The 57671-nt window shown below is 33.5% G+C and carries 55 protein-coding genes and 2 tRNA genes (1 of these 57 running past the window's edge); 14 read left to right on the plus strand and 43 right to left on the minus strand.

Annotated features, from left to right (window positions below):
- Window positions 1-102: 102 nt before the first annotated feature.
- Together J7K39_04105 and J7K39_04110 are read left to right on the plus strand one after the other, a co-directional pair.
- A complete protein-coding gene (locus J7K39_04105; protein MCD6179068.1) occupies window positions 103-3285 on the plus strand; it encodes a type I restriction endonuclease subunit R in 3183 nt (1060 codons plus the stop codon).
- On the plus strand, window positions 3278-3970 hold the full coding sequence (locus J7K39_04110; GenBank protein ID MCD6179069.1) for a M48 family metallopeptidase: 693 nt from the start codon (window positions 3278-3280) through the stop codon (window positions 3968-3970). The genes J7K39_04105 and J7K39_04110 overlap by 8 nt, the downstream gene beginning before the upstream one ends.
- Before the next feature lie 17 nt (window positions 3971-3987).
- Here the strand turns inward: J7K39_04110 and J7K39_04115 are convergent, their stop codons facing one another.
- The 3 genes from J7K39_04115 to J7K39_04125 form a co-directional block, all read right to left on the minus strand.
- Window positions 3988-5136, minus strand: coding sequence for a site-specific integrase (locus J7K39_04115; protein MCD6179070.1), 1149 nt, complete (start codon window positions 5134-5136; stop codon window positions 3988-3990).
- A 300-nt stretch (window positions 5137-5436) separates the two neighbouring features.
- Window positions 5437-5709: a GIY-YIG nuclease family protein gene (locus J7K39_04120; GenBank protein MCD6179071.1), complete on the minus strand. Its 273-nt coding sequence runs from the start codon at window positions 5707-5709 to the stop codon at window positions 5437-5439.
- A gap of 21 nt (window positions 5710-5730) precedes the next feature.
- Window positions 5731-5805, minus strand: a tRNA-Val gene (locus J7K39_04125).
- A 188-nt stretch (window positions 5806-5993) separates the two neighbouring features.
- Between J7K39_04125 and J7K39_04130 the strand changes: the two genes are divergently transcribed.
- From J7K39_04130 to J7K39_04145, 4 genes are all read left to right on the plus strand, one after another.
- Entirely contained in the window at window positions 5994-6716 is a 723-nt protein-coding gene (locus J7K39_04130) for a flavin reductase (GenBank protein ID MCD6179072.1), read from the plus strand.
- A 36-nt stretch (window positions 6717-6752) separates the two neighbouring features.
- Window positions 6753-7328: a rubrerythrin family protein gene (locus J7K39_04135; GenBank protein MCD6179073.1), complete on the plus strand. Its 576-nt coding sequence runs from the start codon at window positions 6753-6755 to the stop codon at window positions 7326-7328.
- 169 nt (window positions 7329-7497) lie between these two features.
- Complete coding sequence (gene lepA / locus J7K39_04140; GenBank protein MCD6179074.1) at window positions 7498-9285, plus strand: translation elongation factor 4; 1788 nt, start codon at window positions 7498-7500, stop codon at window positions 9283-9285.
- A 13-nt stretch (window positions 9286-9298) separates the two neighbouring features.
- On the plus strand, window positions 9299-9946 hold the full coding sequence (locus J7K39_04145; GenBank protein ID MCD6179075.1) for a carbonic anhydrase: 648 nt from the start codon (window positions 9299-9301) through the stop codon (window positions 9944-9946).
- Here the strand turns inward: J7K39_04145 and J7K39_04150 are convergent.
- The 6 genes from J7K39_04150 to J7K39_04175 all read right to left on the minus strand — a co-directional run bounded on the left by J7K39_04150 (window position 9943) and on the right by J7K39_04175 (window position 16304).
- A complete protein-coding gene (locus tag J7K39_04150) occupies window positions 9943-11217 on the minus strand; it encodes an HlyC/CorC family transporter (protein MCD6179076.1) in 1275 nt (424 codons plus the stop codon). The genes J7K39_04145 and J7K39_04150 overlap by 4 nt on opposite strands.
- A 1-nt stretch (window position 11218) precedes the next feature.
- Entirely contained in the window at window positions 11219-11803 is a 585-nt protein-coding gene (gene lptC / locus J7K39_04155; GenBank protein MCD6179077.1) for an LPS export ABC transporter periplasmic protein LptC, read from the minus strand.
- A 7-nt stretch (window positions 11804-11810) separates the two neighbouring features.
- Window positions 11811-13223 carry a tetratricopeptide repeat protein gene (locus J7K39_04160; protein ID MCD6179078.1) on the minus strand — a complete coding sequence of 471 codons (1413 nt, stop codon included), beginning with the start codon at window positions 13221-13223 and terminating at the stop codon, window positions 11811-11813.
- Window positions 13224-13241: 18 nt separating this feature from the next.
- The gene (locus J7K39_04165; protein MCD6179079.1) at window positions 13242-14522 is read right to left on the minus strand and encodes a hypothetical protein; all 1281 of its coding nucleotides are present in this window, start codon (window positions 14520-14522) and stop codon (window positions 13242-13244) included.
- Window positions 14503-15240: a type III pantothenate kinase gene (locus J7K39_04170; GenBank protein ID MCD6179080.1), complete on the minus strand. Its 738-nt coding sequence runs from the start codon at window positions 15238-15240 to the stop codon at window positions 14503-14505. The genes J7K39_04165 and J7K39_04170 overlap by 20 nt, the downstream gene beginning before the upstream one ends.
- Window positions 15241-15326: 86 nt before the next feature.
- A complete protein-coding gene (locus tag J7K39_04175; protein ID MCD6179081.1) occupies window positions 15327-16304 on the minus strand; it encodes a glucosaminidase domain-containing protein in 978 nt (325 codons plus the stop codon).
- A 103-nt stretch (window positions 16305-16407) separates the two neighbouring features.
- Here J7K39_04175 and J7K39_04180 point away from each other — a divergent pair.
- A tRNA-Phe gene (locus J7K39_04180) sits at window positions 16408-16480 on the plus strand.
- A 212-nt stretch (window positions 16481-16692) separates the two neighbouring features.
- On the plus strand, window positions 16693-17226 hold the full coding sequence (locus J7K39_04185; protein ID MCD6179082.1) for a nuclear transport factor 2 family protein: 534 nt from the start codon (window positions 16693-16695) through the stop codon (window positions 17224-17226).
- 2 nt (window positions 17227-17228) lie between these two features.
- On the opposite strand, the gene J7K39_04190 is transcribed toward J7K39_04185, so the two are convergent.
- The 3 genes from J7K39_04190 to J7K39_04200 form a co-directional block, all read right to left on the minus strand.
- A complete protein-coding gene (locus J7K39_04190) occupies window positions 17229-17861 on the minus strand; it encodes a hypothetical protein (protein ID MCD6179083.1) in 633 nt (210 codons plus the stop codon).
- A 63-nt stretch (window positions 17862-17924) separates the two neighbouring features.
- Window positions 17925-18161 carry an ATP synthase F1 subunit epsilon gene (atpC, locus tag J7K39_04195; GenBank protein MCD6179084.1) on the minus strand — a complete coding sequence of 79 codons (237 nt, stop codon included), beginning with the start codon at window positions 18159-18161 and terminating at the stop codon, window positions 17925-17927.
- 6 nt (window positions 18162-18167) lie between these two features.
- Window positions 18168-19673 (minus strand): F0F1 ATP synthase subunit beta, encoded by a 1506-nt coding sequence (locus J7K39_04200; GenBank protein MCD6179085.1) that lies wholly within the window; start codon window positions 19671-19673, stop codon window positions 18168-18170.
- A 286-nt stretch (window positions 19674-19959) separates the two neighbouring features.
- Here J7K39_04200 and J7K39_04205 point away from each other — a divergent pair, with 286 nt between their 5' ends.
- Entirely contained in the window at window positions 19960-20220 is a 261-nt protein-coding gene (locus tag J7K39_04205) for a VanZ family protein (protein MCD6179086.1), read from the plus strand.
- 139 nt (window positions 20221-20359) lie between these two features.
- Here the strand turns inward: J7K39_04205 and J7K39_04210 are convergent, their stop codons facing one another.
- From J7K39_04210 to J7K39_04250, 9 genes are all read right to left on the minus strand, one after another.
- Window positions 20360-21721 (minus strand): efflux RND transporter periplasmic adaptor subunit, encoded by a 1362-nt coding sequence (locus J7K39_04210; protein ID MCD6179087.1) that lies wholly within the window; start codon window positions 21719-21721, stop codon window positions 20360-20362.
- A 34-nt stretch (window positions 21722-21755) separates the two neighbouring features.
- Window positions 21756-23120: a TolC family protein gene (locus J7K39_04215; GenBank protein ID MCD6179088.1), complete on the minus strand. Its 1365-nt coding sequence runs from the start codon at window positions 23118-23120 to the stop codon at window positions 21756-21758.
- A gap of 217 nt (window positions 23121-23337) precedes the next feature.
- Window positions 23338-24321, minus strand: coding sequence for an acyltransferase (locus J7K39_04220; GenBank protein ID MCD6179089.1), 984 nt, complete (start codon window positions 24319-24321; stop codon window positions 23338-23340).
- A gap of 108 nt (window positions 24322-24429) precedes the next feature.
- Window positions 24430-24945, minus strand: coding sequence for an OmpH family outer membrane protein (locus J7K39_04225; GenBank protein MCD6179090.1), 516 nt, complete (start codon window positions 24943-24945; stop codon window positions 24430-24432).
- A 124-nt stretch (window positions 24946-25069) separates the two neighbouring features.
- Complete coding sequence (locus tag J7K39_04230; GenBank protein MCD6179091.1) at window positions 25070-25618, minus strand: OmpH family outer membrane protein; 549 nt, start codon at window positions 25616-25618, stop codon at window positions 25070-25072.
- A gap of 84 nt (window positions 25619-25702) precedes the next feature.
- Window positions 25703-28363 (minus strand): BamA/TamA family outer membrane protein, encoded by a 2661-nt coding sequence (locus J7K39_04235; protein MCD6179092.1) that lies wholly within the window; start codon window positions 28361-28363, stop codon window positions 25703-25705.
- A 6-nt stretch (window positions 28364-28369) separates the two neighbouring features.
- Window positions 28370-29113 (minus strand): isoprenyl transferase, encoded by a 744-nt coding sequence (locus J7K39_04240; GenBank protein ID MCD6179093.1) that lies wholly within the window; start codon window positions 29111-29113, stop codon window positions 28370-28372.
- Window positions 29114-29131: 18 nt separating this feature from the next.
- Complete coding sequence (locus J7K39_04245) at window positions 29132-29830, minus strand: hypothetical protein (GenBank protein MCD6179094.1); 699 nt, start codon at window positions 29828-29830, stop codon at window positions 29132-29134.
- Window positions 29831-29832: 2 nt separating this feature from the next.
- A complete protein-coding gene (locus tag J7K39_04250; GenBank protein MCD6179095.1) occupies window positions 29833-30708 on the minus strand; it encodes an NAD kinase in 876 nt (291 codons plus the stop codon).
- Between the two features lie 297 nt (window positions 30709-31005).
- On the opposite strand from J7K39_04250, the gene J7K39_04255 reads away from it, so the two are divergent.
- Complete coding sequence (locus J7K39_04255) at window positions 31006-32250, plus strand: ROK family transcriptional regulator (protein MCD6179096.1); 1245 nt, start codon at window positions 31006-31008, stop codon at window positions 32248-32250.
- Here the strand turns inward: J7K39_04255 and J7K39_04260 are convergent.
- From J7K39_04260 to J7K39_04270, 3 genes are all read right to left on the minus strand, one after another.
- Window positions 32243-33046 (minus strand): SDR family oxidoreductase, encoded by an 804-nt coding sequence (locus J7K39_04260; protein MCD6179097.1) that lies wholly within the window; start codon window positions 33044-33046, stop codon window positions 32243-32245. The genes J7K39_04255 and J7K39_04260 overlap by 8 nt on opposite strands.
- A 90-nt stretch (window positions 33047-33136) precedes the next feature.
- Complete coding sequence (locus tag J7K39_04265; GenBank protein ID MCD6179098.1) at window positions 33137-33946, minus strand: hypothetical protein; 810 nt, start codon at window positions 33944-33946, stop codon at window positions 33137-33139.
- Window positions 33947-33967: 21 nt separating this feature from the next.
- Window positions 33968-35062, minus strand: a complete 1095-nt coding sequence (locus J7K39_04270; protein ID MCD6179099.1) for a Nif3-like dinuclear metal center hexameric protein — start codon at window positions 35060-35062, stop codon at window positions 33968-33970.
- Window positions 35063-35191: 129 nt separating this feature from the next.
- Between J7K39_04270 and lpxK the strand changes: the two genes are divergently transcribed.
- Window positions 35192-36265 carry a tetraacyldisaccharide 4'-kinase gene (gene lpxK, locus J7K39_04275; protein ID MCD6179100.1) on the plus strand — a complete coding sequence of 358 codons (1074 nt, stop codon included), beginning with the start codon at window positions 35192-35194 and terminating at the stop codon, window positions 36263-36265.
- Here the strand turns inward: lpxK and J7K39_04280 are convergent.
- From J7K39_04280 to secA, 19 genes are all read right to left on the minus strand, one after another.
- Window positions 36262-37020: a tRNA threonylcarbamoyladenosine dehydratase gene (locus tag J7K39_04280; protein MCD6179101.1), complete on the minus strand. Its 759-nt coding sequence runs from the start codon at window positions 37018-37020 to the stop codon at window positions 36262-36264. The genes lpxK and J7K39_04280 overlap by 4 nt on opposite strands.
- 96 nt (window positions 37021-37116) lie before the next feature.
- A complete protein-coding gene (gene gap, locus J7K39_04285) occupies window positions 37117-38124 on the minus strand; it encodes a type I glyceraldehyde-3-phosphate dehydrogenase (protein MCD6179102.1) in 1008 nt (335 codons plus the stop codon).
- 135 nt (window positions 38125-38259) lie between these two features.
- Window positions 38260-38901, minus strand: coding sequence for a viroplasmin family protein (locus J7K39_04290; protein ID MCD6179103.1), 642 nt, complete (start codon window positions 38899-38901; stop codon window positions 38260-38262).
- 191 nt (window positions 38902-39092) lie between these two features.
- Window positions 39093-39881, minus strand: coding sequence for a deoxyribose-phosphate aldolase (gene deoC / locus J7K39_04295; GenBank protein MCD6179104.1), 789 nt, complete (start codon window positions 39879-39881; stop codon window positions 39093-39095).
- Between the two features lie 6 nt (window positions 39882-39887).
- Entirely contained in the window at window positions 39888-40454 is a 567-nt protein-coding gene (rpiB, locus tag J7K39_04300; GenBank protein ID MCD6179105.1) for a ribose 5-phosphate isomerase B, read from the minus strand.
- Window positions 40451-40720 (minus strand): EutN/CcmL family microcompartment protein, encoded by a 270-nt coding sequence (locus J7K39_04305; protein MCD6179106.1) that lies wholly within the window; start codon window positions 40718-40720, stop codon window positions 40451-40453. Before J7K39_04305 ends, rpiB begins: the two co-directional genes overlap by 4 nt.
- Window positions 40717-40992 carry a EutN/CcmL family microcompartment protein gene (locus tag J7K39_04310; protein MCD6179107.1) on the minus strand — a complete coding sequence of 92 codons (276 nt, stop codon included), beginning with the start codon at window positions 40990-40992 and terminating at the stop codon, window positions 40717-40719. The genes J7K39_04305 and J7K39_04310 overlap by 4 nt, the downstream gene beginning before the upstream one ends.
- Before the next feature lie 12 nt (window positions 40993-41004).
- Window positions 41005-42420 carry an aldehyde dehydrogenase EutE gene (locus tag J7K39_04315; protein MCD6179108.1) on the minus strand — a complete coding sequence of 472 codons (1416 nt, stop codon included), beginning with the start codon at window positions 42418-42420 and terminating at the stop codon, window positions 41005-41007.
- A 13-nt stretch (window positions 42421-42433) separates the two neighbouring features.
- Entirely contained in the window at window positions 42434-42997 is a 564-nt protein-coding gene (locus J7K39_04320) for a BMC domain-containing protein (protein MCD6179109.1), read from the minus strand.
- The gene (locus J7K39_04325) at window positions 42994-43281 is read right to left on the minus strand and encodes a EutN/CcmL family microcompartment protein (GenBank protein MCD6179110.1); all 288 of its coding nucleotides are present in this window, start codon (window positions 43279-43281) and stop codon (window positions 42994-42996) included. Before J7K39_04325 ends, J7K39_04320 begins: the two co-directional genes overlap by 4 nt.
- Window positions 43281-43583, minus strand: coding sequence for a EutN/CcmL family microcompartment protein (locus J7K39_04330; GenBank protein MCD6179111.1), 303 nt, complete (start codon window positions 43581-43583; stop codon window positions 43281-43283). Before J7K39_04330 ends, J7K39_04325 begins: the two co-directional genes overlap by 1 nt.
- A 6-nt stretch (window positions 43584-43589) precedes the next feature.
- Window positions 43590-43883 carry a BMC domain-containing protein gene (locus J7K39_04335; protein ID MCD6179112.1) on the minus strand — a complete coding sequence of 98 codons (294 nt, stop codon included), beginning with the start codon at window positions 43881-43883 and terminating at the stop codon, window positions 43590-43592.
- A gap of 24 nt (window positions 43884-43907) precedes the next feature.
- The gene (locus J7K39_04340) at window positions 43908-44546 is read right to left on the minus strand and encodes a hypothetical protein (protein MCD6179113.1); all 639 of its coding nucleotides are present in this window, start codon (window positions 44544-44546) and stop codon (window positions 43908-43910) included.
- Window positions 44547-44557: 11 nt separating this feature from the next.
- A complete protein-coding gene (locus tag J7K39_04345) occupies window positions 44558-44842 on the minus strand; it encodes a BMC domain-containing protein (protein MCD6179114.1) in 285 nt (94 codons plus the stop codon).
- Window positions 44843-45059: 217 nt separating this feature from the next.
- Window positions 45060-45665 carry a gliding motility lipoprotein GldD gene (gene gldD / locus J7K39_04350; protein ID MCD6179115.1) on the minus strand — a complete coding sequence of 202 codons (606 nt, stop codon included), beginning with the start codon at window positions 45663-45665 and terminating at the stop codon, window positions 45060-45062.
- Window positions 45652-47004, minus strand: coding sequence for a gliding motility-associated protein GldE (gene gldE, locus J7K39_04355; GenBank protein ID MCD6179116.1), 1353 nt, complete (start codon window positions 47002-47004; stop codon window positions 45652-45654). Before gldE ends, gldD begins: the two co-directional genes overlap by 14 nt.
- A 94-nt stretch (window positions 47005-47098) precedes the next feature.
- Window positions 47099-47806, minus strand: a complete 708-nt coding sequence (locus J7K39_04360; protein MCD6179117.1) for a response regulator transcription factor — start codon at window positions 47804-47806, stop codon at window positions 47099-47101.
- Between the two features lie 7 nt (window positions 47807-47813).
- A complete protein-coding gene (locus J7K39_04365; protein ID MCD6179118.1) occupies window positions 47814-49103 on the minus strand; it encodes a HAMP domain-containing histidine kinase in 1290 nt (429 codons plus the stop codon).
- A 127-nt stretch (window positions 49104-49230) separates the two neighbouring features.
- A complete protein-coding gene (gene secA, locus J7K39_04370) occupies window positions 49231-52515 on the minus strand; it encodes a preprotein translocase subunit SecA (protein ID MCD6179119.1) in 3285 nt (1094 codons plus the stop codon).
- A gap of 847 nt (window positions 52516-53362) precedes the next feature.
- Here secA and dnaA point away from each other — a divergent pair.
- From dnaA to J7K39_04385, 3 genes are all read left to right on the plus strand, one after another.
- Window positions 53363-54802, plus strand: coding sequence for a chromosomal replication initiator protein DnaA (gene dnaA / locus J7K39_04375; GenBank protein ID MCD6179120.1), 1440 nt, complete (start codon window positions 53363-53365; stop codon window positions 54800-54802).
- Between the two features lie 94 nt (window positions 54803-54896).
- Window positions 54897-55613 (plus strand): nucleotidyltransferase family protein, encoded by a 717-nt coding sequence (locus J7K39_04380; GenBank protein ID MCD6179121.1) that lies wholly within the window; start codon window positions 54897-54899, stop codon window positions 55611-55613.
- Window positions 55614-55615: 2 nt separating this feature from the next.
- Window positions 55616-57671, plus strand: the 5' portion of a protein-coding gene (locus tag J7K39_04385; GenBank protein MCD6179122.1) for a PD-(D/E)XK nuclease family protein. Its footprint extends 776 nt past the window's final position; only the first 2056 of its 2832 coding nucleotides appear in the window; it begins with the start codon at window positions 55616-55618; its stop codon lies beyond the right edge, outside the window.

Consider the following 57671-nt stretch of genomic DNA (forward strand, 5'->3'; position numbering starts at 1 on the left):
GTTTAGCACATCCTTCTGTAGGGACTATTAAAAATCATCCTTAAATCAATAAGGGTGATTAAGAAATATACGGATGGATATTTAACCAACAACTAATTGTAAATGACACATTCACCCGAATACATCTATAGCGAATTACCAGCCATTGAATTGTTCAAAAAAATGGGTTACCAATACTATAATGGTAACAAACAGGATGAACGCCCAGATATTTTTGAAGTCATATTAAAAGATAGATTGCTAGAATCTATTCAACGCATCAACCCTTGGATTAACAAACACAATCTTAACAAAGCATACGCTCAACTCACTTCAGTCAACGGTACTTCCTTAATGGAAATCAACCAAAAGATTTGGGAACTTATAAAAGGTGGAACCTTTACCGTAAAACAATTGATTGAGGGCAAAGAAGACTTTCATCCCGTTCATTTCATCGATTATGTCAATCCCGATAACAATGATTTTTTAGTTGTTAATCAGATAAAATACCACGGAAAATACCAGAATTCAATTCCTGATATCGTAGTTTACATCAACGGTTTACCCATTGGTGTAATTGAATGTAAATCACCTACAGCACTTAACGCTTGGGATAAAGCCTATAGCGATTTAGATTATTATCAAAAGAATTCGGAGAAACTATTTCATTTCAATCAAATCAATGCTGGCATTTGGCAAGTAGGTGGAAAATACGGTGCTATCAATGCGCCACAACAATTCTATTCTGTTTTTAGAACTAAGAAGACAGATGACCTAAGTTTTTTGGGTAGTAATCCAACGGAACAAGATAAACTCATTTATTCTATTTTCAAGAAAGACCAAGTATTGGATATTATTCGCCATTTTGTAATTTTTGAATTGGATGAAGGCAGAACCATTAAGAAATTACCCCGATATCAGCAAATAAGAGCAACAAACAACACCATCGCTAAATTACAATCAGGCAAAGGTGGTGTGGTATGGCACACACAGGGTTCAGGTAAATCCATAACCATGGTTTATGTAACTCGCAAGTTACAAGCACCTGAGTTTGGTTTTAATAACCCAACGGTGATGGTAATGACCGACCGTAAGGATTTGGATAGGCAGATAACCACCACTTTCCAGAACGTCGGATTTAAAAATGTGAATCAGGCATCTTCTGTTGCACATCTGGATAAGTTATTGCGTAATGATTACGGTGGAATTATCACAACCACATTGCAAAAGTTTCAAGAAACGGACACGGAAGCAACTTCACAAGTTGACCAGACAGAATTGGAAGAACGTGGAAATCTAATGGTCGAGAAATCGATAAACGACAAGACGCTTACTAAGATTACCAAAGAACTACAAAAAGGTAAATGGGTTGAAATAGACCGTGTAGAAATAGACTTACAGGAACTTTCCAAGAAAGAAAATCTTTACATAATGGTTGATGAAGCACATCGAAGTCATTATGGTTTCTTAGCAGCGTTTATGCGTACTGTATTGCCTCATGCGAAGTTTGTAGCTTTCACGGGAACACCAATCTCCAAAGAAGATAAATCGACCCTAGGTGAGTTCTACGGCGGTGATTACATCGATACCTATACTATTAAAGAATCTGTAGAAGATGGAGCAACAGTTAAATTATTATATGATGAAGGCATTGCTCAGCTTGATGTAAAAAAAGAAGAACTCGATAAAGATTTTGAAGAGAAATTCGGTCATCTATCAGAGGATAAAAAAGATAAGCTAAAGAGTGAAGCATTACGCAAATACCAATTATCAAAAGAACGTGTAGATGTTATTGGAAGGCATATCGTTGAACATTATCAGAATAAAATCTACCCTGATGGTTATAAAGCGATGATTGTTTGTAGCGGAAGAGAAGCTGCTATTAAATACCAACAAACGTTAATCAAATTAAAACAAGACGGAGTTCATGATTTTGAATCTAAAGTCGTTGTAAGTATTGGTTCTCCTAAAGCAGATGTTATTGCCAAGGAATATTACGAAACATTGGAATGGAATAAGAATAATCCATTGGATAAAAAACCAATCTGGGTTACTCCACCAGAAAATATTAAAACAGTTACCGAAGATTTTAAGCTACCCTTTGGCGATGTTAATGAAACCGAGAAATCGGGTAAGAAGAAATACGATAATACAGCATTTATCATTGTCTCAGATATGCTGCTTACTGGTTATGATGTACCCATTGCTTCCTGTTTATATCTGGATAAGCCATTGAAAGAACATAACCTATTGCAAGCCATTGCAAGAGTGAATCGTTCGGGTAAAGGAAAAAATGCTGGTTATATCGTGGATTATAATGGCATTACGGCTTATCTAATTCAAGCATTGGAAATCTTTTCTGGTGACCTCAGACCTGATGATATATTGAAGAACCTAAGTGAAGAAATCCCAACACTGGAATTGAATCACAACAAACTGGTAGACTTCTTCAAACCAATGAGAATTGATAGGAATTACAACAGAGAAAAATATATTGATGCAGCGGTTCGCTTTATTGAACCCATAGATAAACGTGATGAGTTTAAGGTATTATTAAAACAGTTCAATAAGTCCATCAATATTGTATTGCCAAACACCATGGCAATGAAATATCAAGGTGATTTCAAGTTATTCAATGAAATAAAATTAAGAGCCAGAAATGTTTATCCCGATGATGAGGAACTGAAAATAACCAGAGATGAAAGCAATATGCTCCAATCGATGATTGATGAACATCTTAAAGCAGCAGGTGTGGAAAATCTATTGGCAGAACCCGTTTCCATCATCGATAAAGATAAATTCAAAGAAGAAATCCTCAACGCATCACCAGCAACCAAGGAATTGAAGATGCGCAACAATTTAATCCATACCATCAAAGTTGGAATGGATAAGAACCCCGATTTCTATAAGCCATTAGCACAGCGATTGGATGAATTAATCAAACAACGAAAAGAAGAAAGACTCACTCAGATGGAGTTGCTAAAAATGTTTGCAGATATTCAAGATGAAATCATTGCCGAGCATAAAGAAGGTGAAGAAAAAGGATTCAAAACAGCAAGTGAAAAAGCGGTTTACTCTTCCATGAAAATACTTTTTGATGACAATGCCGAAGATGCTACCAAAACCATATTCGAACTTATTAAAGGCGAACTAAATATTGTTGGATGGGCAGATAAAGGGCAGGTTCAAAAAGATATGGAAAATAAGATAATGCGTTATCTTAAAACTGCCAATATTGAACGTACCGAAGCCAAGTCAAAAGCCAAGGAAATGGTTGATATCATTAAGAAGAATAACGATGCCTGAAGTACAATACGGCAATAGAACCATATCATACAACATTCTGGTAAAAGAAGGTTTGAAATCGCATTATATCACCGTTCATAAAGGTGAAGGAGTAGTGTTGAAGGGCAAAGCAATTAGCCTTGAGAAATCACAACAACTTGTACTGAAGAAAGCTAAATGGGTGATAGATAAATTGGATTTGGTCAAGTCTATTTGTGATGATGATATCGTTACGGGTTCACGGATTCAATACCTTGGACGAAAGTATTATGTGGAGTTATTTATCGATGATTCTCTTGAAGAAATAAGCATCGATTTTACGGAGTCTAAATTTAAAGTGAGTCTACCCAAAGAATTAAATACTCAGCAAGAAATTAAATCTGCATTTGAGCAATTTATTGAGCATAAAGCTGAAGAAAAGATTGCACCACGAATCCGTAAATGGTCAAGAAAAACGGGCTTAGAATTTAATCATATCAAATTCGCTAAACTTGAAAAACGTTGGGGTAGTTGCACTCCAAGCAATAATATTATCATCAATACAGATGCAGTTAAACTACCCTTTTCTTTAATCGATTACCTTATTGTTCACGAATTAGTCCATACCAAAATCAAGAATCACTCCAAAGAATTCTGGGCGGAGGTTTCTAAGCATATTGGCAATTGGAAAGAATTGGATGATAAGATGTATGGGATGAAGTTGTAGCTGTCCAACCTCTTATTTTAAGTTATTAACTTTTTCATTAGATTTTCTTGCTGATTATCAGAAAACGAACCTAGATATTGCTGAGTTGTACTAATGTTTTGATGCCCTAAGCTCTGGCTAATGAAAGCAATCGAAACATTCTTTTGCATTAAGATAGTGGCATAACTATGTCTAGCAGAATAAGTGGTAATTGTTTTAACTCCCAATGCTTCACAAGCTCTTTTAAGACGTTTATTAACACTTTTAACGACATTAGGAACACGGTCATAAAGATATTGAGGTGTTGTTCCTGTGAGCAATGGAAACAAAAACGAGTTGTTGATATTCTTATATCGTTCAATGATTAGCTTAGCTTGTGGTAATAGAAAGACCCTAATTTGCTTGCTTGTTTTGGCTCGGTTATAAATTAAAAATTCGTCTTGAATGTTGTCAGTTGTGAGCATCGCAATATCTTTAATATTTGCACCTGCACAATAGTAGCTAAATTTGAATAGGTCGAAATATAGGTTATCAATATCCTTTATGAAACTAAATTTAAGCAATTTATTTATGTGTTTTTCTGGTATGGCACGTTTGTTATTCGTTGGACTTGGAATTTTAAAATTCTCAAAGGGATAACTATCAACGATGTCTCGATTTTTATTTATTACCGCTCTTAAACTTCTAAGGTATAGTGAAACGGTTGTTATGCTCTTATTTTTTAAATGCTCTTGATAACCCTTTAGAAACTTGTTATTGATGTCGTTTAAAACTAATCCCTTTTTATACCCTTCAATACTATTCAAGGCGGTTTGATACATACCACTCGATTTAATTTGGTTATTTGATTGAAGGTCTTTGATGTAGTTCAAAAAGCAATTACGAAGCTTGTTATCCCTTTTAGATTTTTCACCACTAAACAATGCCTTAAAAGCAGCAAAGCTATACCTATCCATAGTTTGGATAATAGCATTAGCTTTTTTAATTGAATCGTTTAGACGGTCTTTAATTTGAATTTGGTCTGGGGTTAACCTTCGACCCCGTTGTATTTTATCAAATTCAACCTTGCTTAAGAATATACCCAAAGCAATGAAATTGGATTTTCGTTCAAATCCAAGTCTTAATTTAACTGAAAATTTTCCTGAAACGTCTTGTAGACGCAAAACAATCGATACACTTACATTCATAATTTCTATTTTATGAATGTTCAATTGCCATTTTTGGTGCTTTTTCGTTAACACACAAATTAACACACAAATTGCAATTTGTGTGTTAATTGACCCGTAATTTAGCCCAAACTAACACACATTTTAATAATATCAATACAAACAAAAAAGCACCTAGAACCGAAGTTATAAGTGCTTTTTAAGAGTGTGGGGACTGCTGGATTACTCACAAGTTCGTGAGCTCACCGTCTATCGACGCTTCGGTTCGAACCAGCGACCCTCCCGATGTAAAATCGGGATGCTCTGAACCAACATTTAGAATTATTTTTTAGGATTCTGAATAAGTTTTTCAATAGCGGTTCTACTTTTCCATTTCTTCACTTGTCTTTCTCTGGCATACGCTAAAGATTTAGAAATAAAAGTTTCAAAGTAAACGATTTTCCAATCACCAATTCCGCCTGTAAAACCTTTGTGGTTTGAATTATGCTTTCTTAATCTTTCTTCTAAATTCTGGGTGCTACCGATATAATATTTATTCAGCTTTTGAGAATAGAGTATGTAGAAATAAAATTCCATAGGTACAAAAAAAGCCACTTAAAAAGTGGCTTTAGGTAGTGGGGACTGCTGGATTCGAACCAGCGACCCTCTGCTTGTAAGGCAGATGCTCTGAACCAACTGAGCTAAGCCCCCAATAAAATTTAAACTTTGCGTTTGGCTTATTGCCTTAGCGGTTGCAAATATACAGTTTTTTTATTTGCAGCAAATTTTTTTGAGAGATTATTTACTTAGTTTAATTATTATTATCTTGTCGCTTGAAATAAGAAGAGAAAAATACGTATTGTATTATCATAGATTATTGTCAAATAGAATAAAATATTATGCAAATAGAAGCTTTTTTTAAATTATCGTATGGATTATACGTTGTTAGCACTAAGAGCAAAGATAAACTCAATGGATATATTGCCAATACTGTTTTTCAGGTTACTGCAGAGCCGGCACAGTTGGCTGTGAGCTGTAGCAAAGATAATCTCTCAGCTAAAATGATTGATGAGAGTGGTGCTTTTTCTGTTTCAATTATTCATAAGGATGCCGGGCAGAAAGTAATATCTACTATGGGTTATAAGACAGGATATGAAATTAATAAGTTTGACGGTTTAAACTATATTGAAGGTCAATCGGGAAGTCCAATTTTAACTGATGATTGTTTGGCTTGGTTTGATTGTAAGGTAATGCAGAAAGTAGATGTTGGAAGCCATATTTTGTTTATTGCTGAAGTTTTAGACAGTAAACTTATTGAAGAGTTGAAAGAGCCAATGACTTATGCCTATTATCGTGAAGTAAAAAATGGAGTTGCACCTAAAAATGCTCCTACTTATGTAGATAAGTCAAAATTATTAAAACCAAAAGAAAAAGACCTTACAAAAGCCGCAGATCCTTTAACTCAAAAATGGGAATGTACCGTTTGTGGTGAAATTTACGATCCTGTTGAAGGAGACCCTGATGGTGGTATTGCTCCGGGAACACCTTTTGAAGATATTCCCAATGATTGGGTTTGTCCCACTTGCGGAGTTTCCAAAGAAGAATTTATACCTATGAATTAAAACAATTACATTTGATTAATCTTAAAATTTAAATCTATGAATACATTAAAAGGAACAAAAACAGAACAAAATCTATTAAAATCGTTTGCAGGAGAGTCTCAAGCTCGTATGCGTTATGATTATTTTACAAAGCAAGCAAAAAAAGAAGGCTTAGAACAAATTGCAGCTATATTTGAAGAAACAGCTTTAAATGAAAAAGAGCATGCAAAAAGGTTTTTCAAATTTTTAGAAGGGGGTATGGTAGAGATTACAGCGACTTATCCTGCAGGAAAAATTGGTACTACATTAGAAAATCTGAAAGCTTCAGCCGAAGGCGAAAATGAAGAGTGGACGGAATTATATCCTGAATTTGCTAAAATAGCTGAAGAAGAGGGGTTTAAGGAAATAGCAACAGCTTACAAAATGATTGCAAAAGTTGAAAAAGCTCACGAAGAACGTTTTACAAAGTTGTATAATAATCTTGAAGAAGGTAAAGTTTTTGAACGCGAGGGAAAAATAGTTTGGAAATGCCGTAACTGTGGTTATCTGCATCAAGGAACAAAAGCACCTAAAGTTTGTCCTGCTTGTTTACACCCACAATCATATTTCGAAATTAAAGAAACTAATTATTAAAAGAAATTTGTTTTTATTTAAGTGCTCGATTTTTTCAAGTCGGGCACTTCTTGTTTGTCGACATAAAATTTTCAACAAAAATCAATTGAAAAATCGTAATTTTGCACTCCTTAAAACAACTTTACCAAGCCGTATTAGTAGTTTTTAACAATAAAGAAAAATAGCTTGAATGGAAAATATTAGGAACTTTTGTATTATTGCTCATATCGATCACGGTAAAAGCACGCTTGCCGACCGTTTACTGGAGTTTACAGATACTATTTCTGAGCGCGATATGCAAGAGCAATCGTTAGATGATATGGATCTGGAACGCGAAAGAGGTATTACCATAAAAAGTCATGCTATTCAAATGGACTACGAGCAAGATGGAAAGTCTTATGTTTTAAATCTTATTGATACTCCCGGTCACGTCGATTTTTCTTACGAAGTATCTCGATCTATAGCTGCTTGTGAAGGAGCCTTGTTGATTGTTGATGCTACGCAAGGTATTCAAGCTCAGACAATTTCGAATTTATATTTGGCTATAGAAAACGATTTGGAAATTATTCCGGTTCTGAATAAGATGGATCTCGACAATGCTATGCCGGGCGAAGTCTCCGATCAGATTATTGATTTAATAGGATGCGAATTAGAGGATATTATTCAGGCAAGTGGGAAAACGGGTTACGGTGTAGATAAAATATTAGAAGCTGTTGTTGAACGTATTCCTGCTCCAAAAGGCGACCCAAAAGCTCCTTTTCAGGCCTTGATATTCGATTCTGTTTTTAATTCCTTTCGTGGTATTATTGCTTATTTCCGTATTCTGAATGGGGAAATTCATAAAGGCGATCACGTAAAATTCTTTACTTCTGAAAAAACATATCATGCCGACGAAATAGGTGTTTTAAGGATGACTCAAGAACCTCGGAAAGTGATGAAAACAGGAGATGTTGGTTATATTATTTCGGGTATTAAAACGGCTAAGGAAGTCAATGTTGGCGATACAATTACCCATGTTGATCGACCTTGTGATGCTGCTATCGAAGGTTTTGAAAAAGTAAAACCAATGGTATTTGCAGGAATTTATCCTGTAGATGCAGATGATTACGAAGAACTACGATATAGTTTGGAAAAATTACAACTTAATGATGCTTCTTTAACTTGGGAGCCCGAATCGAGTATGGCTTTAGGATTTGGTTTTCGTTGTGGCTTTTTAGGTCTTTTACATATGGAAATTATTCAAGAGCGTTTGGATAGAGAGTTTGATATGAATGTTATTACTACCGTTCCAAACGTATCTTATAAAGTTGTTTCGCATAAAGGTCAGATGACAGAAGTACATAATCCGTCAGGTTTGCCGGATCAGAAATATATCGACCATATTGAAGAGCCTTTTATTAGAGCTCAGATTATTTCAAAATCTGATTATGTGGGTTCCGTTATGAAGTTATGTATAGATAAAAGAGGAGAATTACTCAATCAGGTTTATCTTACTTCCGATAGAGTAGAGCTTACGTTTAATATTCCTTTAGGAGAAATAGTTTTTGATTTCTACGATAAGCTGAAAAGTATCTCTAAAGGATATGCAAGTTTTGATTATCACCTTTCCGGATATAAACCCGCTAATTTAAGTAAGCTTGATATTTTATTAAATGGTGAACCCGTTGATGCTCTTTCAACATTGATTCATCGTGATAATGCTTATGACTTTGGTAGAAAAATGTGTGTTAAACTCAAAGAGTTAATTCCACGTCAACAATTTGATATTGCTATTCAGGCTGCAATTGGAGCGAAGATTATTGCTCGCGAAACGGTAAAAGCTGTTCGTAAAGATGTTACTGCAAAATGTTACGGTGGAGATATCACGCGTAAGCGTAAATTGTTGGAAAAACAAAAAAAAGGGAAGAAAAGAATGCGTCAGGTAGGTAATGTTGAAATTCCTCAAAAAGCATTTTTAGCCGTTTTAAAGTTGGATTAAAAAACACTTAAAAATGACAGTTTCTAAATTAAATAAGGAAGATCAAGAGTTATACGATCGTATTTTTCAACAAAACCACGAATGGGCTGCTGATAAAAAGAAAAACAACCGTAGTTTTTTTAAAGATCATTTTAAGGAACAAAACCCTCAATTTTTGTATATTGGATGCTCCGACAGTCGTGTCCCTATTAGCGATTTAACAGGTTTAGACATTGGGGATATATTTGTACATCGAAATATTGCTAATGTAGTTTCGAAAGACGATAAAAATCTTATGGCGGTTTTGCAATACGGAGTCGAAATATTAAAAATTAAGCATATAGTTGTTTCGGGTCATTATGGTTGTGGCGGCATAAATGCTGCTAATTCAGGAAAGCATTACGGTTTAATGGATTCGTGGTTAGACAATATTAGAAAAGTACGCTTGGAGCATGCTAAGGAATTGGATTTAATTTCTGATAAAACCAAAGAAAACGATAAGCTATCAGAATATAATGTTATTACTCAGTGTGAGAATTTGATAAAAATAGATTTTATTAAAAAGAGCTATGCGGAAAATGGGTATCCGATAGTGCATGCTTGGATTTACGATATGCGTTCCGGTCTTTTACGCGATATGGAATTTGATATGTTATCTGAAAAGAATATTAAAAACAGCTAATTCTTGGTGTTTTGAGGCAGTACATACATTTTTATTAATTCTATTTTTGTTTCAGTAGCTTTTAGTATATCAATTTGAAAATTTTCTATAAATAATTTATCTTTTTCTTTGGGAATACTTCCGTACTCGTGAATAATATAGCCTGCAAGAGTTTCATATTCCTCTGATTCCGATAGGTTGAGCTTATATTTTTCATTTACAAAATCAATCTCTATTCTGCCGGAAAAAATATATACATTATCTGCAATATTTTTATCAACCAATAAACCTTTATCAAACTCATCTTCAATCTCTCCAAAAATTTCTTCCATAATATCTTCCAAAGTAACTATACCGCTGGTTCCTCCAAATTCGTCAACCACAATAGCCATACTTTTGTTTTGTTTTATAAAGAGAGTTAATACATGGTTTGCTAACATACTCTCCGGAATTATAAGTGTTTGGCGGAGAATACTCTTTATGTCTTTAGGCTTAGAAAAAATATCAAAAGCATGTACATAGCCAATAATATTATCGATATTTTCTTGAAAGATTAAAATCTTAGAGTGACCTGATTTTGTTAATATTTTCTGTACTGCATCTATAGATTCATTTATTTCCAAAGCTACGATTTCGGTACGTGGCACCATGCATTCTCTAATTTTTACATTTCGGAATTCAATAGCATTTTTAAATAATACTTTTTCTTGTTCTCCAAGCACGCTCTCTTCTTCCGTATCTGTAATTTCCTGAACAAAATCATTTAATTCTATGGGCGATAAGCTATATCCCTCATCCTTTAATTGAAGTCGGAATAGTAAACGGAAAATTATTTTTGCAATCCAGTTTATAAAAGTTATAAAAGGCAAAAACAGATAATAAATTAGAAAAAGAGGGACAGAAAAGATTAATAAAATACGATTCGGATTTTTTCTAAAAATAATTTTCGGAAGGAATTCTGCAACAATTAAAATAAGGACGGTTGATAAAAGCGTTTGGATAAGCAGAATGAGTAGCTCGTTAGTACTCAAATCGCCTAAGAATTGTTGAATGGGCTGTTTTAAAACAGTAGCAAAAGCAAAACCATAAAAGACCAAAGAGATATTATTGCCAAGCAATAGGGTTGCAATTAATTTTGAAGGTGAGTTATAAATAGAAAAGAGCCATTTTGTTTTAGACGATTTTTTATCGAGCTCCATTTTTAATTTAGAAGCACTAATAAATGCTATTTCCAATCCGGAAAAAAGAGCCGAAAACAAAAGGCTTAATAAGATAATTTGATATTGAGTCATCTTAATTTATTTCGTTGTCTTTTACATTAATAGTTCCTCTGACATTGAATATTTCTATATACTTAAAGCTTTGATCTGCTCTAATACTATCGCCATGAATTGTCTTGTCTTTTTCAATAAGGGTTACAAATACGTTATTATATATCTTCTTCTTTTTTTCATCCCAAAACAGATGCTCTGTAAGAAGTTTTTTGCCTGAGTTATAATTAGTTACAATAACATTTTTCTCTACTTCCATTAGCTTGGATTTCTGAAAGCGTTTACCATATTCGGCTTGTAACTCAGAAATTTTCTTATTGTTTTTATCGTAAGTTTTAATCTTTAGCCCATTGGGAAATTCAATATAAGGGTCTTCGCCACCAATTTGATACAGAAGAGGAGCGGTAAGTATCATCTGTATTTTTGCAGAATCAGAATAAATAATACGCACATCTTTGGCTATTTCGGAGGGAATAGTATCTGCCATTGTTAGCTCGCGAATGGTTTCCATTTGGTTTTCACAAGCAAAAAGCATTGCTGTAAAAAAGATTACAACAATGCTTTTTAGTCCAAAAATAATAGTTCTTTTTGGGGTTATATTTTTCAATTTTATATTATTTCGCAGCGCGAACAGTAGTCGTTTCGTTAATCCAACATTCAACTTTAAAGCTTGCTCCTTCTTGCAAATCATGGAAGAAAATTACATCCATCTGAGGGAAATGTTTAGAATAAGTCGCTATACGTTTGTTTGCTAACTCTGTTAATTCTGCATCTACTCTTTTAGCTTGATAATATTTATCTACTGCAGCCCAATAAGCTACTTTTTTAGTTAATTCATTAGTTCCGCATTTTGATGCAGAAGCTGCATAAAGATCTCCTATAAGGATATAAGACATTCCATCTGCAGGATTTAACGCAATTGCTTTACGAGCATAAGAGCGTGCTGTTATGTAATCATTAAGTTTATAATAAATTTTTCCTAAATCAGAATAAATATCTGCTTTTTCAAGAGGGTCTTCAATCATATCAACAGCATTAAGATAATACTTAGCTGCATCTTTATAGGCCTCTTTTTCGATATTCATTTTACCCATTAACATAGCAGACTCAGGAGTTGGTTCTGCATTATAAAGAGCTTCGGTTGAATTAAAAAACAAATCTGATTTTGTACATTTTTTCTTTTTTAAAATTTTAGTGATTTTGTTTAAAAGAACAATATCAGAAGGATTCGCTTCAAACTTTTTACTGTAAATTTTAACCAATACATCGCAAGTTGCATATGGCTCAAAGGTATTATTTATATTTCCTTTTACGTTTTCCCATTGCGATAAATATTTTGCTTTGTCTTTGTATTTAATTAAATTTTGATCAACAAGTGAGCTTATTTTATCGTAAGTATCAATAATTAATTCTTCATCGGCTTTGCCGGATTTTACCATTTTTATAGTGGCTCTAAAGTAATAAACCAAAGCAGCTGTAGACGACTTAGAGCCTTCCATTTCAACAGATTCTTTAAGAATATTATAAGCTTTCTCGCAACGTTCGGGCGCTAGCATAAATAAATCTATTCCCATCTTACCTTTTAAAGAGCCTATTTGACTTTTACCGGTTTTATAATGATTTGGGAAATATTTAATTCTTGCTTCATGAATCATCATTAAGGTGTCGAGATAAGCATTTTTCTCTTCATCATTAGTTGCTTTTTTTAGATAGTAACTCATGATCTTAAGCCCATTAACATAGGTGTTTTCCGATGCTATAGGACAGTTTAGAAATACCCATCTCCAATGCGGTATAAATTCGTTTACAATAGCGCTTTTATAATTAGATTTTTTCCATTGTTTAAATGCTTCTTGATATAAAGAAAGTTCAGTGATACATTTAACACTGTCGATTCCGTATTTACCCCCTTGAGTTTCAAATGAGGCAAGCTTTTCTTGAAAATTACCATTTACTTCCGTTTGAGCACCAAAAGCACTAACGCTCAAAATTAGCCCCAGAATTGACGATAAAATTTTAATTTTCATTGTGTGTAATTTATGTTATTAAAAATATTTTGCTTTTCTAAACCAGTTTTCTTTTATACTTATTCCCAATGCCACTTTAACAAAGCGCTCTTGGATTAAACTGTTTCCTACGGTTCCATTTTGTCCAATTTCTATGCCAAGATTTAGAATCGAAGCGCTTTTCCGCAAAGGTAAGCCAAATCCAACACTAATTGCATACTCTTCTATATCAGTATTATTAAAATTTATCCCCATTTTGTTATAACGTGCTCCAAAACGATAACGAATAAGTTTTAAATAAGACGATAAATTATTATTTGTTGGTATAAACTCTACTCCTACAGACGCTTTTATCTTATTATTATAATTATCTGACTCCCCTAAATAACTGAATGACTCCCAGTTATCGAACATAAAATCGGCAGCGATTAGAAGTTTGTTTTTCTTTTCCCAAGAAACGCCAAATCCGAAGGTGTACGGTAAACTAATTTCATTCTGAATTCCGGATCGAATATAAACAGTATCTACCCCTGATTCGTAACCAATTTGATCTCCTATAAAAGTAGTGGCTAAATAATCGGTTTCTACATTTAAGGTAGCTGTTGGAGTGTAAGTAGCTGCAAGCCCAAAGAAACTGTTTTTTCCTGTTGGAATAAAATATTGCAATCCAACAGAAAATTCGAATCCACTCAATAAGTCGCGCTCTGATAATCGAGAATTTACAAGATAAGCCGAATCGGGAAAGATTACTGTGTTTAGATGTTCTACACGACCAAAATAATAAGAAGAATTTATCCCTACAGATAATTTTTTATTTATTTTAAAAGCATTACCCCAATTTACTTTATCTAATCCTCCGGAACCAGAATATATTTTCCGACTCAAAACATTAATGTCGAGTATTTCATCGTTTTGCACCTCGTATCCAACATTACTAAAAGGAAGTAGAGCTAAACTACTTTTCCACCAATGTGTTATAGGAAATGCAAAAATTATATGATTAATTGAAGTATTACTCAAATCACTTGTCTGCTCGTTAGTGCGATAAGATGCCATTGTGCTTTGCAAACCCACACTTGCGACAAAAGAAAGGCTGTCAACACCTGTGTAAGATGCCGGATTACTTATATTGACGTAGAGATTACTCTTAACAGCTAAATTTGTTCCTCCCATTCCAAATGTACGAATATTGCCCTGTTGATAAACATCACCTATTCCGTAAAAGCTGTAAGGAGAAGTTGTTTGGTTCTGTGCTATTACCATAAACGGTAAAATAACAGCCGTAAGTAAAACTATTTGTTTAATATGTTTTATTGTCATTGTATTCTAGTATAAAATTCAAGCCTTGCAGCACTAAATTTTCAGCTGCAAAGATGTTATTTTTTAAGTTCTTATCAAAATATTTTAAGTCGCCTCCGGTAAATACCACCAAAATGTTAGAATACATTTCTTTGTAGCGATTTATAATTCCATCTACCTCGCTTAAAATGCCATTAATTACCCCTGAAAGTATGGCGTCTTCTGTGTTTTGTCCGGTAAGTATATTACTGTTTGAGAATGTAACTAATGGTAATTTATCTGTAAAATGATGTAATGATTTAAAACGCATTTTAATCCCCGGACTGATACTCCCGCCTAAATAAATACCATCACTTCTTAACATTTCGTAGGTAATGGTGCTCCCAGCATCAATAATAAGAACATCCTTTTGAGGATATAACTTTGCTGCTCCAACAGCAGCTGCAAGTCTGTCTTTTCCTAAAGTTTCAGGCGTTTTATATTTATTTTTAATGGGTATTGGTGTATTATGGTCAAGCTCAATAGTTTGAAATTCGGAATGCATACAATTTTTAAAGTCCTTATCTAAATCCACTACTGTAGCATAAATGGCTTTTTTAATCTTAGGGAAAAGTTTTTTTAGTGCAATCACATCTTTCTCATAAAGCTTTTCGCCTGAAGATTTGTAAATCAAATCTCCATTATCGAAAACGGCTAATTTATAGAGTGTATTCCCGAAATCAAGAATAAGGTTTTGCATATAAATATTGAAAATCTATGAGGAGCAAAAATACTCGTTTTTTAAGCAACGGAAGCTGTTTCGCTTATCTTTTATCATAAAAATTCTTAATTTGAATTTCCTTTTACTTTTAGTGAAGAAATAGTAAGAGCGTTGTTTTTTTTGGTAGTTTCAATTAAAAACTCCTTATTTGTTTGTATCATGCTTTTTATTTCTTTGATATATTTTTGACCTCGGGCTGAATAATCCTTAAGTCCATTTGCCATTGAAATAGCATCGGGTTGTTTATTATGCTTACGCTTAGTCGCTCTTTCTTTACGTAATAGACTAAATGCAGGATGAGAATTTAAGAAAAGCATATAAGATCTTATGCTTTGTTCAAGAGTTTCGAATTTTGCAACTTCATGAGTTTTACCTTCTTTTCTAGCTCTTGGAATAACACCACAACCGGGTTTAAAACACCATTGTCCATAAAGATTATTAGCTGCTCTAACAAAATAACTACTTCCCCATGAGGACTCTAATGCTGCTTGTACCAGAGCTAATTCTTGAGGTATAATATCCACTCTTAAGAGCAAGTCGTTATAAGTGTTCGTGTCCTGTAAATCAGTATTTTCACAACGATAATCTAAAATATATTTATTTAGTAAGGTAATATTTTCAGTGCTGAGAGTATCTTTTAATTTGAATATTTGATATTGCTCTTGTATAAACTGTCTTTGCTGAATAATTAGGCGGTTTTCTTTTTGAATAAGAGGCGTTAAAAAGCTAAAAAAAGCTTTTTTCTTCTGTTTAACATTTTTATAGGTGCTGAAATCAGGTAGAAGTGATGAAATGATTATGGTATTTTTAGTATCAGACTTAATAGAAACCTCTTTAGTTTCTTCTTTTTTTTGACTGAAAGAGGTGTTTGCTTTATTTTTTCCGGATATATTGTAGGTGTCTACGCTATCGATAGAAATAATTTTCTGTTTAGTTTTTTGTTTTTTGGGATTGCAAAAGCTCAGTATAATGCTGATAAACAGGAGAAAAGAAACTTTGGTTGAAAATAATAATACGGATTTTTTAAGTGGGGATTCTGTCATATAATGCAGCTATTGTTTTTGCTGCTGTAAAAATGCGCAAAATTTTTGAAAAAATATTGCTGGATTGAAAAAAGGGTTTAAATTTGCACTCGCAAACACTGCTGGCGTCGTAGCTCAGTTGGTAGAGCAGAGGACTGAAAATCCTTGTGTCACTGGTTCAATTCCAGTCGATGCCACTTTAAAAGCCCGGTTTTTTTAAATCGGGCTTTCTTATTTATTCTGTTTTAAGCATCTTACTTTCATTTTGTCGTTCTATTTGATTAACTTTGAGGTAGTATTTTTATAAATAGTCAAGTGTTTGTAGAGAGTGTTTGTATGTCATCTTACACAAACCGATAACAGTAGTCTTACATTTTCTACCTAACCGAGACGTAAAAACTATAGGCATATGAAAAAAATAATGGGTTTATTACTGGTTTTATCATCAATTTTTCTAATAACATCCTGTGTTAATGAAAAATCGCATGATAACGATATGGATAAAAAAGCAGCTGTTGATGTGACGCGAGAAAAATTAGAAATTTCTCAATTACTTGATAATTTAGCGGCTGCTACAGAAAGTGGTAATTTCGAAATGATTGAAAATATCTGGTGGACATCAGAAGATGTTTTATTAATAGGAACAGATAACGATCAAAAATTAGAAGGTTGGGAAGAAATAAGTGAAGCTATTAAAAAACAATTCAGAACTTTTGGGGAAACGCTAATTTCTATTACCGATCAAACAATTTGGTTAAATGATGATGCTACTATAGCCTGGTTCGCCGAAGAATTAAATTACAATTTTGTATTTGAAGAAAGAGCCATGACATATGAAGGAATACGTTTTACCGGAGTTATGCAGAAGATTGATGGAAAATGGCGTTTAGTACAACAGCATATGTCTATTCCTGCAATTCCCAAAATGGTTAAAACAAAATAGATTCATTTTTCTAAATAAATAATACTTTTAGAACTTTGTCTGTGTAAAAGCAAAGATTTTAGAGGATATAATTGATCATATTCTTGTTTCTTTGATAAATAACTTTCAGGTATGGCATGTTTTATATTTTCAGAACTAATAACCCGATATCTGTATTTAACATAGTCTAATATGTTCTCGTCGGGAAGCTGATCTAATAAGCCTTGCGATTTAGCATATCTAACAAGGTAGGGAGTTAAATTCGGTCGCTTTATTTTGGATTGACTGATTTTTAAAAAGTTCTTATGGTAAAACCTCTTCTTAACACCTAATGCTGCATAAAAAGCACGATTTAAACTGTTATCATCCGAAAAATCAAATTGGATAGAAAATTTGCCTTTTTTTGGATTAATATTGGTCTTTAAATTACTAATTCCATTTTGCTGCTCTAGTTTTTGTAATCCATCATCAAGTCTGCTTAAATCTATATTTTGTCCAATAGAATTGAATAAAAATCCTAAGCCATTATGTTTTAAGTAGAGGTGATATTCTCCTGACAAGTCAGTATTTATTTTAATCTCCTCAACGAGTTCAATACAGGAGGTAAAGCTAAAAGCTAAAATAAGCAGGGTAAATATTCTAAAAAATTTACGCATAATGTTTTTATTAAAAAAGCCCGACTCTAAATAGAATCAGGCTTTATTAAAAATATTTTAAAGTTACTGAATTAGTATCAATACTTTATTATTGAGCACTTCAACAACACCGCCTTTAATAGGGAAAAGAGCCTCTGTTTTATCGGCTTTTATCACTTTAAGTTCTCCTTGTTTTAATACCGAAATAATTGGTGCGTGATTTTCCAAGACTTCAAAAGAACCATCTATGCCCGGAAGCTTTATTAAACTAGCTTCTCCATCAAAAATGTTACTGTCAGGTGTTACAATTTGAAGGTTCATAATTATTTATTTTTGAGCTAATAATTTTTCGCCTTTTTCAATGGCCTCTTCAATAGTTCCGACAAGGTTGAAAGCTGCTTCGGGATATTTATCTACTTCGCCGTCCATTATCATATTAAATCCTTTGATTGTATCTTCTAAAGAAACAAACTTACCTTCGAGACCGGTAAATTGAGTCGCTACGAAGAAAGGTTGTGATAAGAAACGTTGAACACGACGAGCACGGTGTACTACCAGCTTATCTTCTTCAGAAAGCTCGTCCATTCCTAAAATGGCAATAATATCTTGAAGTTCTTTATAACGTTGCAGTAATTCTTTTACACGTTGAGCGGTATTGTAATGTGCATCGCCAACAACATCAGGAGAGAGAATACGAGATGTAGAATCCAACGGATCTACAGCAGGATAAATACCTAATTCTGCAATTTTCCGGTTCAATACCGTTGTTGCATCAAGGTGAGCAAATGTAGTTGCAGGAGCAGGGTCAGTCAAGTCATCCGCAGGAACATATACCGCTTGTACAGAAGTAATGGAACCGCGTTTTGTAGATGTAATACGTTCTTGCATTAATCCCATTTCAGTAGCTAAAGTAGGTTGGTAACCAACAGCAGAAGGCATACGACCAAGCAAAGCTGAAACTTCAGAACCTGCTTGTGTAAAACGGAAAATATTATCGATAAAGAATAAAATATCGTTACCTGTTGGTTGGCCAACACCATCACGGAAATATTCGGCAACGGTTAAGCCAGAAAGGGCAACACGAGCACGAGCTCCAGGAGGTTCGTTCATCTGACCGAACACTAAAGTAACTTGCGATTCTTTCATCTTGTCCATATCAACTTTAGAAAGATCCCATCCGCCTTCTTCCATATCTTTGCTAAACTCTTCGCCGTAATTGATAATGCCAGCTTCAATCATCTCACGTAAAAGATCGTTACCTTCACGGGTACGTTCTCCAACACCAGCAAAAACGGATTGGCCTTTGTAGTTCTTAGCAATATTATTTATAAGTTCTTGGATAATAACCGTTTTGCCAACACCGGCTCCGCCAAATAAACCAATTTTACCACCTTTAGAATAAGGCTCTATCAAATCTATAACCTTAATTCCCGTTAATAAAATTTCTTTAGATGTTGAAAGCTCTTCAAATTTAGGTGGCTCACGGTGAATAGGGTAAGAACTGTCGGTTTTAATACTTGGTAATCCATCAATTGTCTCACCAATAACATTAAATAAACGACCTTTAATATCTTCGCCAACGGGCATTGAAATAGGTTTTCCGGTAGATACAACTTCCATTCCACGATGAAGACCATCAGTAGAATCCATTGCAATTGCACGAATAGTATTTTCTCCAATATCTTGTTGAGCTTCTATAACAATAACATGACCATTTTCATTGGTTATTGTTAAAGCGTCATAAATATTAGGAAGATATTCTACTTGATCAAAAGTAACATCGATAACTGGTCCGATGATTTGGGAGATTTTCCCTACAGCCTTATTCTCCATGTATTTTCTGTTAAAATTCTGCGCAAATATAAGATAATCTGACTGATAATCTTTGGAGAGATTGATTTTTTTATATTTTTTAATCTTTTCATCCCAAATCAATTAAAAGAATTTTGCTTGTCGTATTTTAATACCTTTGTTTCCTTTATTTTAATTATTTAATATTTTGAACGTTTATAAAAAAAGCAAACCCTTTTTCCCAATATTATTTTGGCTTTGGCTATTTTTAATTTTGTTTTTGATGGTCAAGCCTTTTGATGCGGAATCTAATCTTAATTTTACGTGTTTGGATAAGATAGTCCATTTTACACTGTTTTTAATTTTAGGATTTTTATATATTACTCCTAAATTTGATGCAGGAACATTATCCCAAATTATATTAAAAAATAAGAGCGCTTATTTTTTAATATTTTTTACCTTGTCGATAGAATTTGTTCAGTTATTCTTGACTTACCGCTCATTCGATATTTTTGATATCATGATGAATGTAATAGGATTAATAAGTGGAATTACATTAGGATGGTTTATGGGTGTTCTTGGTGCTTAGAAATTGGGGCGTAATTTTAAATCAATTTGTGATGATATTTGAAAATAGGGTTCAATTCGAAAATTGAACCCTATGAGAATTTCAGTTTGTACGTTTTATGCGATAGAGTCTTTAAAATTGATAATGGTTTAAAAACGGCTTAGTCTTTTTCCCCTTTAAATAAATCTTTTTTCTCGGTTTTTTCTACCTCATCGTGGTTCTTTAATGTTTTGGATACTGCGGTATAGGGTCCTGTAATAACTTCTTGACCGAGTTCAACACCTTCTAAAATTTGAATAATGCTGTTATCTTGTATTCCTGTTTTTACAGCAACCATTTCGGCTTTGCCGTCAACATACAAGAAAACATATTCTTTGATTACTTTTTTAGAAGTAGATTGTCCCTTTTCTTCTTCTTTCTTTTCTTCACGCTTTTCTCGGGCTGATTTTAGACGACCTGTAGTATCGGCACGCGTAGTAACTGCTGCAATCGGAACTGCTATTACATCGCTTTCTGTATTTGTTTGTATATCGACAGATGCTGACATTCCCGGACGGAAAGGAGAATACGACGGGTCATTTTCAGGAACTAAATCTTGATAAGAATCACTTAGGATTCTAATTTTTACGTCAAAATTTGTTACTTGATCGGCACTGGTTCCTGTGGTATTTGCTGATGTTGCAATTTCAGTCACCAAGCCTTTAAACTCTCTATTCAAATAAGCGTCAACCTCAATTAAAGTGGTATCGCCAAGATGTACACGTACAATATCATTTTCGCTAACTTCAACATTTACTTCCATATTGTTAAGGTTTGCAATACGCATTAATTCGGTACCTGCAGAAAACTGAGAAGCTCCTTGAACGCGTTCTCCTCGTTCTACGTTTAGCTTAGAAACGGTTCCGTCTTGCGGAGCATAAACAGCAGTTCTATTTAAATTTTCTTTAGCTTCACGTAAAGAAGCGGCAGAACTTTTTACTTGAAATTCGGATGATTTTAATGTTTGTTCAGCAGCATCAACACGAGCTTTGGAAACATCAAAAGTTGATTTAATTCTTTCCATATCAGAATTTGAAATCACTTTCTTTTTCCAAAGAGCCATATTACGATCGTAATCTAATTTATTTTTAATGAATTCTGCTTTTGCTGAAGCAAGATTGGCACGAGCATTGGCTTCGGAGGCTTTTTGAGAATTTAAGCCGGCTTCGGAACGTTCGTAAGCCGCAATATATTGTTCAGGATCTATTTTGGCTAATAGCTGTCCTTTTTTAACCATGTCTCCTTCTAAAACGGTTAGTTCAATTACTTCGCCCGAAATAAAAGGGCTTACCTTAATATCTTTTTCAGGTTGAATTTTTCCATTTGCAGTAACCGTTTCGATAATAGTGGCAGTCATAACTTTTTCAACGGTTACTTTGGTAGAATCGACTTTGCCTAATTTTCCATTCTTCTTTAGAACAGCTAAAACAATGATTATAATAACCAAAGCACCGCCTAACCAATAAATTAACTTATTATTCATTCTTTTAGTTTTGTTAATTATGATATGATTTGTTTTAAAACTTCAATGGAATGCCCATATAGAAGTCGAGTATTTTTGTTTTGAAAATGTAATCGTATTTTGCACGTAGCAGATCAGATTCTGATTGAGTTAATCTTGATTTTGCTAAGTTGTAATCAACTGAGTTTAACATCCCTAAAGTAAACTTTTCTTCGGTATATTTAAATGCTTCTTTTAGGGATTTTACTGTTGCTTTGTTTGCATGATAAGTTTTGTATGCCGCTATAGCATCAAAATATTTCTGTTCTATACTTTTTCGTAAAGTATTTTTGGTCAGCTCCAAATTAAATTTACTATTTAGGTTTTGAATTTGTGCTTGCTTTATACGTGTTGTAGTTTGATATGCATTAAAAATAGGAACGTTTAAAGAAAGGGTAAGATATTCGCTTATATTGTCGGAAATCTGATCCCAAAATGCCATAACAGGTGAGTTAGGATCGGTAAAATCTATAAGTTTAGAATCAATATAGTTGGTATTAAGTCCTCCACGAAGTGATAGAGAAGGATAGGCAGCTCCTTTGGCAATCATAATATTTCTTGAAGAGCTAAGTACATCTAACTCCGCTCTCTTAATTTCCGGCATAAAGTTTACGGCATTTGCATAAACTTGTTCTGATGGTATAACGGAGAGCTCATCATTGATAGAAATATCAGGGCGTTCTATTTCAAATTCTTCATTAGCTGATAGATCTAATATCTGTAGTAAGTCAAGATAAGACAGGCTTAAATTATTATCTGCTCTTATTACATTTACCTCTTCCATTAAACCTTGCGCTTCAATTTCTAATAAATCTCCTTTAGGTAATATTCCTGCTTCAACAAGATTTTTTGTTCTTTCTATTTGTTGTTTTGTGACATCGGCCTGATTTTGAGCAACAATCAGCATTTCGTGGTTGAATAAAATATTTAGATAAGCTCCCGTTAACTGCAGGGCAATGTCATTTGCTATTTTTTCTGAATCGTAAAGGCTGGAACTATATGCAAGTTCATTCTGTTTTACGGTATTAATCTTTTGAAATCCTCCAAAAATAGTTAGTCCGCTATTTACTCCAAAACTGGAGCTCATATTATTGGTGTTGATATAAGTATTAGTTACAGGATCAATAGATCGTCCCCAATTATAATTTAAAGATGATGTGCCGTTTAAGGATGGAGCAAATTCAAATTTACTTTGTTTTAAATTTGCCTGAATAGATTCTATCTGTAATTTGCTCTGTTTAATCTGAATATTATTTTCAAAAGCGTAGTTTATGCAATCTTCTAAAGTCCAAATTTTTTGAGCGAAAATAGTGCTTATACTTAAGGCAAAAACTAAAAAGAAGCTTGAGATTATATGAGAGTTTACTTTAAAAGGGGTCATAGTTTATGTTTTCTATCAACTTACTAAATTAAGAATTTTTAAGTCTCTACGTGTATTTTTTTTAGAAATAAGCTAAAAATATGCCAAATAGAACTGTAACCCTTTATTAGTAGTTAATAATTTGTTGTTGATTTATAGACGGTATCAAATATGATAGGTTACAAATCAAAAAAAATATTTTATATAAAAGGAACGATAATTTTTAAGTTTAATTGTGTCAGCTAATTAGTAAGTTGCACCCTCTGATATCACTATTGTCAAATCTGCCAAGTATTTCAAATTCTTGATTAGAATGGACTTTTCCTAAATCTTTTGTTTCTATAAATGACATGGAATAAATATTTGCCAAATCGATGATATTTATTCCTCCACTCAGACTATTTGGCAGTATTTCAAAAGGATCATTAATATCTCGAATAAGAATTTTCATCCAACCGGGAGTTTTGAAAATGCCTTTTCCTTTTGAATAAGCCTGAGATAATAATTCGGTCATTCCGTATTCTGAATGAATATTTTTGATTCCAAAACCTAGTTGTAGCTCTTGGTGTAAGTCTTCTCTTATCATTTCTTTTCGCCGCCCTTTCATTCCTCCTGTTTCCATTATTATGGTATTCTTCAGTTGGAACTTTTTTGTATTAATTAAATCGAGTAGGGCATAAGAAACGCCAAGTAAAAGTATTTTTTGTCCTTGAGCATCTAAAAAACTTAATTTTTCAGAAAGTTCTTCGATATTATTAAGATAGAAACCGCTATTCTTGTTTTTGCTATCGCGAATAAGTTTATTTGCCATATAAACAAGTGAGGAATCTCCGTTTTCAATATAGGAAGGTAGTAAAGCTAGGATACAATAATCTTTAACTGAGCCGTAAAATTGCTCAAATCCTTTTGTAAAAGAAGTTTCGTAGAGTTTTAAATTTTGAACAAAGTGTTGGCTGCGACCAAAAGATGTGGTTCCGCTACTTTTAAAAATTGCTTGAGAATTTCCTGTCGATAAATTGTGCGTTTTAAAAAATGATATAGGTAGAAACGGTATTTTTGAATAATGGTCAATTGATTTTGGGTTTACTCGAATGGAATTAACAAACTGCTGATAAACGTCGATATTGTTATATTGATATTGAAAAGCTGTTAAACACATTTTATTGAATGTATCTTCATTATCAATATCAAATAGTTTCTCGATGTAATCGTTTAATTTCATTGATGCAAATATACGGCAGGAAAATTAGATTTTGGGTTTTAGCAAAATATCAGACACAAAAAAAGCCGTCAATATTTTTATTGACAGCTTTTTTGTGGGTATAACAAATTAGTTAATACCTAATTTCTTTTTAACTAAAGGCAATACATTAATACCTCCATCAGAATAAAGAATGATTTGTTCATTTCCGTTTAGGATATAAGTAAATCCGTTTTCTTTACCAACAGCTTTAATAGCATTTTGAATACGATCAATTAAAGGTTGGGTTAGTTCCATTTGCTTATTTTGAATTTCGTATTGTGCTTGTTTGTTGAATGCTTCAATTCGTTGTTGAAGATCTAATATTTCTTTTTCTTTAGTTTGCTTGATAATTTGCGACATAGTAGCCTGTGTAGCCTGATAATCGTTTACTTTTGATTCATATTCAGTTTGCATTGCTTTTAATTGCGATTCTAAAGAAGCAACATGTGCTTGCAATTTTGTGTTTATTGAATCTTGTCCTGGCATTAAACTAACAATTTGTGCAAAATCAATATAACCGATTTTAACATTGCTTTGAGCTTGAGCACTAACACTAGCCACAAACAATACAATTACTACAAGAGCTTTTAAAATATTTTTCATTTTTTTTGAATTAAATTTCGTTTATTTTCTTTCTAAACCTCCACATTTTGCGCTTGTTTCGGTATCAACAGGGCGCAAATTTATAGTTTTATCTTAAATAAATGGAACTTTTTAAGTTTTTTTATTAATTATTACCTTTAGTATTGTAGTTATAGCCAAGTTCTTTAAGTACTTCATCGCTAATATCCAAGTTTGAATTGGAAAATAACATACTTGCACCCGATGATTTGTCGAAAACAATACCGTAATTTTTTAGATTGGCAATTTTTTCAATAGCGTTATAAACGCGCTCTTGAATAGGAAGTATTAATTCTTCTCGTTTCTTAAAAAGCTTACCTTCTTGTCCGAATATATCTTCCTGAAATTTTTTCACTTCTCTTTCTTTAGAGATAATTTCATCTTCTCTTTTGCGTTTCATATCCTCAGGAAGTAAAACAGCATCGGCTTGATATTTCCTGTACATTTTATCTATTTCACCAAATTTTTGTTCAATATCGGCTTGCCATTCTTCGGCAAACTCGTCTAATTGGTTTTGTGCATCTTGGTATTCGGGGATATTTTGTAAGATATAATCACTGTCAACATAAGCAAACTTTTGAGAATAAGCAAAAGTAACGCTAGTAAACAAGAAAGCTAATAATAGGCTGATTTTTAATTTTCTACGTGTTTTCATTGTTTTGAATTTTTTATTAAACTTTTGTTTTCAAAGCGATATCCATGCTTTGTAAAAAAGATGAATTCCAAAACTATGCCAAGATTAATCTAAACTTTGGTTGATAGAGAAATGAAATTGACCTCCGGAAGCCTCTGGTAAACCGGGAACATCGTCGAAACCATAACCCCAATCTAAACCTAAGAGTCCAAACATAGGTAAGAATACTCTAACTCCAATACCCGCCGTTTTATATATTTTAAAAGGACTAAAATTAGCAAAGCTATCCCAAGAATTACCGCCTTCAAAATAACTCATAACATATATTGTTGCACTTGGATTTAATGATAAGGGGTAGCGTAGTTCTAAAGTAAATTTATTGTAAATAACTCCACCTAAATTTGTGCTGGTAGCATAATTTGGTGTTAAGCTTTCGTTTGAATAACCCCGTAAACCTATAAGTTCACGACCGTCCATATTATTATATCCCGATAATCCATCACCGCCTAAGAAAAAACGATCGAATGGAGTTACTCCGATATCTTTATTGTAATATCCTAAGAAGCCAAATTGTGTTCTGGTACTTAAAACTAAATCGCCAATAATTGAAGAAAAGAAATTAGCTTTCATTTTCCATTTATGGTATTCAACCCATTTGTACTTTTCTTCATCTCCCATTGTTTTGTAATCTTTAGTACCAAAGGAAGAATACGGAGGAGTGAGCTCAAGGGTAAATCCCACATCCGATCCGCCACGAGGATAGATTGGTTGGTCGGTTGAGTTACGATTTATTGTCAGTGTAAAGTTAAAGTTGTTAAACTGTCCGGTTCCATCGCCAAAACTAAATACATTATAGTTTTTTAAGTCGTATTGTTGTAAATTAATTCCCATATACATTTGGAAGAAATCATCCGGCCATTTAAGTCGACGACCAATACCCAAAGAAAGTCCATTAATGATAAAGGAATTGCTTGGAGTTACAACATCAGTAGTATTATAATAGTCTTCGTATGAATATTTTGAGTGAAAAATGGAAACACTTAAAGCATTAGGACGTTTTCCGCCAAGCCAAGGTTCAGTAAAAGAAAGACTATAACTGTTGTAACCGGCACCATAAGTTTGAAAACGTAAGCTCAGTTTTTGTCCGTCGCCTGAAGGGATAGGTTGATAGGCTTTTTTATTAAAAATATTACGTATGGAGAAGTTGTTAAATGATAAACCTACTGTTCCAATAATTCTACCATAACCCCAACCTCCTGAAAGCTCAATTTGATCAGAAGATGTTTCTTCGACAGTATAAATAATATCAACGGTTTTATCGATGGGATTTGGCTGAACATCGACACCTAATTTTTCAGGATCGAAATATTTTAATTGAGCTAATTCTCTTTGTGTACGGATAACCGCTTCTCGACTAAATAATTGCCCGGGTCGTGTGCGTAGTTCTCGTACAATTACATGGTCGTTAGTGCGTGTATTTCCTTTTATGATTATGTTTTTTAAGTAAGCCTGGTCGCCTTCACGAACACGAATTTCCAGATCTATAGAGTCGTTTTCTACTTGAACTTCAACAGGGTCGACACTGAAAAACAAATAACCATGATCTAAATACATAGAGCTTACATCAGGACCGTTTTGATTAAATGATAAATTGGTTTCTAAAAGCTCTTTATTATAAGGATCGCCCTTTCTGATTTGCAAAACAGCTCCTAAGTCTTTATCGGAATATACAGTATTCCCAACCCAATTTATATTACGGAAATAGTATTTGTCACCTTCATCAACACTAATGTCGATGATCATAGTATTATCTTTTTTGCGGTATATGCTATCGCTAATAATTTTAGCATCGCGATAGCCGAGTTTGTTATACTTTTCAATAAGTAAAGCTTTGTCGTCTTCAAAAACATTAGGAATAAATTTAGACGATTTTAAAATGGTCATCCTAAAACTTTTGTCAACATAATCTAAGACATCTGTACGCATTTTAGGCCATTTTAAGCTTATGGCATCTTTGGCTAAATTAACAAGTAATTCATCGGCATATTTTAAGGGTTTTACAAAGGCTTTTTCCTTAGTTTCTTTTAATGCAGATTTTAGTCGCTCGTCCTTAATCTCTTTATTTCCGATAATATTTATTTGATCAATACGAATACGCTTGTTTTTCTTTACTTTAATATCTAAATGAACGCTGTTAGGTCTTTTAGGGTCGGACTTTTTTACTATTTCAACATTAGTATTAAAAAACCCTTTTTCAACAAAGTGGCTCTCTATAATTTCTTTGGTACGAATCAATAAATTCTCTGTTACCACATCGCCCGGAACAAGTTTTGATTTTTCGCGTAAAGTTTCTTTATTGCTTTTGTTTATTCCGCTAATATTGAAGCTAGATAAACGAGGGCGTTCTTTTAAGGTAATATTAAGGCTAATATTATCGTCACGAACTCCAATGACACCAATACTAATATCTTCAAAAAGGCCTTGTTTCCAAAGTTTACGAATAGCGATAGCAATATCATCGCCGGGGATATTAATTTTTTTTCCAATACTTAAACCCGAAATAATTATTAGCGCATTCTCATCGAGAAATTCTATACCGCTTACTTCTATAGATTCGATATTATATGATTTGGGCTTTTCGTAGTTCAAATCAATTAGTGCATTATTTTGAGCCGTAGAAGGTAATACCAAAACTATGGTAAATAAAAGTACGGCAGTAGTAATGATACTTTGTTTTGCGTATGTTAAATAATTCTTAATCTGCATCTTAGCTTACTTAGTTGTCTGTTCACTTGTTTTGCCAAATCGTCTTTCGCGCGATTGATAATCAACGATGGCTTTGTAAAAATCTTCTTTCCCGAAATCGGGCCAATATTTAGGGCAAAAATATAATTCGCTATAGGCTATTTGCCAAAGCATGAAATTGCTGACACGTTGTTCTCCGCTGGTTCTGATTAAAAGTTCAGGATCGGGCATAAAATTAGTAGTTAGGTGTTGACTAATGCTGTCGATATTGATATCGTCAATCTCTAAGTCCCCGTTTTTTACTTTTTCGGCAATTTGTTTAACTCCATTTGTAATTTCCCAGCGAGAACTATAACTCAAAGCCAGAGATAAAGTCATACGGTCATTTTGTGCTGTTTTTTCAATAGCAGCCATTAATTCTTTGTATGTATCCGGTTTTAAGCTTTTTAAATCTCCAATTGCCTGTAGGCGAATTTTATTTTTGTTGAGCGTTTTAGTTTCTTTGTGTATAGTTCTTACTAACAGATTCATTAGAGCGTCGACTTCTTTTTTAGGTCGATTCCAATTTTCTGTTGAAAAAGCATAAAGGCTTATGAATTTTATTCCAAGTTCAGCAGCAGCTTCGGTAGTTTTGTTTACAGCAGCAACCCCATTTTCGTGACCGAAAACACGCAATTTCCCGCGCTCTTTAGCCCACCGACCGTTACCATCCATAATAATGGCAACATGCTTTGGCAAACGTTTTATGTCTATCTGATCTTTAAAATTCATCCTGCAAATTTAGTATAATCAATAATACCTTCCATTAATTAAATTTCGACAACTGTTGTCTTTTTTTAAACGGAAGGCAAAAGTAATATTTAATCCGTAAAAAACGTACCAATCTCCATTGTATCCTTTATAATCTGTAGAAGCAATATTATCTAAATCATCTGTAAATGTTTTTCTTGCACTCCAAAATAAGTTTAATCCAATTTTTTTAAATGGACTTAGTTTAAATCCTAAGCCAAAAGGAGTAGAAAAGCCTAAGTCTATATTGTCTGACGTAAAAACAGCAGCTCCACCAAAAATATAAGGCGTCCACCTGTTTTTCCTGTCGCCAATGGCATAGGGAAAGAAATTAAGTTCTCCTATTAAAGCTAAATCTTTTATTTGTGTTGAAAGATTAGCGGTTGGGTTTGTCGTGTGATCAATATTATACGTTGTGGCATCGGATTTAATATCAGCCTGAGTTGCTTCTAAGCTAATTGCCCAACGCTGATTTAAATTATACTTTAAGACTCCACCATAGGCGATATTGCTTTCGGTAAAATGCCGTTGAGGATTAAGGTCGCCAAGATAATATGCCGCACCGCCAAAAGCTCCTATTTCTAACGTTTGTGCGGAAGAAACCAAGGGTAAAAAAAACATAATATTAACACCTAAAATTAAATAAATTAATTTTTGTTGTAGTTGCATATATTTCTGATTTACCCTATCAATTCCCATGTTTAATTCCTTTTATCAATTCCCCATAATAATTTAGCACGAATAGTGGAGAAAAAATTTTCGTCGGGCAAACGAATTAGCTGAATTTTAAAATCTTCTTTTTCGATGATTAGTTCTTCATCAGATTGAAAACTCTGTGTTCTAGCATCTAAACTTACAAAATAGCTATCGTCTCTGCCGTTAATTTTTAATCTCACCGTTTTATCATCAGGGATAACGAGTGGACGTACAGATAAATTGTGAGGTGCAATGGGAGTAATAATAAAATTATTTGCATCAGGATAGATTATAGGGCCTCCTGTACTCATAGAATAAGCTGTCGATCCTGTTGGAGTGGCTATAATAAGACCATCAGCCCAATATGAATTCAAATAGTCGTCATCAATATAAACATGAATGGAGACCATAGAATTGGGTTGTTGTTTATATACCGTAATTTCATTTAAAGCAAAATTTTTATTGTTAAAAAGCTTAGCATGAGATTTGAGTTTTAATAAACTTCTAGTATCAATTTTAAAACTTTTATTTTTTAGTGCAGTAATAGCTTCTTTAATTTGTTCGCGGTTAACGCTAGATAAAAAACCTAATCTTCCCATATTAATTCCTAGTATCGGAATTCCTGAGTCGTGAACCATTGCAACTGTGTTTAGCATGTTCCCATCCCCGCCCAAAGAAATAATATAGTCTAATTTTTCAGGAGAATTATAAGGTCCGGTAAAGGTTTGGTAGCTGCTTAAATCAATTCTGCTTTTGACTTCTTCTGCAAATGGAGTATAAAATAAAGTATTGAAATCGGCTTCTTTGAGAACTTTAATCAATTCATTTAAGAACGAATAAGACGAATCGTTAAGTGATTTACCGAAAATACCAACCCTCATTTTGCTTTGTATTTATAATTTGCTACAAATGAATTATTTGCTAAAATTCTTTGGCAAATTTAAACTTTTAAAATGGCTCACGAAATTTAGCAAGCTATTATTAACAATAATTAACTGATAAGCCGCTACGTATAAGAATCTATTTGTAGAATATAATATTTTAATGTCCACTTGAAAAGTAGATAATTACACCAAACAGTATTTTTAAGAATATTGTAATATGTATATTTTGAAACGCACGAAACTTTATAAAATATTTTACTTATTTTAGCAGCTTATTAAAATTATCAATAAAGTATGCTCAATTTACTCCCGCAAACAGATTTTAGAAATAAGGTTTCTAATACCGACTTAAAAAAAACCCGACAACAAAGTTTTATTATAGAGTATTTGTATAAAAATGGACACTCATCTAATCCTGAGTTAGCCAAATTATTAAATGTGAGTTCTCCTACTATTAATAAGTTGTTATCGGAACTGGTAAATCTTGGTATTGTTCAAGAGTTAGGACATGGTGTTTCCATTGGAGGACGTCGTCCGAATTTATATGGAATAAACCCTAATGTTAAATATATTATCAGTATCGATATTGATTGTAGAATGATTAAGATGGGGGTTTTTAATTTACAAAACGAAGCGGTATCGGATATTATCACATATTTTGATAATGTAAAAAATAAAAAACAGGTTTTTGAAGAAATTTTTAAAAGATTAGATGACTTACTGGTCAGGCTTGATTTTAAAACAAGTCAATATCTTGGAATTGGAATTTCGCTTCCGGGATTAATTGAAGCAAAGACAGGGGAAACGTATAGTGATTTACTCATTGATGGTTTGAGCTTGGAAGAGGCGTTTAATAAACGTTATAAACTTCCGGTATTTACTGAAAATGATTCGCGTATTATGGCTATAGGAGAGCAGGCTTTTGGGGCTGCACGTAACAAAGAAAATGTTCTTTGTATAAATATTTGCGATGGCATTGGTATGGGAATGATTGTGAATGGGAAAATTTATGAAGGTAAGAGTGGCTTTGCCGGTGAGTTGGGTCATATTAATGTTGTAGAAGACGGTTTATTATGTACTTGCGGAAAAAAAGGTTGCTTAGAAACGGTGGCTTCCGGTACAGCTTTAATTCAATATGCACAAAATGGGATTTCCAGCGGAAAACAAAGTCTTATTGCCGAAATGGTAAATAATAATATAGATGAGATTCATGTATCAACTATTATAGAAGCTCTTGAAAATGGAGATGCATTTGCCATAGAGCTTATTAGTCAGGCAGGTACTTATTTGGGTAAAGGAATTGCCGGTTTAATTCATATTTTTAATCCGGAAACTATTATTATTGGGGGAAAAGTAGCTAGCGCAAAACATTTTTTGCTCGATCCTATACAGCAAAGTTTAAATAAATATACTATTCATAGAATAAAACAGGATACCGAAATAATTGTTTCTTCTTTAGAAGGTAAAGTTAAACTTTTAGGTGCCGTTGCTATGGTTATGAATAAATTGTTTGAGAAAGAAAGAGAACTTTTTACTTAACTGTTGAATTACACATTTCTAAACTTTTTTTCCAAAGAGTATCTTGGTTTTTTAGAATATATGCCGCCTTTGCGGCCTGCGATTTTTGTTTATCAATATAATAATGTCCCGTATTTTCACTCCCTTCGGGCGATGTTGCCAAATAAATTGAAGTGGCTGCTCCAGAATGCCAGCTACTACCACTCATTCCCCATCCGGCATATAATACTTTTGTGCCTATTACTCCTGGATGAAGAGTGTTTACGGTTATGGAACTGTCTTTTAATTTTCGTGCTAACTTAAAAGTGAAAAGAATATTACAGAGCTTTGATAGTTCATAAGCCTCGTATGGATTATAACCGTTTTCGGCATTTAAAGCTTTGAAATTAATGCTTGTAGCTTGTGCCATGCTGGCTACATTTATGATTCTAGCTGAAGCTTGAGATTTTAAATGAGGTAGAAATAAATAGGTTAAATAAAAATGGGCAAGATGATTTATAGCAAATGTTCGCTCAAAACCTTCGGCAGAATAAGTAAGTTTTTTTTCAAATACTCCCGCATTATTAATTAATACTTCTAAAGGTTTATTCTTGGAAAGAAAGGTTTGAGCCATTTGTTTTACTTCTTGTAATGAAGCAAAATCAGCTTTAAAACTTTCTATTATTGCATTTGGAGCTTGAGATAATATCCAGTCTTTTGTTTCGGAAAGTCGAGAGGGATTTCTGCCATGAATAAAAACAGTATGTCCTAACAAAGCAAGTTCTAATGCTGTTTGTTTGCCAATGCCGTCAGTAGCTCCGGTAATAAAAATGTTCATTTTAATAGCTTTACCTCAAAGATACAAAATTCATCGGCAAAATAGAGGGCGTAAAAAAAGAGGTCTTTTAGGGCCTCTTTTCTAATTTTTTTATTCTGCTTTAACTCTTTCCGCTAATTCGGAGTCAATTAAAATCCTGCCGCAATATTCACACACAATAATTTTTTTGTGCATTTTAATGTCTAACTGATGTTGAGGTGGGATTTTATTAAAACAACCACCACAAGATTCGCGTTCAATTTGAACAACAGCTAAGCCATTACGAGCATTTGAACGAATACGTTTGTATGCTGTAAGTAAACGAGGATCGATTAAAGATTCCAGCTCTGCTGATTTTTTAATCATATCACTCTCTTCTTTTTTAGTTTCTTCAACTATATCGTTTAACTCAGAGACTTTTATTTCTAAGTTGTTTTTACGTTCTTCAATAATAGCAGAAGCTTTAGCAATGTCTTCTTTTCGCAAATCCAAGTCAATGGTATATTCTTTAATTCTTTTTTCGGCTAATTGAATTTCTAAGTTTTGAAATTCTAATTCTTTTGATAAAGAGTCGTATTCTCGGTTATTGCGAACATTCATTTGCTGATCTTGGTATTTTTTAATCAATACCTGACTTTCTGCAATTTGTGCTGTTTTGTCGGCAATTTGACGCTCAAGTTGTGATGTTTCTTGAATATAATTATCAATTCGAGTTTCTAATCCGGCAATCTCGTCTTCCAAGTCTTGCACTTCTAAAGGAAGTTCACCACGGATAATTCTGATTTTATCAACCTGAGAATCAATTTGTTGCAAAGCGTAAAGCGCGCTCAAACGTTTTTCGTTTGAAATTTCTTCTTCAGATTTTTTATAGGTAATAACCGGAGTTTTTACTTCTTCAGCAACTTTCTTTTTCTTTGCCATATTTTTATGAATTATTTTATTCTATAAGTAATTAACGACCTTAGTATTAGGTTCCGAAATTCGGACTGCAAAGTTAGGAAATTTTTTGTTTAGATAGTCAACTAAAAGTTGTTTTGTAAATTGTTCGCTTTCATAATGTCCAATATCTGCAATAATCATTTGGTTTTCGGCTTCGAAAAATTCGTGATATTTAATGTCGGCTGTAATAAAAATATCTGCTTTTGCTGCTTTTGCCGCTCCAATTAAAAAGCTTCCGCTTCCTCCACATAAGGCAATTTTCTGTACGTATCCTCCTGTTAACGGACTATAACGTATGCAGCCTGTTCCGGTTTGCCGTTTCAGTTGCTTTAAAAAATCTATTTCACTCATGGGTTTTTCTAAGAAGCCAACCATTCCGGCGCCTGTAATATTCCACTCGTTTTCCAATGCAAAAATATCATAAGCAGGTTCTTCATAAGGATGATTTTTATGCAATGTTTGAATAATTTTTGCTTTGAGGTAGGCAGGAAAAACTATTTCAATCTTAGTTTCTCCTTCAAAATGAAGTTCGTTTTTATTGCCAACAAACGGATTACTTCCTTCTAGTGCACGAAAAGAGCCCTCGCCTTCTATTTGAAAACTACAAGAGTCATAATTCCCAATATTTCCAGCTCCTATTGCAAATAATGCATTACGTAAATTATCTGCATGGGAAGAGGGTACGTAAACCATCAACTTTTTTAATGTTGAAGGTTTGGCTTGTAAGATTCTGATATTCTTCAGATCAAGCTGTTTTGCAAGGGCATTGTTTACACCTTCAAAAATATTATCTAGATTTGTATGGATAGCATAAATGGCAATATCATGCTTTATAGCTTTTTCTACTATCCTTTCAATCGTATTTGACGCTGTTATTTTTTTAAGTGGTTTAAAAATTAGTGGGTGATGTGCAATAATTACGTTAGCTTTTTCGCTAATGGCTTCTTTTAATACTTCTTCAGTAACATCTAAACAAATAATAGCTTTGCTTATAATTTTATTTTTATTGCCAATAAGCAGACCGCTATTGTCATAATCTTCTTGTAAAAACAAGGGAGCAAACTTTTCTAAAGAATTACAAAGATCTATAAGTTTCATGCCGATACGATTTATTTAGCAGCTAAAATACAATACATAGTCGAAAAATGTAGTTTTATGTAACGAAAATATATACAGACCGTAAAATGTTACAATTATTATTCGCGCTTTTTTAAATCTTTTGTAAAGGTGAGTTTACGAGCTTTGTTTTTAATGCCGTTTGCCTGGCTTTATGGCTTAATAATGTGGTTTAGAAATAAACTATTTGATTGGGGCATTTTGACTGAGAAAGAGCATTATATACCAATAATCTCTATTGGCAATTTAAGTATGGGAGGTACTGGAAAAACGCCTATGGTGGAGAGTTTAATCCGTTTGTTTCAGGAGGAATATAAGTTGGCTACACTAAGTAGGGGTTATGGTAGGAAAACTAAAGGTTTTGTTATTGCAGACAAAAATGCAACCGCAAAAATAATTGGTGATGAGTCGATGCAATATGTAAAAAAATTTCCAAAGGCAGTAGTTGCCGTTTCAGAGAATCGTAATCGAGGAGTGGAAAAGCTTTTAAAAAGAGTTCCTGATTTAGAATTAATTATACTTGATGATGCCTTTCAGCATAGATTTATAAAAGCTGGACTTAGTATTTTATTGACAGACTTTTATCATTTATATTCTGATGATTATGTTTTTCCGGCAGGTAGTTTGAGAGAATTTCGTAGAGGAGCAAGACGTGCAGATATTATAATTGTTACAAAAACGCCTATAGTGTTATCTCCAATTACACGTAGAAGAATTACAGCAGAATTGAAATTGCAAAAACGCCAACTTTTATTGTTTTCAAAGATTTCTTATGATAAACTTTTGCCATATTTTGATAACAATAAAAAACGTTTAAAAAAACATTATTCTCATATTGTATTGTTTAGCGGTATTGCTAATAATTATCCACTACAAGATCATTTACAACAATTTTGTACTGATTTAACCACTTTGTCTTTTTCTGATCATCACGAATATAAACCTAAAGATATTGATAAGATATTAGAAGCATATAATAACGTTTTTAGTCAGAATAAGATATTAGTAACAACAGAAAAAGATATTATGCGACTTAAAAGTTGTGAATTAACTTCTCTTTTTGAGGGGATACCATTTTATTATATTCCTATTCGTACGGTTTTTCATAATGGTGATGGAGAATTATTGTCTAAGGCTAGTTTGAGTTTTCTATCTAATTTTAAGCATAGTGCAAAAGAAATTTAAGAGTGTGAAACTATAGAGTTTATTAATAAGTCCGCTTTCTCTGTAATTTCCAATAAATCTCTTATTACTATAGAAGCCATAAAAATGCCAAATATTGCAGGCATATAAGAAATGGTTCCAACCGTAGTTTTTTTGTTTGCTTCTCCTTCTACGGGAATAGAACTGTTTGGATTAATTTGTTCAGAAGAAAAAACCACTTTAAATCCATCATAAATACCAAGGCGATGTAGGCGTTTGCGTAAATACCGCGCCAATTTATCGTTATACGTTTTTGAAAAATCGGTAATCTGCACTTTAGAGGGGTTTGTTTTTCCTCCTGCACCCATAGAACTTATAAGTTTATTGCCGGATTTTAGACTTTGATTTATTAAAAAAACTTTAGGTGCCAATGTGTCGATAGCATCTACTACATAATCATATTTCTGTGCAATAATTTTATCAAGACGTTCGTCTTTAATATATTCTTGAATAGCGTTAATTTCTATATCAGGATTAATATCTAGAAGACGTTTCTTCATTAGTTCTGCTTTGGCTTTTCCTTCGGTACTTTTCAACGCCAGCAATTGTCGGTTCCTATTGCTTGGATGGATAGTATCACCATCAACAATAGTTAATTTACCAACTCCTGCGCGCGCCAATTGTTCTGCCGCATAAGCACCCACTCCGCCAAGACCTACGACAATTACGTGGGCTTTTTTCAGCTGTGATAGTCCTTTATCTCCAATCAATAATTCTGTACGTTCTTGCCAGAGCATAATAATTTTTTGCGCAAAAATAAATGCTTTTTATATAAAATAAAAAATCCCAATCGCCTTTGGCGAATGGGATTTTAATTTTGTGTAGCAGATGGATTACTTAACGGTATCCATATATTGAATTAATTCAACAACTTTTGTTGAATATCCCATTTCATTATCGTACCAAGAAACAACTTTTACAAAATTGTCATTCAAAGAAATTCCTGCATCAGCATCAAAATTAGAAGTGCAAGTTTCACCTACAAAATCTTGAGAAACTACGGCTTCTTCAGTATAACTTAAAATACCTTTTAATTCGTTTTCAGAAGCATTTTTCATAGCGGTTTTAATGTCTTCGTAAGAAGCACCTTTTGCCAATTTACAAGTAAGATCAACTACAGAAACATTTCCTGTTGGAACGCGAAAAGCCATTCCGGTTAATTTACCGTTTAATTCGGGAATAACTTTTCCAACAGCTTTTGCAGCACCTGTAGAACTAGGGATAATATTTAAAGAAGCTGCACGTCCACCACGCCAATCTTTCATGCTTGGTCCGTCAACAGTTTTTTGTGTAGCTGTCATAGCATGAACTGTAGTCATTAAACCTTCTGTTATTCCAAAGCTATCATTCAATACTTTAGCAATAGGAGCTAAGCAGTTTGTTGTACAAGAAGCATTAGAAACCATATCCATATCGTTGGTATATGATTTGTTGTTAACGCCCATTACAAACATAGGAGTATCATCTTTTGAAGGAGCAGACATAACTACTTTTTTTGCACCGGCATCAAGATGACCTTGAGCTTTTTCTTTTGTTAAGAACAATCCTGTTGATTCAACAACATATTCAGCACCTACTTCGTTCCATTTTAGGTCGGCAGGATTTCTTTCAGCACTAACACGAATCTCATTTCCGTTTACAACTAATTTACCGTTTTTTACACTTACTTCGCCATCAAAACGACCATGAACAGAATCGTATTTTAGCATATAAGCCATATATTCAACATCAATAAGATCGTTAATACCAACAACTTCAATATTTTCTTGTTTCATTGCAGCACGAAAAACCAATCGACCGATTCTACCGAATCCATTAATTCCAACTTTAATAGTAGCCATAATATTTTTTATTTTAAATTATTTTCGAGCGTCAAAGTACCGAATAATTCCACACTTAAGCAATTTAAAGAAGAAGAATATTTATGCAAACGATTCCAATTCCGATACTTATCTTTAAGCTTTAATCGTGAGTAATTATTTACGACCAAAATCGGCAGGAATTTCTCCCCACTGTTTAGTATTCCATTTGATTACTTTATTAGTATAGCTATTGTTGTGCAACCAAAATATGGCTCTATCGACTAATTGAAAAAGCTTTTCATTTTTTTGACTTCGTACCAATTTGGTATTAATACGTTTTTTACGTAACCAACTTAAAGCCGTCATTGAATCTGTATAAACCGGAATATTTGAGTTTTGTTTTTTTAGATAAGCCAAAGCATGGATAATGGCTAAGAATTCTCCAATATTTACCGTTCCCTCGGGAAAAGGCCCAAGATGAAAAAGGCGTATTCCCGATTTAGTATCAACGCCTTGATATTCTAAAATTCCCGGATTTCCACTGCAAGCAGCATCAACGGAAAGACTATTCCATACAATTTCACCTTCTCCTAAATTCATAGCGTAGGCAGCAGAACTACCATATATTTGTTTTTTGGAGCGAGCCATAAAATCAGAAGGGTTTCCATTTAAGGCGTTAGTTGCCATCTCTAAACTTGGAAAGGACTTATAAACAGCACCTTCAAATCCTTTTATTTGCTTTTGACATTCTGACCAAGAATCATAAATGCCACGTTTATGTCCTTTCCAGACGGTATAGTATTTCTTTTTGCTCATTGCTATTGCAAAGGTAGGGAGTAATTAAATGATCTGCTAATTCAAATTATTTTTTGTTCTCTTTTTATTACAGTGAAGTAGTTAAAATAAAAAAAGCGGTCAAAAAAGACCGTCTACCTTAGGCGGAAAACAGAATCAGGGCTTCACTTTAAGTGAAACCCTGATTTATAAATTGTACTTTTTGGGATTATTTAATAATTTCCTTCAGCTGTGTTTCCGCTGACAATAGCAACACTACCCCCGGCTCCAATACGGCTAGCTCCTGCACGAATCATAGCAACAGCCGTTTTATAATCGCGGATACCGCCACTGGCTTTAACGCCCATTTTAGGACCAACAACTCTACGCATTAGTGCTACGTCTTCAACAGTTGCTCCGGCACCTGTAAATCCTGTACTTGTTTTTACGAAATCGGCACCAACTTTTTTGGAAATCTCGCAAGCAATTACTTTTTCGGCATCGGTTAAAAGAGAAGTTTCTATTATCACTTTTAAAACTGTTGTGCTTCTGCAAGCGCGTTTAATGGCTCTAATATCCTCTTCAACTAATTTTAAATTACCCGACTTTAAAGCACTGGTATTAATAACCATATCTATTTCGTGAGCACCATTGGCAATGGCATTTCTGGTTTCAAAAGCTTTGCTGCGTGTATCCATTTCACCTAATGGAAAACCAACAACGGAACATACTTTTACAGAACTTCCTCTTACTTTTTTGGCTACATAAGGAACCCAAGAAGAATTAACACAAACCGACATAAATTTGTACTCCAAAGCCTCTTTACATAATTGTTCAAACTGTTTTTCGGTAGCTCCCGGTTTTAGTAGTGTATGGTCTATTATACTTGCAACATCTTGTGTAGATATTGTTGCAGCTGAGCTATTTTGAACAGCAGTATTGCTCTTAAGAGAAGTTCCGCTTTTTTCAAGTTTAGCAAGAATCTCTCTTGTAATTTTTTCAATCAATTCGTTTTCTTCCATTTTTATTTATATTCTTTCAATTGACATCATTTTATTTATTCTTGGCCAATGCCTTCCTCCTTCAAAACGTGTTTCGAGCCATAATTTGCTCATACTACATATATCTGAGATAGAGTGTTGTGATGTTCCCATTGTTAAAACATTGGCATTATTATGTAGGCGACTGTTTTTGATTGTAGCCTCGTTCCAGCATAAAGCTGCACGAGCTCCTTTTACTTTATTAGCTGCCATAGAAGATCCTATTCCGGCAGCATCAAGCATAATGCCTCTCTCACATTCGCCACGGACTACTTTTCTGGCTACAGCTAGAGCAAAATCGGGATAATCAACTTTAGTTGTGCCGTTGTTAGTCCCAACATCTATCACTTTATAGCCCACTGTTTCCAAATATATTTTTAGTGCTTCTTTGGTATCATAAGCTCCATGATCCGCACCAATTGCAATACGTTTTACGTGGTCTTTATTTGTATTTTCTTCGTAATTGACCATATTATTTTGTGTGCTATTATATTTTCTTCTGCTTTGAGATTGTAAACTAACAATCTTAATTCGTCTATTTGTATTATCAATCATTTCGATATATCATCAACTATAGCTGCAATAACGGTTTTAACAGTTAGGGCATCTTCATCTTCAATAACTTGTCGAGCCGAATTACCTTCCTCAATTGTTAAAACAATATCGCCAACACCAGCTTGTACGGCATCGATAGCTAAAAAGGACGTGCCGACAGCTTTTTGATCAGCATCTAAAGGTTGAACTACAAGAATCTTTTTAGATTCATAAGCTTTAGCTTTTGTGTCTGAAACCACTGTTCCGATAATTTTTCCTAACCTCATTTGCTTTCTGTAATATTGATATCGTCTATTATTCCCATTATCGCGGCATCGCAAGGATTCATTTCCCTTTCAATAATCCGGCTGGCTTCTTTAGATGTTTCGTAATAGATAATCTGTCCGATATCGGATGAAAGTGTATCTACAGCAACTAAAGCCGTCCCAACTTTTTTTAGTTCTTCGTTAAGCGGTTGAACTAAAACGAGTTTTAAACCTTCAAAAGATTCAACTTTTTGCGTGCTCACTACCCTTCCTATGATTTTACCAAACTTCATATACCAATTCTATTAAATGATTCTAAAAAAATCAACCATAGTACAGCGTCTTTCGCGAGTAAAAGTTCTTGTTCTTGTCACACCTTCGCCCGTAGGGCTAGCAATAGTGAAAGAAGCAAAACCAGCTCCTCCATTACCTAAACCGGCATAACTGGGACCGTTTTTTATAAAAATAGAACAATCCATAACTTTTGCCATTTTGCTGAGAGCTTCAATATTATGCGAATGCATCATTGCCGTGTGTTTAAAACCGTGCTCACATCTTACAGCTAAATCAATAGCGTCGTCAACATTTGGGACACGAACTAAAGGCATAACGGGCATTAACTGCTCTGTCCACACTAAAGGATGGTTTGCATCTACTTCGCAGAGTAATAAGCGGGTAGAGTCAGGAACAGTCAAACCAATCGCTTTAGCAATAACCGAAGCGTTTTTACCGACAAAATCTTTATTTGCTCCACCTTCGTGACCGGGTCGACCAGGATCTGCAATAACTAAATCGGTAACTTTTTTAATTTGATCAGCGGATAAAATGTAAGCGCCGTTTTTCTCCATTTCCACTTTTAGCCTATCGGCAACAGATTCAACAACTATTGTTTCTTTTTCGCAAATACATATTAGGTTATTATCAAAACTCGCACCATTTACAATATCTTTTCCTGCTTTTACAATATCTGCTGTTTCATCAACTACACAAGGAGGATTTCCGGGGCCGGCAGCAATAGTTTTTTTCTCCATTTTCATTGCGGCTTTCACAACTCCCGGTCCACCGGTAACAACAAGCATTGCTACTTTCGGATGGCTCATCATAATGTTAGCCGATTTTAATGTCGGAGTTTCAACGGTTGTAATCAGGTTTTTTGGGCCGCCTGCTTCTACAATTCCTTTGTTAAGCAGAGATACTAAAAGGTTAGAAACTTTTTTAGCTGCAGGATGTGTGTTAAATACAACAGAATTTCCTGCTGCAATCATTCCAATACAATTGCTAATGATAGATGCTGTCGGGTTAGTGCTGGGGGAAATAGAGCCAAGAACGCCATAAGGTGCATGTTCTACCAAAGCCAAGCCGTGATCATCGGAAAATGTTTCAGGAATAATATCTTCAACACCTGGTGTTTTTTTAATCGCTAACTCATTTTTTATCACTTTATCTTCCCAACGACCCATGCCTGTTTCGTCATTGGCCATTTTTGAAAGTAAAACAATATTATCTGTCGAGACTTTCCTAATACTCTCAATAATATCTTTTCGGGTTTCCAGAGTAAGTTTTCCTAATTCGTGAAAGGCTGTTTCAGCGGCAATAACAGCATCGTCCATAGAGGAGAAAACTCCCATTTTATCTGATGAGCTGCTATTGTCAACATTTTGCTTAATGTCTTGCAAAGCCTCTCTAACTAATTGACGTATATTTTCTTCTAAACTATCCATTTATAATTTTCTTTTACATAAAGAAAGGTTTAATCTCTTTATGCGGTTGAGGAATGATTGTTTGCATACCTAAGAGATTTTTCTCTTTGGCTTTTGCTATTCCTGCATCTACAGCTGCTTGAACATCGTCTAGTTTGCCAATCATTTTAACATATGATTTCCCGCCGTATCCATTAGCAAGGCGGATTTCAATAATTTTAACTCCTCCTGATTTGGCGGCACTGTCGGCAGATTCAATTCCTGAAACAATAGTTAAAGTTTCTATAATTCCTATGGTATCCCAGTCTTCTATAGTAATGGTTTCTCCCAAAGCGGGAATAACATCCTCGTGCACTTGAGGTAAAAACAGTTTATCTATTACGTGTGTTCCACCCGTTTCAATTCCTGTTTTGTACGCATATTCAACAGAAGCCACATCGCCGCTAAAAATAATTAAATATTTTCCTGCACTTATTGTTCGTGCATCAATAATATGAATGGGGGCTACTTTAACCATCTGATCAAAGGCTTGAAATCCAACTACTATGCTTTTAAATTCAATAGCTCCAAGGACAATTATGTTTTTTTTATCTGTCATTTTTTGTAAACCACTTTATCACTTTCATCAATCATATCAATAATTCCAATAATGATTGCATCAATCGGTTTATTCTTAGTTGTTGTTGTTTCTCTTGCCGAAGTACTTTCAGAAATCATAACCATTTCATCCTTACCTGCACTTACCAAATCAAGGGCAACCAAAAAATCGTTTTTGAGTTTTCCTTTTTGATCGCATTTATTAACTAATAAATACCTGCCTCCAGAAATCTCAATACTATTTGAGTTGCTTGTAATTGTTCCAACAACTTTTCCTAAAATCATCAGTTATCTTTATTTTTTTGATAGCTAAAATTCCCGTTTTGTTCAATAATATCTACTATAGCAACAACTGTTGCATCGGTAGGTAAACCCATAGTAATTTCAGACAGACGTGCACTACTTCCCGAAACATAAAATACTATTTCATCTTTACCGGCTCCAACGCCATCCATAGCAACGACAAAGTCGTTTTTACCTTTTAGGCTGACAGGATCTATTTTTTCGAGTAACAAAAGTTTTACTCCCTCCATTTTTGGAGTTTTTTGACTAGCTACTACGGTACCACTTACCTTTGCTAAAATCATATTATTTTATTTTTGGCGACCTAAAGGTAATGCCATATCTACATTTGCATGTGGACGAGGAATAACATGACTTGAAATAATCTCGCCTACTTTTTCACCTGCTGCTAATCCTGCTTCTACTGCAGCTCTTACAGAGGCAACATCGCCACGTACTATAGCGGTAACATATCCACCGCCCGTTTTTTCATAAGCAACTAATTCAACTTTTGCAGCTTTTACCATTGCATCGGAAGCCTCTACCATTGCGGCAAACCCGTGCGTTTCAATCATTCCTAATGCTTCTGAATTGATATCAGACATAATTTTATCTCCTATTTTTTATAATTAATAATCTTCTCTTCCTGTAATTTCTTCTAAGCGTTTTTCGACAATAGTCTTGCATTCAAGTACTTCTGCTTCGTCTCCGCTAATATATACTCTACCAAATTTACCAAAACCAATAACATCAATAATTTTTATATTAGATGCTTTTTCTGCTTCGTTAGCAGCATAATAAGCATAACCGGCAGGTTCCATTTCTAAAACGTAAAGTGTTTCGCCTTTTAATAACATGCTACCGCGACGATTTCTGTTTATAAGTTGGGCGTGATGATCGGCTACGTTTTTAATTAATTGGCTGGTTAATATTCTGGGTTTAATTCTATTTTCTTCGGTTTGGCTAATTGCGTTTAAAATTGCTTCGCCTGCCATACGAGTATCACCCTGATCGTCGGAATGCACTTCTAACATACCAAAAGCACGCTCAACAATTTGAAGTCCGGGTTTAACATTAGTTGCTTTAATGGCAACATCTGTTAAGGCATTAATTTCTATGCCGGGAGCAATCTCGATAATACAGCTTGATTGACCACCTACCGGAAGAAATCCTCTGGAAACAGTGGATATATACGATGCCATTTGCGATTGCAATGAATCTAAGAAAATATAGGTTCTTAGTTCGATATGTGATTTAGAATCGTTCATATTGTTAGAGTCTATTTATTTATATTTTTTCCTAATGGTAAGGCAGAATCGACATTTTGATGTGGTCTTGGAATAACGTGAGTTGATACTATTTCACCTACTTTTTCGGCTGCACGTAATCCTGCATCAACGGCAGCACGAACAGAAGCAACATCGCCTCTAACAACAGCAGTAACATATCCACCGCCTGTTTTTTCGTAGCTTACTAATTCTACTTTAGCAGCTTTTAACATAGCGTCAGAAGCTTCTACCATTGCTGTAAAACCTCTGGTTTCAATCATCCCTAAGGCCATCATTTCGTTATTTTCCATTTTTATATAATTTATTTTATAAGTTATCCACTTATGTATTATCTAATAATACTGTGTAATATTTGTTACTATTTCAATTTACAAACCTTTGTTTGGTAAGGCTTTTGTTGAACGAGCAAAGGTAATTAAATTTGTAATATTCGAGGAAATAATAACAGTAGTGTTAATAACTTAATGAGTGAAAGATGAAATAGAGAAGTTTTTAAAAGTCATTATTTCTCCATTCAAAACTTTCGATTAGTTTTTGGATATCAGTTTCTAAAAAAGAAATTACAGGTGCAAGAGAATCGTTGTTTGGTCGAACATTAAAATAAAGAGCTCCTCTTAAAAAATGATGTGTGCTATCAGTTAGGTAAAACTGATATGGAGAGGCGGCATCAACGCCTTTAATTGAATAAGCGAGACCGTAAACTTCTTTTTCCTCGTTTATAAATACTCTTTCGCTAATGGCATTTGCTTTTGGAATATGCTTATTAACAAGTTTATGTGTATCTTCAAGTAAAGTGTTTAAATTGCCATTTACAGCTTTATAACTTAGATGTAATTTAGCATTAAAAGAAGGAAAAACCAGATTAGTCCAATAATCTTCTGCCATAGGTTGCGGGTCGTGTTCCAGTGTGGAATATTCTGGGATTTCAAAATAATATGGGAGATTCATTTGTATTGGATGATATTTCTTTTCCGGTAAAAATATTCTAAAATAGCCTCTTGGTTTTGGTTGAAAGTATTCATCGCAAGAGGATATTAAAAATACTATTAATAGTATTAAAAATAGGGGTTTGAAATATTTTAGACTATTTTGATTCATTCCCAATTTCAATTTTTAGTTTCTTAATACGGCGGTTATCTAATGATTCAACAGTAAAAACAAAGTGATGATGTTTTAAGCTCGTTCCCTTCTTAGGGATATTTCCATAAAGCTCTAAGAACAATCCTGCAATACTGTCAAAATCGCCTTCCACCTCGTAAAAAATATCATCATTAATTTTTAATACTTTGCAAAAATCTATAATGGAAGTTTTTGCTGCAAAAATATAGGTGTTATCATTTATTTTTTCGTATTCAATGTCATCGTCCACAACATCAAACTCATCACTAATTTCTCCTACTATTTCTTCTAATACATCTTCTAATGTTATGATACCTGAAGTGCCACCATATTCGTCTACAACAATTGCTAAATGAATTTTCTTTTGGCGGAATTCATCGAGTAGTTCGTTAATTTTCTTGTTTTCGGGGACATAAAAAGGACTACGAAGCAGGGAAGTCCAATTAAAATCATTATCGCTATTTAAGTATGGTAAAAGGTCTTTAATGTAAATAATACCTTTAATTTTATCTATACTTTCTTCGTAAACCGGAATACGAGAAAATCCGGAGTCTAATATTATTTCGATAAGCTTTGAAAAAGGGGTATGTATATCTAAAGATACTATATCCATCCTTACTTTCATTATTTCACCTGCTTCAATGTCGGCAAATTTTGCTATACCTTTTAGGATATTTTTTTCTTCTTCAGTAGAATGTTCATCGGTAGATATTTCAATGGCTTCGTCTAATTGACTTAGAGAAACTTGATGCCCCTTTTTCTCTATTCGTTTATCAATAATTGCTGTTGATAATGAGAGAGCTTGGCTTAAAGGGCTTAAAAACTTATTGATAAAAAACATTGGAGTTGCAACGCTCATAACAAAATGAATGTTGTTTTGATTGGCATAAATTTTAGGCATTATCTCTCCAAAAAGCAATAAAATAAAAGTTACTACAATTACCTTTACAATAAAACCGGTAATTGGGAAAGCCGAGAAATCAAAATTCTTATCAATAAGATATGCCGATAAAATAATTATTGCCACATTAACAAAATTATTTGCAATCAATATGGAAGCAAGTAGATTCTTAGGCTTATCTAATAAGCTTTTTATGCGTTGATTGATTTTATTTTTCTTTTCTGAGATATCGTGTAAGTCGCTGGGGCTTAAAGAAAAAAAAGCTGTTTCGCTACCGGAAATCATTGCTGATGCTATTATTAAAATAATTAGCAGTACAAGATAAAACAAAAGACTTAAATCAAAAGAAGATCGAAATACGGAATTTATTGGGATTAGAAGAAGTGAAGAAAGGGGGTCGTAATCAGCTGTTTCCAAATGTTGTTTTGTGTTGATGAATACGCAAAATTACACTTTTTTTAAATGCAAAAGTAATTTTTAAACCAAGTATTAAAGTCTAAAATTCAGTAGTTTAATCATTATTGTTGTTAATTTCTAATTTAAACCCTGTTCCATGAATATTTTTAATGTTGATGTTGGGGTCTTTACTTAACATTTTTCTGAGTTTAGCAATAAAAACATCCATACTTCTTCCAATAAAATAATCGTTAGATCCCCAAATTTGTTTTAATGCAAAGTCGCGTGTTACCAACTGATTTTTGTTTTTACAAAGTAGTTTTAAAAGAGCGGCTTCTTTACGCGTTAGTGTTTTTTCTGTTTCCTCAAAATAGAGAACCATATTCTCATGGTCGAAATTGTATTTCCCTATTTCAAAAAATTTAGGTGTATTTTCTTGTCGATATTGAATGATGTAGCGTTTTAAAATGGCTTCAATACGTAAGCTTAATTCTTCTGTATTAAAAGGTTTGGTAATATAATCGTCGCATCCTATTTTAAATCCCGTAATGCGATCTTCTTTTAATGTTTTGGCGGTGAGGAAAATGATAGGGATATCCTCGTCTAAAGTTCTAATATCTTGTGCCAAGGTAAAACCGTCTTTTTTTGGCATCATAACATCTAAAATACATAGATTAAAATCCTCTTTTTTAAAAGCTTTTAAGCCTTCTTCGCCATCATTTTTTAGTATTGTTTCGTAGCCTAACATTTCTAAATAATCTTTCAAAACTAAACTTAGGTTAGTATCGTCTTCGACTAATAATATTTTTGCTTTTGTTTCCATTATTTTGTTAATCTTTTCGTATTTCGTTAAACGGCAGATAAATTTCAAATGTCGATCCACTTCCAAAGGTACTGTTTAATCTAATAAAACCGCCATGCTCCTTTACCATTTTTTCGGCATAAAATAAGCCTAATCCAAAACCTTTAACATCGTGGATATTACCGGTATGTGCTCTATGAAATTGATTGAAAATATTGGCTTGATCTTCTGTTTTTATACCTATACCTTTATCTTCAACAGAAATTAAAATGCCTTTTTTAATATTTTTCGTTCGTACTGTAATTATAGGTTTTTCCGGAGAATATTTATTTGCATTATCTAATAGATTGCCTATAATATTTGTCAAATGCATTTTATCGGCACGTATTTTTGATCGTGCTGCCGAATACACTTTTTTAATTATACCATCACGCTCGAGTATGAAAATTTCGCTATTGCTAATGATTTGATCGAGCAGCTTATGTACATCTATTTCTCTTTTCCGAATTTTCAGTTGTCCTTTATCAAGTAGGGCAACTTGCAACACTTCTTCGACTTGATTTTTTAGACGGATATTTTCTTCGTAAATAATTTTGGCGTATTTCTTTATTTTTTCCTTGTCGTTTTGTACTTCTGTTTTTAAAAGCATTTCGCTGACTAAAGAAACGGTGGCAATAGGAGTTTTAAATTCGTGAGTCATATTATTTACAAAGTCATTTTTAATCAAACTAATTCTTTTTTGTCGATAAATAATAACAATTGTAAACGCAAAACTAAACCCTACTATTAAAACAAATAATCCCGAAAATACAAAGCCCCAGATTAGATTTTGTAATATAAGATTATTAGTGTCAGGAATATAAATAGCAAGAAAATATGGTGACCCTATGCGTAAACAGCTCAAAGGGGTTTTAAATTCAGAATCAAGGATTTGTTGTTCAAAGTTTTGAAAATCTCCACCAAGTAATTTTTTTGTCCCACTTAAATAAATGCCATATTTGAAATTTAGATTAGCTTGTAAGCTTTTAAATTCATTTAATAACAAAGAATCTATAAGTACATAATTTATATTATTGATATTGTTTGATATAGAGTCTTCTATATTATCTTGGGATGAGAATAATTGTTGTCTTGTTTTACTGTTTTGGATTCTGAACAGATTATTGGCAACAGCTTTTAAGCTCATTTTAATTTGAGCATTTAGTTGGGTTTTCTTTAGCTCGTAGGCATTACCAATCCAATAAATTTGAAATATTGCAATTCCTATAATGGCAACAGAAGTTAGAACAATTAGTAATATACCTGTACGTTTGTTCATTTGGATTGTTTCTGTTTTTATTCTTGCCAAAATTAACAGAATTTTCTCAATCTCTAAATTGATGAGATTAAGGTTTTAGTCTAATGCTTAGACAAGAAAAAAGCCGGTTTAAATCGGCTTTTTAATTTTAAAGTCCTTTGCCGTGGCAGTGCTTGTATTTTTTCCCGCTTCCACAGGGGCAAGGGTCATTTCTTCCGACTTGCTTTTCTACTTTTATTGGCTGTGGTTTTTGTTTTGTTTGAGTATTTGAGTGTGATTGCGAGAGTAAATCGTCTCTACTTTCTTTGAGGTTTTTATTTGCTTGAGGTAGTTTAGCTTCGCGTAAAGAAGTTTGTTGTTTTGGTAAATCTCCTTTGATCAAAAATCCACTTATTTCTCTATTATTTTTTTGAACCATTTCTTTAAATAAATTAAATGATTCGAATTTATAAATTAAAAGAGGATCTTTTTGTTCGTAAGAGGCATTTTGAACAGATTGCTTTAAATCGTCCATTTCGCGTAAATGCTCTTTCCAGGCATTGTCGATAATACTTAAAGTCAAGCCTTTTTCAATTGAAAGAGGAATTTCTCTTCGACCATCGTTATATGCTTTTTCCAGATTAGTGATAATATTATGTGTTTTTACTCCATCGGTTATTGGAATTGCGATGTTTTCATAAGTCGTTTGATTTTCAACAACATCTTTAATTACAGGATATACTTTTTGTGCTATGGCATCGGATTTTAATTTGTAATTCTTGTAAACGAGATCGAAAATTTGTTGAGTAAGCTCTTCTTCAGATTTGTTAGCAAAAGTATTACTATCAAAAGGAGCTTCAACCAATACCGTAGTTAACAATTCCATATTTAAGCCTTCATAATTGGTAACTTCTTTGTATTCAGCAACTATTGTTTCAATATAATCATAAAGCATATTGGAAATGTCTATAGCTAATCGTTCGCCATATAACGCATGCCTTCTTTTACTATAAATAGCTTCTCGCTGAGTATTCATAACATCATCGTATTCTAACAGACGTTTCCGTACTCCAAAGTTATTTTCTTCTACTTTCTTTTGAGCGCGTTCAATAGATTTAGTAATCATAGAATGTTGAATTACTTCTCCTTCTTCTAAGCCTAAACGATCCATAATTTTTGCAATTCTTTCTGATCCGAACATTCTCATCAGATTATCATCGAGAGCAACAAAAAATTGAGAACTTCCGGGATCTCCCTGACGTCCGGAACGACCACGCAACTGTCTGTCAACTCGTCTCGATTCATGGCGTTCAGTACCTATAATGGCTAATCCTCCGGCATCTTTTACTTCTTGAGTAATTTTAATATCTGTACCTCTACCGGCCATATTGGTGGCAATGGTTACCGTTCCTGCTTGACCAGCTTGAGCAACAATATCAGCTTCGCGTTGGTGTAATTTGGCATTTAATACATTGTGCTTAATATTTTTACGATTAAGCATTCTGCTGAGTAATTCTGATGTCTCTACAGAAGTTGTACCTACTAATACCGGTCTTCCTTGTTCTACAAGAGCTACAATTTCATTTGTAACCGCATTAAATTTTTCGCGAGTAGTTTTAAAAACCATATCTTCTCTATCATCACGAATGATAGGTCGGTTTGTTGGAATTACTACTACGTCGAGTTTATAAATATCCCATAGTTCTCCGGCTTCCGTTTCGGCAGTACCTGTCATACCCGAGAGTTTACTGTACATTCTGAAATAATTTTGAAGTGTTACGGTAGCATAAGTTTGAGTAGCGGCTTCTATTTTTACATTTTCTTTGGCTTCTATAGCTTGATGTAAGCCGTCAGAATAGCGACGACCTTCCATAATACGACCGGATTGTTCATCAACAATTTTAATTTTATTGTCGATAATAACATATTCTACATCTATTTCAAATAAAGCGTAAGCTTTTAACAGTTGGTTTACCGTATGTACGCGTTCTGATTTTATAGAGTAATTTCTTAAAAGTTCGCTTTTTTTAATGTTTTTTTCTTTTGCATCTAAATCTGATTTTTCAAGTTCAGCAATGTCTGCACCAATATCAGGTAAGATGTAAAAATCAGGATCATCATAAGATGCTGTCATTAAGTCTATTCCTTTATCCGTTAGGTCTATAGAATTACTTTTTTCGTCAATAACAAAATATAGCTCATCATCTATGATGTGCATATGTTTATTTTGTTCTGCCATATAAAAGTTTTCTGTTTTTTGCATGAGCGTTTTCATGCCCGGCTCACTTAGGAATTTTATTAAAGCCTTATTTTTTGGTAATCCTCTGAAGGCTCTAAAAAGTAATTCGCCTCCCTTTTTTTCCTGTTTATCATCAGGATTTCCGTGTAATATTTTTTTAGATTCGGCAAGTATAGATGTTACTAATTTTCTTTGCGCTTGATATAGACGTTCAATATTTGGTTTTAAGGCTTCAAACTCTTGATTGTCGCCTTTTGGTGTGGGACCGGAAATGATTAATGGTGTTCTGGCATCGTCAATAAGTACAGAGTCAACCTCATCTACTATAGAATAATTATGTTTCCTTTGAACTAACTCATCGGGATTACTGGTCATGTTATCACGCAAATAATCAAATCCAAATTCGTTATTTGTTCCATAAGTAATATCTGCAAGATAAGCTTTACGGCGATCTTCTGAGTTTGGTTCATGTTTATCGATACAGTCAACTTTTAGCCCATGAAATTCAAATAGCATTCCCATCCATTCGGCATCCCTTTTAGCTAAATAATCATTTACGGTAATAAGGTGAACGCCTTTTTCGGCAAGTGCATTAAGATAAACGGGTAGTGTTGCAACTAATGTTTTTCCTTCACCGGTTGCCATCTCTGCCACTTTTCCTTGGTGTAAAACAATTCCTCCTATCAACTGAACGTCGTAGTGTACCATATCCCATTTAATGAAACTTCCTCCGGCCATCCATTCGTTTTTGTAATACGCTTTATCGCCTTTGATATAAACGTTATCCATTTTAGCGGCTAAATCTTTGTCGTGCTGAGAAGCTGTAACTTCTACTACGTCATTTTCTTTAAAGAGAGCAGCCGTAGCTTTCATAACAGCAAATGCTTCCGGAAGAATTTCATCAAGAGTATTTTGTGTTATTTCGTATAGTTTTTCGTTTAATTTATCAATTTGTAAATAAATATTTTCCTTTTCATCAATACCGATACTCTGATTTTCTTCGGCTTTTTGTTTTAGGATGGCAATCTCTGCCTCAACTTCTTTGATGGCATCTTTAATAGTTTGCTTAAACTCTATTGTTTTAGCTCTTAGTTCATCTGTATTTAAAGTGGAAATGTCTTTATAAGCCTCAAGGATTTTTTCTAAAATGGGATTTATGGCTTTTATATCGCGTTGGGATTTACTTCCCATTAATTTTTTAAAGAAATTCTTCATTTGTTTGTTATTTTATGTTTGTCAGATAACACGTCTCTTATTTATCGACGGAAGTTGTAATAATTAGTGTAATCATTTTCTTTTAAGCTTAATGATTATATTAATCATACTATTTTTTATCTTTTTATATTCTTTTATTAGTTAAGAACTTGCACAATTAATTTATGAGATTTTTTAAAAACTAATCGATACTCGTACAAAGTTAAATACTTTCTATTTCGATTGCTAACTAAACAAAAACCATTCATTTAATAAATGGCTGTCTAATTGGCAGTACGTATTGCAAAAGTAGAAAATATATTGCTGTAATTTTAAAGAACATTGTATAGTTTGATTATGCTGTATTTTGTTAAAAAGTATGTTTAAAAGTTTGTAAGTCGCTCTTGTAATTGCGTTCTTATTTTATAGAGTTTTGCTAAAGGGATGAAAATCGATTTTTGGTTCGTTAGTGTTCTTAACATGTAGTTCCTTAGTTTGTTTTTTTCTTGAAAGCACTTGATGTTTTATGTGCGTATTTTCAGTTACTTACAACAGTATGATATATCTACTTTTGTTGATTGAATAACCCCTCAATTTGTCGCGAAAGTCTTATTGGTATTAGGTTTCCTTAAAGATTAACAATTTTTATCAAAAGCTTCCTTTTTTAAACTCAGCCCAATATGTTAGTGAAAAAATAATTGAATTGCAAGTTAATTTTATTCTATTTCTCCACATTTTTTCATTCACTTTTGTCTTGCCGAAGGGGCATATTGAATGATTACTTGAGAGAACTCAGAAAGTTTAACTAAATTTTATTGTAAATATAACTTATTAAGCGTTGCTTTTTGATTTAACCTTATTAATATAAATGGAGAAAGATCATATTAAAGTTTGGGATAATTGTTTGCGTTTTATTCAGGATAACGTAAATATTCAGGGGTATAAAACTTGGTTTGAACCAATTGTGCCGCTAAAATTAGTCAATAGTGTTTTAACAATACAGGTTCCCAGTCAGTTTTTTTACGAATGGCTCGAAGAGCATTATATAAAACTGATTCGTATGGTTATTAAAAAAGAATTGGGTTCTAAAGGACGCTTAGAATACAGTATTATTATGGATAACTCCGTACCCGGAAAGGATAAAAAAAGCATTAAGCTTCCAACATCCAGTAAAGGCGCAGTTAATAATCCTGCTGTATCAATGCCTTACACTATGAATAGAGCAAAGCCAAAAGATATTCCGAATCCATTTATTATTCCCGGAATAAGAAAAGTTAAAGTAAACTCTCAATTAGTCGATTCTAATTCTTTTGCAAATTTTATTGAAGGTGATTGTAACCGCTTGGCTCGTTCTGCCGGTTATGCTGTTGCTGAAAATCCCGGTAAAACATCTTTTAATCCACTGTTTTTATATAGCTCAACAGGATTGGGAAAAACGCATTTGTCGCATGCTATCGGTTTGCAGGTTCGAGAAAATTTTCCTGATAAAACGGTTTTATATCTTCATTCAAACCAGTTTATTTCTCAGTTTATAGACAGTATCAGAAATGGTAATCAAAATGATTTTATCCATTTCTATCAGATGATAGATGTGTTAATTATTGATGATGTGCATTTATTAGCCGGTAAAGAAAAAACATTAGATGTGTTTTTTCAAGTTTTTAATCATTTGCATCAAAATGGAAAACAAATAGTTATTACTTCAGATATTCCTCCTGTTGAACTTACCGGTTTTAATAACAGATTAATTTCTCGATTTAAATGGGGCTTGGCAGCCGATTTGCAAGCACCCGATTTAGAAACTCGTATTGCAATTATTCAAAAGAAATTATATAACGATGGTATTGAAATGCCTCAAGATGTGATTGAATATCTAGCATACAGTATTACTAACAGTATTCGTGAGTTAGAGGGTGCTTTAATTAGCATTATGGCGCAGAGCTCTCTGAATAAAAAAGAAATAACTATCGATCTTGCTAAACAGATTATAGATAAATACGTAAAATCTACTAATCGCGAAATCTCGATAGAATATATCCAAAAAGTTGTTTGTGAATATTTTAGTCTTCCTCTAGATGTTATTAATAGCAAAACACGCAAGCGCGAAATTGTGCAAGCTCGTCAATTGGCAATGTTCTTTTCTAAAAAACATACTAAATCGTCTTTGGCAACTATCGGACAACATTGTGGGAACAAAGATCATGCAACCGTATTGCATGCTGTAAAAACCGTGAATAATTTAGTTGATACCGACAAAAAGTTTAAAAGCTATGTCGACGATTTAGATAAAAAGATAAAGTTACAATAGAGATTATAAAATGTCGGCTTGCCGGCATTTTTTGTATTACTTTTTATCTCTCTTAGCTAAGAATACTTATCTTAGCATAACTAAAAAATAATCTGTGAAAGCTATTATTCTTGCAGCAGGATTGGGTACCCGATTGTTTCCTTTTACCAAAAACAAGCCAAAAGCACTTGTCGAAGTACAGGGAAAACCGCTAATTCAACATCAGTTAGAAAAACTTAAAAAGGCGGGTTTTACTCAAGTGCTTGTAAATATCCATTATTTCGGAGAGCAAATAATAGAATTCTTGGATAAGCATAATAATTTCGGATTAGAAATTTATATTTCTGATGAGCGTGATGAACTTTTAGATACCGGTGGTGCTCTACGAAAAGCATCTGATTTTATCCGAGGCGATGAGCCGGTACTTATTCATAATGTTGATGTGCTTAGTAATATTTCTTTAAAGGAAATGCTTGACAGTCACCGTTTAAAAGGAGCTTTGGCAACATTAGCTGTTCGCAAAAGAGAAACATCAAGATATTTACTTTTTAATAAACAGAATCAGCTTCGTGCTTGGGAAAATATAAAAACAGGAGAAAAAAAAGGCTATAGCACAGAAAGTAATCTTGAGCGAGCCGCATTTTCTGGGATTCATATTGTTTCACCAAAATGTGTCGATTTATTTCCCAATAAAAAGGCGTTTTCGGTTATAGATTTTTATATAGATATCATAAAATCATATACGGTAAGTGGTTATTTTCACGATAAATCTATTTGGTTAGATGTGGGAAAACCTGAAACTTTGGCTGAAGCCGAAAAACTAATAATTTAGATATGGTTTCAAAAAAACAAAAGACTTTTATTGAGGAATTAATTGATAAGCTGTTAATAGATTATACACGTAATTTTAGTCAGTTATGTATTATTACGCCTAACCGTCGCGCGCAAGTTTTTATTAAAAACTATCTGCAAGAAAAAGGTATCCCAATGTTGCTTCCAACATTGTTTTCTATCGACGATTTTATTCAGCATCTTTCGCCCTATACTATTCTTGATAATATTGATTTGAGTTTTGAGTTATATTTGGTTTATAAGGAATTAGAAGGTGAGGACGCTCAGCCGTTTGAACATTTTATTAAATGGGCAACAGTTTTAATTAACGATTTTAACGAGATAGATATGCATCTTGGCGATGCCAATGCCTTGTTTAATTATTTAAGTGATGATTATGCTATTAGAGAATGGAATTTAGGAATAAAAGACCTTACGGATTTTCAGAAAAACTATTTAGCTTTCTTTCATAAATTAAACGACTATTATCAATATTTTACTCAGCGGATTTTAAGTCAAAATACAGCATATAATGGTTTAGCTTACCGGTATGTGGCTGAGAATATTCAAGAATTGATGCAAGAGCAACATTGGAATAAACTAATATTTGCCGGCTTTAATGCTCTTACACTTTCCGAAGAAAAAATAATTCGTTCGCTTTATGAATCCAAACAAGCTGAGCTGATTTGGGATGTGGATGAATACTACTTTTCTGATAAAAACCAAGAAGCAGGCTTGTTTTTAAGGAAATATGCTAGTTGGTATAAATTCGATAAAGATACTATTGCTAAACATTTTCAAAACCCTAAAGAAATAAATGTTATTGCAGTTCCAAAAGAAATTGGTCAGGCTAAGATAGCATCAGAATTACTAAAAAATAACTTAAATACTAAAGATTTAAATAATACGGCTCTTGTATTAGCAGACGAGAATCTTTTGGTAGCCGTTTTAAATAGTTTGGATAAAGACGTTTTAACCGAAACGAATGTTACTATGGGTTACCCGTTAAAAAATACGGCAGCTCATTTATTATTCCGACTTTTTCTAAAAATGCAGTTTGTAGGTCAACGACAACAAAAGCTTAGAAATCAATCGCATTTGCGATTTTTAAATGAAGATTTAATACAAGTGTTGACAAACCCCCTAATGGCTGACTTTTTTGGGAAAAATACAGAAATTATTTCTGCTGTTCAAAAACAATTATACTGGACTCCAACAGAATTACAAGTATTATTTAACAAAACAACGACTTTAGATACTCTCTTTTTATTTGTCGATTTTGAAAATAATGCTAAAAAAGCCATTAACTTTTTTCAAGATTTTATAAAGGAGTTCTTTTTGCATTATCAGGAAGCCGATTCTAATTTGCAGTTGCGATATTCGTCTGATAGGGAGGCCTTTGTGCTTTATTCGCATATGCTAAATAGGTTGACTGATAGAATTAACAAATACGGTTTCCCAATTAATTTGCAGGAGTTTAAAATTGTATTTGAACAGCTTATTGGAAATCAAAATCAGGCATTCCACGGCGAACCACTAAAAGGATTACAGCTAATGGGCTTGCTCGAAACGCGTATACTCGATTTTGAAAATCTTATAATTTTATCCGTTAATGAAGATATATTACCTTCCGGGAAAATGTCTAACTCTTTTATTCCGGTCGACATAAAACGAATATTTAAACTTCCTACTTATACGGAAAAAAACGCCATTTTCGCTTATCATTTCTATCGTCTTTTGCAAAGAGCTAAAAACGTTCATTTGCTATATAGTACCACAGCAGCTAAGCTTGTTGGTGGCGAAAAAAGCAGATTTATTACACAGCTTTCATTGGAGCTTTTTGAATATAATCCGTTATCTGATTTTAAAGAGACTTTGTATAATTTCAAGGAAATAAAACCTGAAAACAGATTCGATATAAGCATTGAAAAAGACATCTCAGTTCAAGAAAGATTGTTAGCCATTGCTAAAAAAGGATTTTCGCCAACGGCGATAAATACTTATATAAGCTGTCCGCTTAAATTTTATTTTAAACATATATTAAGAGTTGAGGAGCCAA

Source organism: Bacteroidales bacterium (genome assembly GCA_021157585.1).
GTDB lineage: Bacteria > Bacteroidota > Bacteroidia > Bacteroidales > UBA12170 > UBA12170.

Excerpts from the sequence above, each read along its gene's own strand:
- J7K39_04105 (MCD6179068.1), top strand. The coding sequence starts at position 103 with ATGACACATTCACCCGAATACATCTATAGCGAATTACCAGCCATTGAA.
- J7K39_04110 (MCD6179069.1), top strand. The coding sequence starts at position 3,278 with ATGCCTGAAGTACAATACGGCAATAGAACCATATCATACAACATTCTG.
- J7K39_04115 (MCD6179070.1), bottom strand. The coding sequence starts at position 5,136 with ATGAATGTAAGTGTATCGATTGTTTTGCGTCTACAAGACGTTTCAGGA.
- J7K39_04130 (MCD6179072.1), top strand. The coding sequence starts at position 5,994 with ATGCAAATAGAAGCTTTTTTTAAATTATCGTATGGATTATACGTTGTT.
- J7K39_04135 (MCD6179073.1), top strand. The coding sequence starts at position 6,753 with ATGAATACATTAAAAGGAACAAAAACAGAACAAAATCTATTAAAATCG.
- lepA (MCD6179074.1), top strand. The coding sequence starts at position 7,498 with ATGGAAAATATTAGGAACTTTTGTATTATTGCTCATATCGATCACGGT.
- J7K39_04145 (MCD6179075.1), top strand. The coding sequence starts at position 9,299 with ATGACAGTTTCTAAATTAAATAAGGAAGATCAAGAGTTATACGATCGT.
- J7K39_04150 (MCD6179076.1), bottom strand. The coding sequence starts at position 11,217 with ATGACTCAATATCAAATTATCTTATTAAGCCTTTTGTTTTCGGCTCTT.
- J7K39_04160 (MCD6179078.1), bottom strand. The coding sequence starts at position 13,223 with ATGAAAATTAAAATTTTATCGTCAATTCTGGGGCTAATTTTGAGCGTT.
- J7K39_04165 (MCD6179079.1), bottom strand. The coding sequence starts at position 14,522 with ATGACAATAAAACATATTAAACAAATAGTTTTACTTACGGCTGTTATT.
- J7K39_04170 (MCD6179080.1), bottom strand. The coding sequence starts at position 15,240 with ATGCAAAACCTTATTCTTGATTTCGGGAATACACTCTATAAATTAGCC.
- J7K39_04175 (MCD6179081.1), bottom strand. The coding sequence starts at position 16,304 with ATGACAGAATCCCCACTTAAAAAATCCGTATTATTATTTTCAACCAAA.
- J7K39_04185 (MCD6179082.1), top strand. The coding sequence starts at position 16,693 with ATGAAAAAAATAATGGGTTTATTACTGGTTTTATCATCAATTTTTCTA.
- J7K39_04190 (MCD6179083.1), bottom strand. The coding sequence starts at position 17,861 with ATGCGTAAATTTTTTAGAATATTTACCCTGCTTATTTTAGCTTTTAGC.
- atpC (MCD6179084.1), bottom strand. The coding sequence starts at position 18,161 with ATGAACCTTCAAATTGTAACACCTGACAGTAACATTTTTGATGGAGAA.
- J7K39_04200 (MCD6179085.1), bottom strand. The coding sequence starts at position 19,673 with ATGGAGAATAAGGCTGTAGGGAAAATCTCCCAAATCATCGGACCAGTT.
- J7K39_04210 (MCD6179087.1), bottom strand. The coding sequence starts at position 21,721 with ATGAATAATAAGTTAATTTATTGGTTAGGCGGTGCTTTGGTTATTATA.
- J7K39_04215 (MCD6179088.1), bottom strand. The coding sequence starts at position 23,120 with ATGACCCCTTTTAAAGTAAACTCTCATATAATCTCAAGCTTCTTTTTA.
- J7K39_04220 (MCD6179089.1), bottom strand. The coding sequence starts at position 24,321 with ATGAAATTAAACGATTACATCGAGAAACTATTTGATATTGATAATGAA.
- J7K39_04225 (MCD6179090.1), bottom strand. The coding sequence starts at position 24,945 with ATGAAAAATATTTTAAAAGCTCTTGTAGTAATTGTATTGTTTGTGGCT.
- J7K39_04230 (MCD6179091.1), bottom strand. The coding sequence starts at position 25,618 with ATGAAAACACGTAGAAAATTAAAAATCAGCCTATTATTAGCTTTCTTG.
- J7K39_04235 (MCD6179092.1), bottom strand. The coding sequence starts at position 28,363 with ATGCAGATTAAGAATTATTTAACATACGCAAAACAAAGTATCATTACT.
- J7K39_04240 (MCD6179093.1), bottom strand. The coding sequence starts at position 29,113 with ATGAATTTTAAAGATCAGATAGACATAAAACGTTTGCCAAAGCATGTT.
- J7K39_04245 (MCD6179094.1), bottom strand. The coding sequence starts at position 29,830 with ATGGGAATTGATAGGGTAAATCAGAAATATATGCAACTACAACAAAAA.
- J7K39_04250 (MCD6179095.1), bottom strand. The coding sequence starts at position 30,708 with ATGAGGGTTGGTATTTTCGGTAAATCACTTAACGATTCGTCTTATTCG.
- J7K39_04255 (MCD6179096.1), top strand. The coding sequence starts at position 31,006 with ATGCTCAATTTACTCCCGCAAACAGATTTTAGAAATAAGGTTTCTAAT.
- J7K39_04260 (MCD6179097.1), bottom strand. The coding sequence starts at position 33,046 with ATGAACATTTTTATTACCGGAGCTACTGACGGCATTGGCAAACAAACA.
- J7K39_04265 (MCD6179098.1), bottom strand. The coding sequence starts at position 33,946 with ATGGCAAAGAAAAAGAAAGTTGCTGAAGAAGTAAAAACTCCGGTTATT.
- J7K39_04270 (MCD6179099.1), bottom strand. The coding sequence starts at position 35,062 with ATGAAACTTATAGATCTTTGTAATTCTTTAGAAAAGTTTGCTCCCTTG.
- J7K39_04280 (MCD6179101.1), bottom strand. The coding sequence starts at position 37,020 with ATGCTCTGGCAAGAACGTACAGAATTATTGATTGGAGATAAAGGACTA.
- gap (MCD6179102.1), bottom strand. The coding sequence starts at position 38,124 with ATGGCTACTATTAAAGTTGGAATTAATGGATTCGGTAGAATCGGTCGA.
- J7K39_04290 (MCD6179103.1), bottom strand. The coding sequence starts at position 38,901 with ATGAGCAAAAAGAAATACTATACCGTCTGGAAAGGACATAAACGTGGC.
- deoC (MCD6179104.1), bottom strand. The coding sequence starts at position 39,881 with ATGGAAGAAAACGAATTGATTGAAAAAATTACAAGAGAGATTCTTGCT.
- rpiB (MCD6179105.1), bottom strand. The coding sequence starts at position 40,454 with ATGATTGATAATACAAATAGACGAATTAAGATTGTTAGTTTACAATCT.
- J7K39_04305 (MCD6179106.1), bottom strand. The coding sequence starts at position 40,720 with ATGAGGTTAGGAAAAATTATCGGAACAGTGGTTTCAGACACAAAAGCT.
- J7K39_04310 (MCD6179107.1), bottom strand. The coding sequence starts at position 40,992 with ATGAAGTTTGGTAAAATCATAGGAAGGGTAGTGAGCACGCAAAAAGTT.
- J7K39_04315 (MCD6179108.1), bottom strand. The coding sequence starts at position 42,420 with ATGGATAGTTTAGAAGAAAATATACGTCAATTAGTTAGAGAGGCTTTG.
- J7K39_04320 (MCD6179109.1), bottom strand. The coding sequence starts at position 42,997 with ATGACAGATAAAAAAAACATAATTGTCCTTGGAGCTATTGAATTTAAA.
- J7K39_04325 (MCD6179110.1), bottom strand. The coding sequence starts at position 43,281 with ATGATTTTAGGAAAAGTTGTTGGAACAATTACAAGCAACTCAAATAGT.
- J7K39_04330 (MCD6179111.1), bottom strand. The coding sequence starts at position 43,583 with ATGATTTTAGCAAAGGTAAGTGGTACCGTAGTAGCTAGTCAAAAAACT.
- J7K39_04335 (MCD6179112.1), bottom strand. The coding sequence starts at position 43,883 with ATGTCTGATATCAATTCAGAAGCATTAGGAATGATTGAAACGCACGGG.
- J7K39_04340 (MCD6179113.1), bottom strand. The coding sequence starts at position 44,546 with ATGAACGATTCTAAATCACATATCGAACTAAGAACCTATATTTTCTTA.
- J7K39_04345 (MCD6179114.1), bottom strand. The coding sequence starts at position 44,842 with ATGATGGCCTTAGGGATGATTGAAACCAGAGGTTTTACAGCAATGGTA.
- gldD (MCD6179115.1), bottom strand. The coding sequence starts at position 45,665 with ATGAATCAAAATAGTCTAAAATATTTCAAACCCCTATTTTTAATACTA.
- J7K39_04360 (MCD6179117.1), bottom strand. The coding sequence starts at position 47,806 with ATGGAAACAAAAGCAAAAATATTATTAGTCGAAGACGATACTAACCTA.
- J7K39_04365 (MCD6179118.1), bottom strand. The coding sequence starts at position 49,103 with ATGAACAAACGTACAGGTATATTACTAATTGTTCTAACTTCTGTTGCC.
- secA (MCD6179119.1), bottom strand. The coding sequence starts at position 52,515 with ATGAAGAATTTCTTTAAAAAATTAATGGGAAGTAAATCCCAACGCGAT.
- dnaA (MCD6179120.1), top strand. The coding sequence starts at position 53,363 with ATGGAGAAAGATCATATTAAAGTTTGGGATAATTGTTTGCGTTTTATT.